We start from the raw sequence: 54,556 nt of genomic DNA, 5'->3' as shown, positions 1-54,556 counted from the left end.
ACCCGCGTGTGAAGACGGCCTGCCGCAAGTTTGGACAACCCCTATCCAAGCCCAGGACCGGTTGCGCCACTGACGAGGACTTCTATGATTAGTCTCACGTAAAATGGACAATATCAACTCCATTGTTGCTTTTTTGGACGTGTCGCGGCGAGTACTCAATCTTGAGTAGCTCTTGGCGGGTTCCGGGGTGGTGAGGGCGGCGCTGTCCCGGCGTGATCAATGACGCGGCTGGCGGTTGAAGAGGCTTTCTAGGAGACGATCCGGGGGTGTTCCGATGGCCTCGCCGCTGTCGGTGAACCTGTCGTCCTTGCTGGACGACGCCAAGTGCTTCGACTTGATCCGGCAGCACCGCTGGCCGAAGGCATCCGGTGTCCGCATTGCGATGACGCCGCGGCGGTTCCCCGCGATGGGCACGATGACACTCAGCCGCACCGCCAGCGGTATCGGTGCCCGGCGTGTGGCTCGCGCTTCGACGACTTGTGGCACGGTGCTGGCCGGGCATCACCAGCCGCTTCGGGTCTGGGTGCTGTGCCTGGACTTCATGGGCCTGCGGTGGTCCAGGACGGCGTTGTCGAGGCGGACGAGGTCTATGTCGTTGCCGATCATAAGGGCAATCAAGCCGCCATCGAAAAAAGGGCGGCCCGGACGGCGACGGCGGCTCAAAGGTGCGCCCGGCCGTGGCACGCTGGACAAAGAAAAACCGCCGATCCTCGGCTTGATCCAGCCCGGCGGCGAGGTGGATTTGCGGATGCTGGGCAACGTGCAGCAGGTGACGATCCGGCCAATCATCGAAGCGACCGTGGCGCGGGGCAGCCTCATCCACACCGACGAGTACGACATCTACGCCCGCCTGGAAGACTGGGGCTACTCCCATAAGAGTGTCTGTCATAGCCGTGGCGAATACGCTCGGGACGACGATGGTGACGGCTTCTGCGAGGTGCAGTCAACACCATGGAAGGCTTCTGGTCGCTGCTGCAGTCCTGGCTCCGTCCGCATCGTGGCGTCTCGCAGGAGAAGTTGCCGGCGTATCTCGGCTTCTTCCAGTTCGTCCACAACGTGCACCGACGCGGCAAAGCCCTACTCGCCGCCTTCGTCTCCCCCCTGGTCACCTGAACCCGACGACCACCCCGGAACCCGATATGAGCCACTTGGGATACCGTGAGCTGTCTCACCAAACAGATTTGCCATATAACCGGCGGCTCGCCCCCGTTGGGGCACCGTCAACCTGTTGACCACCCAGTTGCCGGGGCGGGCCATGCGGGGTATGGGACGGCATGACGACGCGCCCCGATCCCCGCTACGCCGGCTACCGCTATCCCGCCGAGATCATTGCGACGGCGGTTTGGCTGTACTTCCGCTTTCCGCTCAGCCTGCGGATGGTCGAGGACCTGCTGGCGGCGCGCGGCATCACCGTGAGCTACGAGACGGTGCGCCAGTGGGCTCGGAAGTTCGGCCCCGAGATCGCCACCCGGTTGCGCCGACGGGCGCCGCGCCGGGGCGACAAGTGGCACCTCGACGAGGTGGTCCTGACCATCGGCGGCCGCAAACATCACCTGTGGCGGGCCGTCGATCAGGACGGCTTCGTGCTCGACGTGCTGGTCCAGAGCCGGCGCGATACCAGGGCGGCCAAGCGTTTGCTGCGCAAGCTGCTGAAGAAGCAGGGCCAGGCGCCGCGGGTGCTGATCACCGACAAGCTGAAGACCTACGCCGCCGCCAAGCGGGCGATCATGCCGGGGGTGGAGCACCGCCGGCACAAGGGACTGAACAACCGGGTCGAGAATTCCCACCAACCCACTCGTCGGCGCGAACGGCAAAGAAAGCGCTTCAAAGACCCCGCCCAGGTCCAGCGTTTCCTCGCCATTCACGACCCGATCGCCAACCTGTTTCATCTCCGCCGCGACCACAGTTCCGTCACTGACTATCGGAAGGCCCGCGCCCAGGCGTTCCAGGTCTGGGCCGAAGTCGCCGGCGCACCACTGGCGGCGTAATCCGCAGGCGGTCGCCGCCCGCCGCCCTCGCTCTGCCCGGCGTTCGACAAGTTGACGGTGCCCCCGGACAGGTCGGCCCCGGACGCGCCAGTTCCGACGCCAAGCCCTTCAACAACCGCGACATCGAGGTGATGCGGGAACAACTGACCGGGGTGCAGGCGGTCGCGCCGGTGGCGCAGAAGTCGGTACCGGTGATCTACGGGACGGAAAACCGCAACACGGTGGTGACGGGCACCGACAGCGGCTATTTCGTCGTGCAGAAATGGGCGCTGGCACGGGGGCGCGGCTTCCACGAGGGCGACGAGCGCGCCGGGCGTGCCGCCTGCATCGTCGGCCAGACCGTCCGGGAGAAGCTATTCGGCCGTGCCGACCCCGTCGGCGAAACCATTCGCGTCCACAACGTCTCATGCGAGGTGATCGGCCTTCTCGAAGCGAAGGGGCAGTCGAGCTTCGGAAACGATCTGGACGACACGGTGCTGATGCCTCTGCGCGCCTTCCAGCGGCGGATCGCCGGAAACATGGACATCGCGCGCGTCTACGTCTCGGCGCGGAACGGGGTCGATACGGCCAAGGTGCAGACCGGCATCGAGCGTCTGTCGCGGGAGCGGCGCAACATCACCCCCGGCAAGGAGGACGATTTCTCCGTCCGCGATATGAAGCAGGTCGTGCAGGCCACCGCCGGAGCGACGGCAGTGCTCACCGGCCTTCTGGGCGCGGTGGCGGCGGTCAGCCTGCTGGTCTGCGGGATCGGCATCATGAACATCATGCTGGTGTCGGTGACCGAAAGGACGCGGGAAATTGGAATACGCCTCGCCATCGGCGCCCTGGAGGAACAGGTGCTGATGCAGTTCCTGATGGAGGCGGTGGTGCTGTCCCTGTTCGGCGGCATCCTCGGAATCGCTTTGGGGCTTGGGCTGGCGGTTGTGACGACCACCGCGCTGAACGTCCCGTTTCTTGTCGATCCCTTCATCATTCTTGTGGCGTTTGGTTTCTCGGCCGTGGTTGGAATCGTTTTCGGCTACATCCCAGCCCACCGCGCGGCCCATCTCGATCCGATCCAGGCACTGCAACACGAGTGACGCTTCCGTCCGTTCAGGCGCGCGGCGCGAACGCTGGCCCCTGATACCGTCGGTGTCCCTTTACCTGGGTTAAGGCCCTCCGGCCTGCGCACCCCGATGATGATCCCGGCCGCGCCGTAGCCAACGGACCGCGACAACGATGCGACCGTCCACCGGAGGAGCGCCATGCAACTGCCGCTGCAGATCACCTTCCACAACATGGAATCCTCGCCCTTCCTGGAAGCCTGTGTCCGGGAACATGCCGCCAAGCTGGAGCGGTTCTTCGAACACATCATGGCCTGCCACGTGGTCCTCGATGCGCCGCATCGATACCACAAGGGCAAGCTCTACACCGTCCGGATTGACTTGACCGTTCCGGGGGAAGAATTGGTCGTGCGCCACGCCAAACCCGCCGACCCTGCCCATGAAGATCCCAAGGTCGCTATCCGCGACGCTTTCGACGCGATCCGCCGGGAGCTGGAAGACCATGCGCGCCGCCGCAGACAAGACGTGAAGGCCCATACGGCGTCATAGGAGTCGCGCCTCCGCTCGCCGCTCGAGATCAATCACCCAAGCGCCCGGCGCCGGACATCACGCCACCAGCGCCGGCGACATCACGTTGGGAGGCAGGCCATGCCGGACAGTTCGTACATCCGCTGGTTTTCCGATCTTGGCCGTGACGATGTCGCCTTGGTGGGCGGCAAGAACGCCTCGCTCGGTGAACTCCATCGGCGATTGAAGCCTCTGGGGGTGGAGGTGCCGGACGGTTTCGCCCTGACCGCCGACGCCTTCCGCAACGCGCTGACCGCTGCCAACGCCTGGGACGGCCTGCACGTGCTGTTGGACGATTTGGACAAGGCGGATGTGGAGCGTCTGGCCTGTGCCGGGACCCGCGCCCGGGAGATCGTCTACGCCGCCGGCCTGACGCCGGACATGGAAGAGCAAGTGCGCACGGCCTTCCGTGCCTTGCTGGCCGAATATGGGGAAGGCCTGACCGTGGCGGTGCGCAGTTCCGCCACTGCCGAGGACTTGCCTACGGCCAGCTTTGCCGGGCAACACGAGACCTATCTGAATGTGGCGGGCGAGGCGATGCTCCTCGACGCCGTGCGGCGCTGCCACGCCTCGCTGTTCACCGATCGCGCCATCTCCTATCGGACCGACCAGGGCTTCGACCACTTCAAGGTCGCGCTGTCGGTCGGCGTGCAGAAGATGGTGCGCTCCGACCTTGCCTCGGCCGGGGTAATGTTCACGCTCGACACGGAGTCGGGATTCCGGGATGCCGTGTTCATCACCGGCGCCTATGGGCTGGGGGAAACGGTTGTCCAGGGGACGGTCGATCCCGACGAGTTCTATGTGCACAAGCCGACCTTCCGGCAGGGCCATCGCGCGGTGCTGCGGCGGCGCCTGGGGGAGAAGCTGGTGAAGATGGTTTACCGCTCGGGCCGCACGCGTGAGCCGACGCGCACCGTCCCCACACCCGGCGCCGACCGGCAGCGCTTCTGCCTGACCGACGGGGAGGTGCTGCGGCTCGCCGAACAGGCCATCCGGATCGAGGACCATTACGGCCAACCCATGGACATCGAATGGGCCAAGGACGGGCAGGACGGCGGCCTGTACATCGTCCAGGCGCGGCCGGAGACGGTCGCCTCCCGGCGCTCGGCCCTGGAACTGGAGAACTTCGTTCCGGAAGGGAAAGGCACCGTACTCGTTTCCGGGCGCGCGGTTGGCGGGCGCATGGCCACCGGGGTCGTCCGTTTGGTGACCGGTGCCCACCAGCTGTCCACCTTCCGCCCGGGCGAGGTGCTGGTGGCCGACACCACGACGCCCGATTGGGAGCCGGTGATGAAGACGGCTGCCGCCATCGTCACCAACCGGGGCGGCCGCACCTGCCACGCCGCCATCGTCGCGCGCGAACTGGGCATTCCCGCCGTGGTCGGGGCGGAGCGCGCGACCGAGGCACTGCGCGACGGTCAAACGGTGACCGTTTCCTGCGCAGAGGGTGACACCGGCAAGGTCTATGACGGCGCCGTGCCGTTCCGCGTGGAGCGCATCGACCTCGGTCGGCTGCCACGCCCACAGACGCGCATCATGGTGAATCTCGGCAACCCCGACCAAGCCTTCCAGACCGGCCAGCTTCCGGTGGACGGGGTTGGCTTGGCGCGCATGGAATTCATCATCAGCGAAGCCATCAAGGTGCATCCGATGGCGCTCGTCCATCCGGAGCGCGTCGAGGATTTTGACGTCCGCGCCCACATTGCCCAACTGACTTGCAGTCACCCCGACGGCGGCGCCTATTTCGTGGAGCGTCTGTCGGAAGGGATCGGCACCATCGCGGCGGCCTTCTTCCCGCGCCCGGTCATCGTTCGCCTGTCGGACTTCAAGACCAACGAATACGCTTCCCTGATCGGCGGGCGGTGGTTCGAGCCGGTCGAGGAGAATCCCATGCTCGGCTTCCGGGGGGCAGCGCGCTACGCCCATCCCGCCTACGAGGAGGGCTTCGCGCTGGAGTGCCGGGCGCTGGCCCGTGTGCGTGCCGAGATGGGGCTGACCAACGTGAAGGTCATGGTGCCCTTCTGCCGCCGCCTGGAAGAGGCGGACCGGGTGATTGCCGCGATGGCCCGCCATGGTCTGGAGCGCGGGCGTAACGGGCTGGAGATCTACGTGATGTGCGAGATTCCCAACAACGTCCTGCTGATGGACGAGTTCGCCCAACGCTTCGACGGCTTTTCCATCGGGTCGAACGATCTGACTCAGCTCACGCTCGGCGTGGACCGCGACAGCCCGCTGGTCGCCTTCGACTTCGATGAGCGCGATCCCGGCGTGTTGGCCTTCCTGCGCCAAGCCGTGGAAGGCGCGCGGCGCAATGACCGGCCGTGCGGAATCTGCGGCCAGGCGCCCTCGGACTATCCGGAGATCGCCGAGTTTCTGGTGCGGCTCGGCATCGACTCCATCAGCGTGACGCCCGACAGTGTGCTGAGGACGTTGCGCGCCGTGGTGGAGCTGGAACGAGGGCTCGACCGCACCCCGCGCACCCCTGTGACGGGAGATCCATCATGAAGCACGTCGTCGTCTTCGCACACCCGCGCTCCGGCAGCTTCATCCGTCAGGCCGCGGGGGCCTATATGGACGAGCTGGAACAATACGGACACATCGTTGAGGAACGCGACCTCTACACCATGGGCTTCAACCCAGTCCTCTCGGAGGAGGAGTTGGCCGGAAAGGGACCTGTGCCCGAGGACATCCGGCTGGAGCAGGAGATCATTGCCGGGTCGCAGGCGATCACGTTCCTGTTTCCGATCTGGTGGGCCGGGATGCCCGCCATGCTCAAGGGCTATGTGGACCGGGTCTTCACCTACGGTTTCGCCTGGGAGATGCGTGGCGAAGACATCAAGGGCAAGCTGCACGGGCGCAAAGGACTGATCGTCACCAGCTCCGCCGCCCCGCTGGACTATTTGGAAGCGGTCGGGGAAATGCAGGCTTTCAAGGTCACGCAGGATGCCGCGATCATGGGGCTGTGCGGCATCAAGGTGGTCGAGCATGTCCATTTCGACGATCTGGGGCCGCACACCACGCCCGAGCGGATCGACGACAACATCCGCCGCATCCGCGCCGCCGTGCGCGCCCATTTCTGAACTGGTGCCGAAGCGGTGGCTGCCCTCGGCCACCGCTCACGGCGCATGATCCGATGTCGAGGCGAGCGTGGGAGGTGGGCGTGACGCCGCATCCAGCAGGCGAACGACCTCGGCATCATCGAGTTGGTGAAAGTCCTCGTAAAAGGCGCCGATGGCGCCGAATGGGTGTGGAGCCTGGAGGCAAATGACCTCGTCGGCTTCGGCCCGCAGCTCCGGCAGGATGTCAAGCAGGATGTCAAGCGGCGCCACCGGCACCGCCAGCACCAGCCGTTTCGGGTTCGCGTGGCGCACCGACCGTAGGGCGGCGAGCATCGTCGCCCCGGTTGCAATGCCATCATCCACGAGAATGGCGGTGCGCCCAGCCACCGGCACGCGCGGACGGTCGCCGATGTACACGGCTCGCCGGCGCTCGATCTCCCGAAGCTGACGCCCCTTCTCCCTTCCGATCCAGGCATCGGTCACGAAGTCTGCAATATCCGGGTTGATGACGGTTTCGATATGGCCGCAGTCGGCCACAGCACCGACGGCCAACTCCGGCTGGAACGGCGCGACGATCTTGCGCACGAGCACGATGTCGAGCGGCGCATGGAGTGCTCCCGCCACCTCGACCGCCACCGCGACCCCGCCGCGCGGCAGAGCCAGGACGACGGGCTTCTCGTCGCAGAGATGCGTCAGCCGTGCGGCGAGGCGGCGGCCGGCCTCGATCCTGTCCCGGAACCGGAAAGGAATGCCGGGGCCGCTCATCGTTGCTGATCCTGGCGTCATGCTGTCCCCCGCTTGCCACCGTTCGACGTGTTTAGGCGTCCTTCGGGGAAGCTCTCTTCACACAGGTTAAGGGCACCTCCGGCAACAGGAGGTGGGGCTACCTCCTCATCGCCTGGACCCGGTCCGGGGCATGCTTGATCCAGGTTAACGTGTCTGGGCCGTTTTTGGTCGATAGAGGAGACGACACACGCGCCACCGTAACAAGCAGGAGGCACTCCCATGGCCGACACAAACGTGACGGAAAAGTCCCAACAGGAAGAGACCTCCCGGCGGGACACCACCTCCACCGGCGCGGCGGCTCAGCAGATCGCCGCCCGCAACCGGCACCCGATCCTGGCGTTGCGCGACGAGTTCGACCGGTTGTTCGACGAGGCGTCCTCAATGTTCCGCTTCCCCTGGAGCCGGCGCTCGCCGTTCGACCTGGAACCGTTGCTGCGCACGGAGTTGGAGAGCGCGGCGTTCGCGCCGCCGGCCGAGGTCGAGGAGCGCGCGGATGAATATCGGGTGACCATGGAAATGCCCGGCATGGACGAGCAAGCCGTGGACCTCAGCGTCCAGGACGACGTCCTGTCCATCAAGGCCGAGAAGAGCGAGGAAAAGGATGAGACGGGCGCCAACCGTTACGTCTCGGAGCGGCGCTACGGCCTGTGCGCGCGGTCGTTCCGCCTTCCCGCCAATGTGGACCGCGACCGCATCGCGGCCAGCATGAAGAATGGCGTCCTCACCGTCGTCCTTCCCAAGACCGAACCGGGCCAACCGTCCAAGCGGAAGATCGAAATCGCGAAGGCCTGAACGGCACGGCGTCGCGCCACGGAGTCATCGAGTGCCGGGCAGAACCGGCACTCCCTTTCCTTCACCGGTAGGTTCCCCATGGGCGAGCAGATCCACGAACCGCGTCCCCACGATCAGCGTCCGCAACCGGCCCGGCGCGACCGGCTGATCCAGGAGCATGTCCACGACCCATACAAGCGGGCGACCAAGCTGTCCGATCCGACGGTCTGCCCGCAATGCGGCGCCGTTTACCACCACGGGCGGTGGAGCTGGGGGCTGCCCGCCGTCGATGCCGTGAAGGAAGTGTGCCAGGCCTGCCACCGCGCCAACGACCGCTACCCCGCCGGCACCGTGACCCTGTCCGGCGGCTTCCTCGGCTCGCATCGCGACGAGATCCTGGCCGCCGTCCATCACCAGGAGCGCCTCGAAAAGGACGAGCATCCCCTGCACCGCATCATCGGCATCGAACATCGTGATGGTGACGTGGTGGTGACGACCACCGACGTGCATCTGCCCCGCCGCATCGGCGAGGCCCTGCACCACGCCTATGCTGGCGACCTCGACCTCCACTACGACAAGGATGCCTATTATGTCCGCGTTGCCTGGAGGCGCGACTTAACCGGGACCTGTCGGGCATTCGCGCCTGAGGGCGTGGGAAAGGGACGGCCATGCCGGAGTCGGACGGGGATGGCAACAGCCTGTTGCTGACGGACTATTACCAGCTCGCCATGGTCCAGACCTATGTCGAGCATGGCCTGACCGACGTGGCTTCGTTCGAACTGTTCGTGCGCAAGCTGCCGCCGGGGCGGAACTTCCTGATGGCCGCCGGGCTCGAACAGGCGGTGGAGTTCCTGGAGAGCGCCCGGTTCGGCGCGGACGAGATCGCCTGGCTTCGCGGCGAGGGCCGGGTCTCCGAGGCGGCCGTCGAGGCGCGGGCGAACTTTCGTTTCAACGGGGACGTGGACGCGCTGCCCGAAGGGACGGTCTTCTTCACCCACGAGCCGATCCTGCGGGTGACGGCGCCGTTGCCGCAGGCACAGCTCGTCGAAAGCCGCCTCATCAACCTGATCCATCTGGAGACCGTCATCGCCTCGAAGGCGGCGCGGCTGGTGCTGGCGGCGCGGCACCGCCCGCTCATCGATTTTGGACTGCGTCGCGCGCATGGGGCGGAGGCGGCACTGCTGGCCGCGCGGGCGAGCTATCTGGCGGGGTTCGCCGGAACCGCGACGGCGCTGGCCGCCATGCGCTTCGGCATCCCCGCCGTCGGCACCATGGCCCATTCCTTCATCCAGGCCCATGCCACCGAGAGGGAGGCCTTCGCCAACTTCGCGCGTTCCCGCCCGCGACAGCTCGTGCTGCTCCTGGACACCCACGACACCGAAGCGGCGGCCAGGACCGTGGTCGCGCTGACCCGCGATCTGGCCGGCGAGGGCATCCGGATCGACGGCGTGCGGCTCGACAGCGGTGATCTGGCCGCGCTCTCCCGCAAGGTGCGGGGCATCCTGGACGAGGGCGGCCTTGCCGGGACGCGCATCATCGCCAGCGGCGGTCTGGATGAGGCGGGGATCGCCGACCTCCTGGACGGCGGGGCGCCCATCGACAGCTTCGGCGTCGGCACCAGTCTGGGGACCTCCAGCGACGCGCCGGCGCTGGATTGCGCTTACAAATTGGTGGAGTACGCCGGCCTGCCGCGGCGCAAGCGGTCCGCCGGCAAGGCAACGTGGCCTGGACGCAAGCAGGTCTTCCGGCGCTATGGGGCGGAGGGCCGGATCGAGGCCGACCGGCTTTCGACCCTGGACAGTGACGAGGAGGGGCGGCCCCTGCTGGTGCCGGTGATGCGCGGCGGCCGGCGGGTGGCGCCGCTGCCGGACCTTCCGGCGATCCGGGCCCATGCGGCGGCGGAGCTGGCATCCCTTCCGGAAGCCCTGTCGCATCGGACCTCCGGGCCTCCTCTCCTGGTGGAGATCGCTCCGATTCTGGAACGCCTTGCCCGGGAGGCGGACCGGCGGGTCGACACCGTGTGAAGCAGAGCCTCGACCGGACAGTCAGGGCGGAACGGATGGGTGATGTCATGGATTCCTATCTGCATTTGGAATACATCGTGGAACGGCAGCAAAAGGCATGGACCGTGCGCATGCAGGGCGGTGACTGCGCCGGCTTCTTTCCGTCCCGGCGTGATGCTCTCAAGGCGGCGCTCGGAGATGCGGAGCGGGTGTGCAATCTCGGCCACCATGTGGACGTGTACGCCAGACGTGTGGACGGCAGCCTGAGACGGGTTGCGGCGCGCCCCGCCGACCAGCCATGAGCCGTGCCCGCCCGGAGGAGGCTTCCATGGGAAACGATGGCATCCTGCTCTTCGATCTGGACCCGGACTGGGGCCATGGGGCGCGGATCGCCCAGCATCTGAAGATGCCGGTGAGCCTTCACGAGGAGCGGGGCTTCGAGGACGGGGAACTCAAGGTCCGCCCGCTGGTGGGGGTGCGCAACAGGGACGTCTACGTGGTGCAGTCCCTGCAAGGCGATGCGGAGCGCAGCGTGCACGACAAGCTGTGCCGGCTGCTGTTCTTCGTCGGCGCGGTGAAGGACGCGTCCGCCGCGAGCGTGAGCGTCGTCACCCCCTATCTGGCCTACGCGCGCAAGGACCGGCGGACCAAGCCGCGCGATCCCGTGACCCTGCGCTATCTGGCCGGCATGATGGAGGCGGTTGGCGTGGACCGGGTCGTCGCGGTCGATGTCCACAACGAGGCGGCGTTCGAGAACGCCTTTCGCTGCCGGACGGAGCATCTGGAGGCGCGCAAGCTGTTCGCGGCGCATCTGGCGCCGCTGGTCGGCCAGGGGGGCGTGTCGGTGGTGTCTCCGGACGTCGGCGGGGTGAAGCGGGCCGAGCGGCTCCGGGAGTCCCTGGAACACGCCTTGGGTCGCGACGTTGGGCTCGCCTTCATGGAAAAGACGCGCAGCGGCGGCATGGTGCGGGGCGGGACGCTGGTTGGCGACGTCCAGGGGCGGACGGTGGCGATCCTCGACGACCTGATCAGCACCGGCACCACGATGATGCGCGCCGCCTCGGCCTGCCGCGCCGCGGGCGGTGGCCCGGTGTTCGCCCTCGCCACGCACGGGCTGTTCGTCGGCGGCGCCCCGACGGTCGTCGCCTCGCCGCTGTTCGACCATGTCGTCGTCACCGACACGCTGCCGCCGTTCCGCCTGCCGGAGAAGCTGGTGTCTCGCCGCGTGACGGTGCTGCCCACGGCCCCGCTGCTCGCGGAGGCCATCGCCCGCATTCACGGTGGCGGGTCGGTCAGCGACCTGCTGGCCGATTGACCTCCCGGTCGTCGTCCCCTGGCCGTTCGGGGATGAGGGCGCGTTTCAGAATCTTGCCGATCGTCAAGGTCGGCAAGGTCGTGCGGAACTCGATCCGCTGCGGTTGCTCGAAGCGTGACAGGCGGTGGGCAAGGAAGGCGCGCAACTCCGATTCCGACAGCGCGGACCCGGGCTGCGGCACGACGAAGGCCCGGATCGCCTGCCCGCGCACAGGGTCGGGCTCGCCCACCGCCGCGGCGTCGGCGACCTGCGGGTGCTGCTTGATGACCGCTTCGACGGTGCGCGGGTAGACGTGCTGCCCGCCGGTGACGATCAGGTCCTTCAGACGGTCCACGATATACAGGTAACCGCCGGCGTCGAGAAAGCCGATGTCCCCGGTGTGCAGATGGCCGCCGTCCATTGCCTGCGCCGTCGCCGGGGCGTCCTGCCAATAGCCGGCCATCAACTGCGGTCCGCTCACGCACACCTCGCCGATGCGGCCCTGGGACAGGAGCGTGCGGCGGTCGTCCAGCGCGACGATCTCGACCAGGGTGCCCGGCAGCGGCAGCCCCGCCGAGCCCGGCTTGTTCAGGCCGCTGAACGGGTTGCAGGTCACCACCGGCGAGGCTTCGGTCAGGCCGTAGCCTTCGGCCAGATAGGCCCCGGTGAGCTGCTGGAAGCGCTCCAGCAGCAGCGGCGGCAGGCTGACGCCTCCCGACACGCACAGGCGCAGCGACGACAGATCGTAGCGGTTCAGGTGGGGAAAGGCGGCAATGGCCTGGAACAGGCGCGGCACGCCGCTGAAGATGGTCGGGCGTTTGCGCTGGATGATCTCCAGGATTTCGCGCACGTCCACCCGCGGCAGCAGGATCAGCTCTGCCCCCAACGCCAGAGCGAAGTTCATCACGCCGGTCATGCCGAACACGTGGAAGAAGGGCAACACCGCCAGCACCCGTTCACGGCCCGGTTCGGCGCCGGTGAACCAACGGCGGCACTGGATCGCGTTGGCGTACAGGCCCGCATGGGTCAGGACAGTGCCCTTGGGAACGCCGGTGGTGCCGCCCGTGTATTGCAGCACCGCGGGGTCGGCGCGCGGCTGCAACCGTCTGGATGGTGGAGCGGGCAACGACACGCTGACGGGCGGTGGCGGCAACGATACGCTGGACGGCGGTGCGGGAGACGACCGCCTTGTTGGCGGAACCGGGGACGACGTCCACATCGTGGACAGTGCGGGCGACGTGGTGGTCGAGGCGGTCAACCAGGGCTTCGACGAGGTGCGCACCAGCCTCGCCGCTTATACGTTGGGCGCCAACGTGGAGGCGCTGATCCACACCGGCAGCGGTCCTTTCAGCGGAACCGGCAACACGCTGGACAATCGGCTGAGCGGGGCCGACGGCGACGACAGCCTGTCGGGCGGAACCGGCAACGACACATGATCGGTGGGGCCGGAGCCGACACGCTGGAGGGTGGTACGGGCATCGACACCGCCAGCTACGCCGCGGCGGCCGGTCCGGTGGCGGTGGACCTCGCCGCGGAGGCCGGCACCGCCGGAGACGCCGCGGGCGATGTGCTGCTCGGGATCGAGAACCTGACCGGTTCATCCCTCGCCGACACGCTGCGCGGCGACGACGGGGCCAACCTCCTGGACGGCGGAGCCGGCGACGACAGCCTATCGGGCGGAACCGGCAACGACACACTGATCGGCGGGACCGGCAACGACACTGCGCTGTTCGCTGGCAATGCCCGCGACTACTTGGCGACGAAGACAGGCTCGACCTGGACAATCCAGGCGCTGAGCGGGGATGAGGGCACCGACACGCTGCTGGGCGTGGAATGGGCGCAGTTCGCCGATGCGCGGCTGCGGCTCGACGCCAACAATTCGCCGCTGCTGTCGGGCAACTTGTCGGCGGCAGCGGACGAGGACGCGGCGCCGCTGACGGTGGACCTGCTGCAGGGGGCCTGGGACTTCGAAGGCAGTGCCCTGGAGGTGGCGAACTTGGTTCAGACCGGTGGGCCGGCAGCGGCCGCGACCTTGAATGGCGGACTGCTGACGCTGGCCCCCACTCAGTTCGACTGGTTGGCGGCGGGGCAGAGCGCGGTGCTGACTTTCGCCTACGGCGTCACGGACGGCATCGACGCGACAGCGCGGACGTTGACCGTGACCATGCAGGGGCGCAACGACGTACCAGTGGTGGAGGCTCCGCTGACCGCAGCGACGGATGAGGACGCGGCTCCGTTGGTGGTTGACCTGCTGCACGGGGCGCACGACCCCGACCAGGGCGACACGCTGGCGGTGACCGGCTTCCACCAGACCGGCGGGCGGGACCTGACGGTCGGGCGCGACGGCTTGTCGCTGACGCTCGACTCGAGCCAATTCAACGGCCTCGGCGAGGGTGAGGGCGAGACGCTGACCTTCGCCTACGGCATCACCGACGGCACGGCCTCGACTGCCCAGACACTTACTATCGTTGTACAGGGGCGGAACGAGGTCCCTGTGATCGTGGAAGGCACCTCGGCAAGCGACATCCTGGCCGGAACCTCCGGAGCGGACATGCTGTACGGCTATGACGGTGACGATACCCTGGTTGGCGGTCCCGGCAACGACACCCTGATCGGCGGCAGCGGGGGCGATGCCTTCCGATTTGTGTCGTCCACAGATGGCGTTGATACCATCACTGATTTCCAACCGGGCGAAGACCGGATCGAGGTTGCCGGACCAGCCTTCGGCGGGTTGTCTCCAGGGGACTTGGATTCCGGCCTCTTTGCCTTGAACACGCCGGCCGACGCCGACGACCGCTTCGTGTTCGACACCACGACCCACGTGCTGTCCTACGACCCGGACGGTATCGGGGCAACGGCGGCGACTCCGCTTGCCGTGCTCAACGTCGGGACACTCTCCGCGAGCGATATCTGGGTGGTGCCGCCGGCTTGATGCCGGTGCTCCACCCTGGCTTTCCGGGTTGCGTGTCCGTCAAAGGGAGGTTGGCGGACACACCGTAGACCAGTTTCGGGTGTCCGCTTCAGGGCAGAAGCTCACTCAAGCTGCGGCGGAAAGGGCCGGGCTCGCCCGCCCTGGTGCTGTCGCGAAAAGGCGCGGAAAGGACAGTTTCACCTTGAAGGGCCCGCTTGCGCCGTGAGGCGAATGAGCCGATATTCGCATCATGACATGAGGCGAACGTTGCCTCATTCGCCTCATCGGAGAAGCGGATGTACATCTGGCAACGCGACGACTGGCCGAGCTTCCGATGGGACGCCGCCCGCCTCATCCAACCGCTGGCGGCCGCGGCGCGCCGGCATGGAGCCCTCTCCGGGCTCCTCTACCCCTTGGGAGAACAGGACCGGCTGCTGGTCCAGTCCGACGCGGTGACCGAGGACGCGATCCAGTCGTCGCGCATCGAAGGCGAGACGCTGGCCCGCGACAGCGTCCGTGCGTCCGCCCGGCGACGCCTCGGCCTCGAAGCCGGTCCCGGAGGGTTGAGCGACCGCCGGGCGGATGGGGCCGTCGCGATGCTGCTGGACGCTACCCGGGACCCGAGCCGTCCCCTGACGGACGAAACCCTCTTCGGCTGGCATGCCGCCCTGTTTCCGACCGGTTGGTCGGAGATGAGGCGGATACCGGTCGGGCAATGGCGCCCGGGGCCGGAGCCGATGCAGGTGGTGTCCGGACCGGCGCATAACCCCGTCGTACATTACGAGGCCCCTCCGGCGGACGCCGTGCCGGCGGAGATGGCCCGTTTCCTGACCTGGTTCAACGACCCGGCCGAACGTGCGGCGCTCGACCCGGTGTTGCGGGCTGGCTTGGCGCAGCTGTGGTTCCTGACCATCCACCCCTTCGAGGACGGCAATGGCCGAATCGGGCGCGCCATCGCCGACCGGGCTCTTGCGCAGGACGAGGCGATGCCGCAGCGGCTGCTGAGCCTGTCGCAGGCCATCGCGGGGGACCGTGAGGGGTACTGGGACCGGCTGGAGGAGACCCAGAAGGGGAACGGCGATGTGACCACTTGGTTGGCGTGGTTCGTCGACGCTTACGACCGCTCGGCTCGCGACGCCGAGGTGGCGATCGGCGGCGTGCTCCGCCGCACGAAGATGCTGGACCAGGCGCGCCAAGCCGGCGTCACGCCGCGTCAGGAGGCTGTGCTCGTTCGCATGCTGGACCCGGAATGGAAAGGCTTCATGACGTCGCCGAAGTGGGCGAAGCTGACAGACTGCAGCATGCCGACGGCGCAGCGGGACATTGCCGACCTCGTGGCCAAAGGGCTTCTGGCCGCCAACCCGGGCGGAAGCAAGAACAGCTCCTATCGCCTCGCCGGCCCCTTGGCTCCAGCCGACATGGCACCGGCGACGCTCCAGCCGTTTTTCGCCGAACCGACGGAGGAAGGGCGCCGAAAAGCGAAGGCGCTGGTTCGGGCGATGAGTCCCGATGAGATCCGGCTGCGCCTGACCGTGTCGGAAGCGCTCGCCGGCCAGTGGGCGGGCGACCCCTCGCGGGCCACGGCCCTCCCAGCCTTGCGGACGGGAATCGAGCTGCTGGTGGGAGAAGGGGCTGGACGGCAGGCGCCGCGGAGCTCGGCACGCTCCTCAGCGCGGGAGAGATAGATCGCCCCATGCCGCCGGCTCCGTCGCCTTAGGCACTTCTGGTTGGTATGGCGACACGTTGACCCATGGATTGATCGTTTTCCGGTCAATGGTATAGCCCTGAGCCCTCGCGCATGCTTCGGTGAGTATCCGCTGTTGATCGATCATTCGAGCACGGGAAAAATCGGCGATGACGCCAGAGTAAAGCGCTAGCGAGGTCGTGAGAAACAGCACAAAACTGATCGTGTTCAAGATATTAGCGTAATTGCGCTCAGCCCAGGCCTGGATAGCCTCCGCCGAGGCGATATATGGAGCGATTATCGGGCGATTGCACCATCTGTTGAGAGTAGCTGCAGCCGTCTCGACGCGGAAGCGGACGGACGCGATCCAAGGTGCTGTTCCAGGGCCAATTCTCAACGATACCCGGCGCCACAACGGGTAAAGCACAATGCCGCAAAGCCTTAGACCGATTTGAAGGCAGGCGACCAGTTGCGGCAGGACGGCTATGACGATGCCCAGGAGGAAATACGCGATAATTGGAGCAAGGAGTTCTGTAATCTCGCGTGAGCCGAGGTTGGCCCGACAATCCGACACATAGGTGTACGGCAGCACAGATTGAAAGATGGCGATTGCCGCTCCGATGCCACCCAGGTGGGCCGTTACGACGAGAGAACGGAACCGTTCGACGGTGATAGGGGGTGATGATGTCATGGTGGGGGTAATCGCGTGAGAAGGGTGGTTGAAAGTAGGTCCAGGGCGCCAGCAGCGTTCCTGCTTCAGGGATGATCAAACCACCGCTTGATGCGTGGCCCAACTGCGCACAGAAGCTCTTCGGATATGACTGCTGCCCCGCGGAATAGGCTCAACACGGGCAACACGTATGATTGGTCACCTCAGGATGAAGCTTTCAATTACCCACAAGCTGCGGCGCGATTTCCGAGCCCAAGGCAATGTCGATCAGGCGGGACATGCCCCGCCACATGACGGTGTTTCCCGGTGGGGGATCACAGCCGCGAGCGAGATAGCCGCCGAGTTTGGCGACTTTGGTTAGATAGATGCCCAGGGTGTTGCTGCCGGGCGCGGTTGGAGCCTTGTTCGGGATCAGGAAATCGAGGATCTTCTGCTCGCGTTCGGTGAAAACGATTCCTGCGTCGATGTCCGGAGCCGATCGGTTGATCATCGTCAGCCAAAAGACCCGCCAACTCACCAAGCAGTAGACGGCGATCAACTTCACCAGGCGGTCGGCGCTTCGGAGGCGAGCCTCCTCGGCCTTGCAGCCTGATTTCAGGATCTTGTGAAACAACTCGATTTTTCACCTCACCGAATACCAACGGAGCTTCTCAATGGCGTCCTCGTTCGAGAGGACAGGCAGATCGGTGAGGAGCTTCCAATCAATGCGCGGCCGGTCGGCGGGCGCGTCACGTTCTCGGGCACGCAGGACCGTCAGGGAGAGGGCCGGATAGCGACTCTGCTTTCCGACCGGTGGCAAGATCCGCAGGCTGCGGTAGGTCAGTTCGACCTTCGCCGTGTCGAGGCGACCTTTGCCATTTCGGACAGCAACGGCATGCACGCCTTGGGCGGCGACCTCATCCATCACGGCGTCGACGGTTGTATCGCCACCAAGGGCGAGCCGATCGACGCAGGTCCGCACCAGGAAATGCGTGCCCATCTTCTGAGCCAAGCAGAACAGCTCGTAGATGTCGCTCTCGCGATCGCCGACGTGGATGCAGCGTCCCGGATCGCCGAACAGTTCCGTGGTCCGGCGCAGGCTCTCCAGCCAGCGGACACTCTCCTTCTGCTCGATGGGAACTCGCGTCGGGTTGATCTTTCTCTTGAGGGCGGCGGTTCCCTTGAATTTGGTCCGAGTCCAGAACTTGACCGCGCCGAGCCCCAGGGGAAGACCCTCGGTCGTGACCGCCAGACTGGCGTGCATCAGCAACCCACACACGGTGTGCATGCGGAACCGGCCCTCCTCGTCCTGGCCGCTGTTGACCCGGACGGTCTGGCCAATCTTCTCAGGATGCTCACGCTGGAAGGAAAACTCCGTGGTGTCCTGAATGACCAGGATGGGGCCGGAGGCTGCGGCGACCCGCGCGCGTGTCGAATCGAAGTGGCCGGAGAGAATATCCGCGTCGCTCACCCGCTCGTTGGCGAAGAACCGGTAGGCCGCCTTGGTGTTGGCCCAGTCCTGGCAGGCCAGCGGAATGCTGTTGCCCATCCCCCCGGCCATCTGATCGAGCAACGTGCTCAAACGTCGCCCCAGCCGCTCGTCGGCAAAGTGGCAGCCGGCGAGTTCATCCTCGATCCAGGCGTTGGTTCCCGTGGCCATCAGCACCTCCCGAGCATCGTTCGATGTCAACAGGCCACGGATGGCCGGCATTCGAGGTGGAGACCGCCGTCATCAGCTGTGCTGCCGGATGTGGGTAATTGAAAGAGGATGAAGGCCATGTAGGAGCTGTCGCCGACTTGGCCGGGAGTGGAAAAGATTGCGCCGGAACCTTTGCCGGTGAAGGTCATGGACTCATCAATGGTGCCGTTGCGGTCGAGGTCGATGCGTGCGGTGGCGCCCTTGAAGCCGTCGGCTCCGGCCAACTCTTCCCACTTCAGCGTGGACAGGCCTGGGCGCCAGCCCCAGGCGGTCACCCACTCGCCCGGCTCCAGGTCGGTGATGGTTGACCAGGTCACGCCACCACCACGCGCATCCACAAAAAAGGTGTCAGTCCCCGCCCCGCCGGTGAGGAAATTCGATCTCGCGCCGCCGTCCAGCACGTCGTCGCCGGCCCCGCCGTCGATCGCGTCGTCACCGGCAACCGAATTGATGAAGTCGCTGAGGTCGCTTCCACATATGGCTTCCGATGAGCTATCGCCGATGTACATGTTCCGCAGGCCCGCGACCGGGCCGACATAGAGCTGCATTTCAAGCTCGCGGCTGACCCCTCCCGACCAGACGGCCAAGCGTCGGCTGGGATCGATCACCGGTACGGGCGCTTGTGGGGGCGGAGCCTGCGGGGACGGTGCCGCTGGTGGCGAAGTTTGGGGAGTTGGCGCCTCTGGAGCAGGCGTCGGGGTTGGTGTCGGCGCGAGTTGCGACACCGCATCCACGGCATCGAGAGCTCGGTCCGTGAACGCCAAGGAATCAATACGGCGCAGGCGGTCGACGAAACCTGCGCCCGTCACGACGAGATCCGCGCCGTCCTGGGCAATCGTCACCGCGGTCGAGGCAATGCCGAACACCGCGGTGTCGGTGCCGTCGCCGCCGTCGAGCAGATTGTTGCCCGAGCCTCCGACCAACGTGTCATCTCCGGCCAGTCCGAGCAGCGTGTCATTGCCGGCGCTCCCTTCGAGGCGATTGGCGCCATCGCTCCACACCGTTGATCCATCCCCCGCCGTCAGCGTTCCGGGGTCGGTGCCGACGATGAGATCGTCGCCGCGGGACCCGACGGCGTCCTCGATGGCGGCACCATAGTATAGGAAACGGCGAGGTGAGGGCTTATGGCGCCCGGCCGCAAATCGAGATGCACTCCGGACCAACCGGAAAACCACCCAGCGAGGGGAAGCGGATCGCCGGGACGCCGAAGAAGCGCCCCGCTCCCCGCTTCACCGGCGAGGGTGACCGACGCAAGAGAAGCGTCGATGGTGTCGCGGCCTGCGGCGTCCCAGAGCGCGGCCAAAGGATACCGGCCGTCCACAGCGTAGACGTCGTCGCCCGTGCGCGTGCTGCGGTTGGCTCCATAATAGGCTTGCAGCACCGCGACATCCGCAAGCATCGGGCCGATGGGTTCGACCGTCTCCCCGGAGGCCAGCAGGTCGGGGCCCGGCGCCGTGTACGCCATCATGGTCCAGCCGCGGTGCCATTGCTCCCAAGCCGCACGCGGGTCTCCTGCCGCCGGAGCGGGGTCCCCGCTGTCAAAGGGATGCGTGAGACCGAGCGCATGGCCGATTTCATGCACGATGGTGCCGTAAAACAGCCCGCCCCGGCTGAGATCGTCGGGAATTCCGAAGCGGTCCACGTCGAACGCGACGAGCCCCGACCGCGGGCTGTACATCAGCGGTGACACGCCCAAGACGAATGGCATGGTGGAGCGCTTCAACGGCCGCATCGGCCGCGACGTGCTCGTCATCACCGTCGGCACCCACCGCTCGCTGGAGCGCCTGCTGCAGGGCTACAACGTCGCTTACAACGCCCGTCGGCAGCGCGTGCTCGAGGGCAAAGCGCCCAACGACATCGTCAAGGCGCGCCTGCGCCGCAAGCCCGAACTGGCCAATTCTCATTACCGACCGCCTGACGATCCCTGTCGCCTCCCCAAAGCGATGGTGGTGGTCGAACCCGCCAAGGAGGTGTCGCATCCGGACAAATAGCCAGTCTTTCACGTCGGGGCGATCGGGGAAAAATCACCCGTATGGGACCAAGAAAGGCGAATTTGAACACGAACGTGGTGTTGAGCGGCATCGGCGTGGTGGGCGTGCGGCATCGGACCGGACCTTGGCCGAACTGATCGGCCCACCGCCGAGTGTTACGGGCCGCCCGTTGCTGGAGCCCCACAGAAAGCGAGGGGGGCTGGCGCCTCGTATGGCTCAGCGGCGCCTTGAGCGGTCATGCGCGCTGGTGGCGGTCCACAGGACGGCGTTGCGCCGGGCACGGCCGACCTCCTCGACGAGACCGCGCGCTTCGCGGAGGCGAAGGACGGAGATCACGGCCACCGCCAAGCGCCGGAATTCCAACGGGCGAAGCGCGACGTTCCGCTCGGCGCAGAGCGCGCGGACGATGTCGGAGGTGGACAGCGGGCGGGAGGCGTCCCGCAGCACGCGCAGGGCGTCGTCGGCAATCACACTCCGTTCGGTCGCGTGGCGCGGGCTCACGGGACTGGCCGTCGGGGCCGAGGCCGGCCGGGAGTGGCTGAACAGCCGGATGGCTCCTTCGAGGCACGTCAACTCCTGGTCGAGCGCGGCCACTTGCCGGGCCAGGTCCGAGCGGCGTGCGTCAAGTTCCGCATGCTTGTCCGCCAACGCGGAGAGGATCGCGTGAGAAGCATCATCCACTGCCGGGGCAACCGGCTGGGACTGGGCAAACGCATTCGACATTGGATGGCGGCTCCTCCCGCGTCTTTCGAAACACCATTGGCCGATCGGGCAAGCCGCTCCCTGGAAAGCGTCTTTTGTAACATAGGATATATCTTATGGTGATTGGCGCCGCAACGCCGTGCATTCCTCAGAATGGACAGCATCGCCAGCCAGTTTGGCGCCATTCTGCGCGACCTGCGGACAGCCCAAGGCCTTTCCCAGGAGGAGCTCGCGTTCCGCGCCGGAATGAGCGTGCCTTATCTCAGCGATCTGGAACGCGGCCGTTCCAGTCCATCGCTTGCCATGGTGGTCGATTTGGCGCGTGCTCTGGCGACGCACCCGTCCGTCATGCTGGAGGGCTTGATCATCGAAGGGGGCGCCGAACCGCCGCGGCGCAAGCGTCCCAAGGACTGATGGTGCAGGGCGCCAGCCCCAGTTCCCTGCGTGGGACGTCGTCTTCATGAAAAAGGGCGGACCCGGTTGGATCCGCCCCATTCTGCATCCGTTCTGTCAAGCTCCAGCTTCGCTTGATCTCAGCCATTCTCAATCATTGAGTGAAACTTCTCAATCATTGAGTGAAACTTCTCAATCATAGAGTTCGGTTTCTCAAACTTTGCGTTAACGACCAACAAGCACGCTTACACGTCCAGGTTGGCTACCTTCAGGGCGTTCTCCTGGATGAACTCGCGGCGCGGCTCGACGATGTCGCCCATCAGGGTGGAGAAGACCTCCTCCGCTTGGTCGGCGTGGTTGACCTTCACCTGCAACAGCGAACGCTTTGTCGGGTCCAGCGTGGTTTCCCAGAGCTGGTCGGGATTCATCTCGCCCAAGCCCTTGTAGCGCTGGATCGTCACGCCTCGGCGGCCGAGTTCCATCACCGTGTCGAACAGGGCGACGGGGCCGGTCAGGCTGCGGCTCTCCTTCTGCTTCTCGAAGGCGCGGCCCGGCTCGGCGTAGACGCGCTTGAGGTCCGCCGCGATGGCGTCCAGTTTGCGGGCCTCGGCGCTCTTCAGCAGGTCGGCGTCCAGATGGTGGCGGTGGGTCACGCCGCGGCGCGTCCGCACCAGCGCATAGCCGCCCTGGAGCAGGCTCTCGCCGCGCCATCCGCCTTCCGCGTCCAGCGCGTTCAGCCGGGCGGCGACCGTCTCGGCCGCCTGCTGCGCCTGGGCGGTGTCCTGCGAGAGGGCGACCGATAGGGCGCCGCTCACCGCCGCCGATTCCACCACCGCCAGGTTGCCGGCCTTGCGGGCAAGCGTCTCGATGTGCAGGCGGGCGCCGCGCGCCTGCTCGACCATCTCGCGCAACGGCTCGCCGTTCAGCAGGGAGCCGTCGGCGGGGCGCACGGACAGGTCGCCCAGCGCCGCCTCGATCAGATACTCCTCCAACGCCCGGTCGTCCTTCAGGTACCGCTCCTTCGCGTTGCCGCGCTTGATGCGGTAGAGCGGCGGCTGGGCGATGTAGAGATAGCCGCGCTCGATCAGCTCCGGCATCTGCCGGAAGAAGAAGGTCAGCAGGAGCGTGCGGATGTGGCTGCCGTCCACGTCCGCGTCGGTCATGATGATGATCTTGTGGTAGCGCGTCTTGTCCGGGTTGAACTCGTCGCGCCCGATGCCGGTGCCCAGCGCCGCGATCAGCGTGCCGATCTCGGCCGAGGACAGCATCTTGTCGAAGCGCGCCCGCTCCACGTTCAGGATCTTGCCGCGCAGCGGCAGGATGGCCTGGAATTGGCGCGACCGGCCCTGCTTGGCCGAGCCGCCCGCCGAATCGCCCTCCACGATGAAGAGTTCGGACAGCGCCGGGTCGCGCTCCTGGCAGTCGGCCAGCTTGCCGGGCAGGGACGCGATGTCGAGCGCACCCTTGCGCCGGGTCAGCTCGCGCGCCTTGCGGGCGGCCTCACGGGCGGCGGCGGCCTCGACCACCTTCTGGACGACGCGCTTGGCGTCCGCCGGATGCTCCTCGAAATACTGGGCGAGGCATTCGCCCACCACCGCCTCGACCACCGGGCGGACTTCGGAGGAGACCAGCTTGTCCTTGGTCTGGCTGGAGAATTTCGGGTCGGGCACCTTCACCGACAGCACGCAGGTCAGCCCCTCGCGCGCGTCGTCGCCGGAGAGGTTGACCTTCTCCTTCTTCGCGATGCCCGACTCGTTGGCGTAGTTGTTGATCGCCCGCGTCAGCGCCGCGCGGAAGCCGGCGAGGTGGGTGCCGCCGTCCTTCTGCGGGATGTTGTTGGTGAAGCAGAGGGTCGTCTCGTGGTAGCTGTCGTTCCACTGGAGCGAGCATTCCACGGTGACCACGCCGCCATGCTCGGTCGGGCGCTCCGCCTTGATCGAGATGGCCGGCTTGTGCAGCGGTACCTTGGAGCGGTCGAGCCAGTTCACGAAGGCTTCCAGCCCGCCTTCGTAGTGCAGGTCCTGGACCTTCGGCTCCACCCCGCGGGCGTCGGTCAGCACCAGCCGCACGCCGGAGTTCAGGAAGGCCAGCTCGCGCAGCCGGTGTTCCAGCGTCGCGAAGTCGAATTCGGTGTTGGTGAAGGTGTCCTTGGACGGCAGGAAGGTGACCTCGGTGCCGGAGAGCGGCTTCTGCCCGCCGTTGCCGTCGTCGACCATCGGGGCCGCGCCGATGTCGGCCAGCCGCTCGTCGGCGACGCCGTGACGGAAGCGCATGAACCATTCGCGGCCGTTGCGCCAGATCCGCAGCTCCAGCGTCTCCGACAGGGCGTTCACCACCGACACGCCCACGCCGTGCAGGCCGCCCGACACCTTGTAGGAGTTCTGGTTGAACTTGCCGCCGGCGTGGAGCTGGGTCATCACGACCTCCGCCGCCGACACGCCCTCTTCGGAGTGGATGTCGGTGGGGATGCCGCGGCCGTTGTCGCGCACCGTGACCGACCCGTCGGCGTTGAGCTGCACCACGACCGCGTCGCAGTAGCCGGCCAGCGCCTCGTCGATCGCGTTGTCCACGACCTCGTAGACCATGTGGTGAAGTCCGGAGCCGTCATCGGTGTCGCCGATGTACATGCCCGGACGCTTGCGCACGGCGTCCAGCCCGCGCAAGACGGTGATCGATTCCGCGCCGTAATCCTGCTGCGGGAGGTCGTTCTTCAGTGCTTCCTGTGCCATGGTGCGACTATAGCAGACTGCGTTGGGTTTCGGCGGAATACCGTACTTCGGTAGGTGATTTTCTGGGCTTTTGAGCCCTTATTTCGGGAGCTAGGCCGGGGTCACGGTCGCATCCTCGATGTGGAAGCGTTTGGCCGCACCGCCGAGCGGCCCGAAGACCGAATCGTCGGTGCCGGTCATCCAGGCCTGCGCGCCCAGCGCCAGGATTTCGTCGAACAGCGCCTCGCGCCGTTGCGGGTCGAGATGGGCGGCCACCTCGTCCAGCAGCAGCAGCGGGGCGGCCCCGCGCTCCGCCGCCAGCAGGCGGGCGTTGGCCAGCATGATGGCGATCAGAAGCGCCTTCTGCTCCCCGGTGGAGCAGAGCGCCGCCGGCATGTCCTTCTGGGCGTGGCGCACCGCGAGGTCGCTCTTGTGCGGCCCCAGCGTGGCCCCGCCGCTGTCCGAATCGGCCCGCCGGCTGTCGCGCAAGGAACGGCGCAGAGCGTCCTCGGCGGCCAGGGCGGGACCGTCGTCGAGCCAGCGCTCCACCGCGCCCTGGACCGTCAGGTCGGCGCCGGGGAAGGGGCCGACGGCCCGCCCGCAGGCGGCGCGCAGCCGCTGCACCACGTCGCGGCGGGCGGCGGCCACGGCGACTCCGGTGGTCGCCATCTGGTCCTCCAGCCCGCTCAGCCAGCCCTCGTCGCCGTTCCAGCCGCGATGCCCCTCGCGCAGCAGGCGGGCGCGCTCGCGCAGGGCGTGCTCGTAGCGGCTGAGCCGCCCAGCGTGGGCGGGGTCGAAGCCGAAGACGAGGCGGTCGAGGAAGCGGCGGCGCCCGCTGGAGCCCTCGAGGAACAGCCGGTCCATCTGCGGGGTCAGCCAGACGACGGCGACATGCTCGGCCAGCACGGTCTGGCCCTTGGCGGGGTGGCCGTCCACCCGGACGACGCGGCGGTCGCGTTCGGCGCCCGACGCCGCCTGGGGGCCGATCTCGCGGCCGGTGCCGATCTCCACCGGGCCGGTGGGGGTGTCCAGAACGGCGGCGACCGCCCAGCCGGCGCCGGTGCCATTGCCGGCGCTGCCGCCGATCCGCTCGACCTCCGACAGTTTGGCGCCGCGCAGGCCGCGTCCGGGGGCGAGGAAGCTGACCGCTTCGAGCAGGTTGGTCTTGCCGGCGCCGTTCGGCCCGGTCAGCACCACCGGGCGGTGGTCGGGCTCCAGGCGCGCGCTGTCATAACCGCGGAAGCGGGTCAGGGTGAGGCGCGTCACCGCCAAAGCGGCCGGGGTGTCCATCGCAGGGATGGGATAGGGCGAAGTCTGTCTGGCGTCGAGCAAAGCGTCCGATCCGGGATGCGGGGACCGGGCCGCCGGACCCCGTCAAGCACGGGGTCCGGAGCGCACCGGTCCGAAAAGCGCCGATCCATCCGGACCGGTCACACACGCATCGGCATCAACACGTAAAGGGCCGTGGAGTCGGCGACGTCGCGCACGATGGTCGGCGAGGCGGCGTCGGCCAGCGAGAAGCGCGCGCCCTCGCCCTCGATCTGCTGCGTGATATCAAGCAGATAGCGAGAGTTGAAGCCGATTTCCAGGGGGCCTTCCTGGTAATTGACCTCCAGTTCCTCGGTGGCGCTGCCGGCCTCGGGGCTGGTCGCCGACAGGGTCAGAGTGCCGCGGGTCAGCGACAGCTTCACCGCCCGGCTCTTCTCGGTGGAGATGGTGGCGACGCGGTCCACGGCGGCGGCGAACAGCTTGGCGTCCACCTCCATCGTCTTGTCGTTGCCGACCGGGATGACCCGCTCATAGTCCGGGAAAGTGCCGTCGATCAGCTTGGAGGTCACCACCACCGAATCGAAGGCGAAGCGGATCTTGTTGTCCGACAGCGACAGCTCGATGCGGTCGGCGGCCTCGTCGATCAGTTTGCGGATCTCGTTCACGGTCTTGCGCGGCACGATGACGCCGGGGATGCCGGCGGCCCCCTCCGGCAGCGGCATCTCGACCCGCGCCAGACGGTGGCCGTCGGTCGCCACGGCGCGCAGCACCGGCAGCTCGGCCCCACCGGCCTTGGCCTTGGCGGCGTGCAGGTAGATGCCGTTGAGGTAGTAGCGCGTCTCTTCGGTCGAGATGGCGAAGCGGGTGCGGTCGACCAGCGCCCGCAGGTCGCCCGCCGTCAGGTCGAAGCGGTTCGGCAGGTCGCCGCCGGAGAGCTGCGGGAAATCGTCGATCGGCAGGCAGGACAGCTTGAACTGCGACCGGCCCGCGCGCAGCGTCAGGATCGTGCCGTCGCCGCCGATGTCCAGCTCCACCTGGCTGCCGTCGGGCAGCTTGCGCACGATGTCGTACAGCGTGTGGGCCGGGGCGGTGGTGCCGCCGGCGCGGGTCACCGTGGCCGGGACCGTTTCGACGATCTCCAGGTCCATGTCGGTGGCGGCGAGCGACAGCTCGCCGTCGCTCGCCCGCAGCAGCACGTTGGACAGAATAGGGATGGTGTTCCTGCGCTCCACCACGCTCTGCACATGACCAAGGGACCGGAGAAGGGCGGCGCGTTCGATGATGATGTTCATGCTGGTCGTCGTCTCGGCAGGTCGTGTTCTTTTGCGATTCGCAGGCGTACCCATGCCGGTCCGGCCGCAATCCAGCGGGCCGGAACGGGGGCGCATGATACCACAACGTCGGTTTTGCCGAACCAAATTCGTTCGGCGCGGTCGGGCGGTCGCCGGAAACGACGATTCCAGCCCATCCGGAGGCCCGTGACGCCCCCGCGGGGTGCCGCCGTAGGGGGGAATGCGGCCGGGGCGGGAGGGCACGCGATTCGCGCCGTGGCGACTCTACCGCCCGCTCTCCGCCGCGAATTGCGCGTCCAGCCCGGCGCGGTAGTCGGGGTAGGTCAGCGTCACGCCGAGCTGGCGTTTGATGCGATCGTTCTTCACCCGCCGGCAGTCGGCGTAGAAGCTGGCGGCCATCAGCGACAGCCCGGCCTCCTCGAAGGGCACCAGCGGCGGCGGCTCGACGCCCAGCAGGCCGCAGGCGTAGCTCACCACCTCGTGGGAGGGGGAGGGCAGGTCGTCGGCGACGTTGTAGACCGCGCCCAGCGTCGGCTTGTCCATCGAGGCGCGCAGCGTCGCCGCGATGTCCTCCACATGGATGCGGCTGAACACCTGCCCGGGTTTGTCCACCCGCCGGGCGGTGCCGTCGCGCACGTTGTCCAGAGCGCTGCGCCCCGGCCCGTAGATGCCGGCCAGCCGGAAGAGATGCATCGGCACGCCGTACTGACGGTAGAGGTTCAGCCAGCCGCGCTCCGCCTCGACGCGGCGTTTCTGCCGCTCGCCGGTCGGGCGCAGCCACGCCGCCTCGCCCACCCATTCGCCCTTGGTGTCGCCGTAGACCCCGGTGGTGGAAAGATAGCCGGCCCAGTCGAGCGTCCGCAGGTCCGCCAGATCCATGGCGTGCTGGTCGAGCACCGGGTCGCCCCGCTCGTCGGGCGGGACGCTGACCAGCAGATGGGTGGTGCCGGCCAGCGCGGCGCGGGCGTCCTCCAGCGGGCGGCCCCGGTCGAACAGGAACGCCTCGATGCCCTGCGCCTCCAGGGCGGCGCGCTTGTCCTCGCCGCGGCAGGTGGCGGCGATCCGCCAACCCTCGGCCTTCAGCCGGTCGGCGAACACGCGGGCGGTGAAGCCCAGGCCGAAGACGAACAGACGGGGAGAAGCCATGTCTTGCGGGGTCCTTGCGTCGGAGGCGGCAATGACGGAGTGTAAGGCCGCCATGAACCGACGCAACGCTTACCTCATCACGGCCGCGCTGGCGCTCCTCTCCGCCGGCCCCGCCTTTGCCGCTCCCGCCGTCGATCACAACCGGGAGTTCCAGGCCTGCCTGACCCTCGCGGAAAAGCGCCCGGCCGAAGCGCTGGAGAGCGCGCAGACCTGGCTGAACCGCGGCGGCGGCGACCATGCCCGGCTGTGCCAGGCGCTGGCGCTGTTCCACAAGGGCGACTTCACCACCGCCGGGGCGCGGCTGGAGGAGCTGGCCCCGGTGCTGGGCAAGGACGACCCGAAGGCCGGGGCCTCGATCCTCGGGCGGGCCGGTTGGGCGTGGCTGCGCGCCGGTGACAATGTGCGGGCGGAGCGGGCCTACAGCCGCGCCCTGGCGCTCCAGCCGGACGACGTGGATCTGCTGATCGACCGCGCCATCGCGCGGGCCGAGACGGAGCGCTTCTGGGACGCCGTGGCCGACCTGGACGCCGCGCTGAAGAAGGACCCGCGGCGGGCCGAGGCCTATCTCTACCGCGCCGCCGCCCACAAGGCGCTGGCCAACGACCGGCAGGCCGTCGCCGACATCGACCGCACGCTGGAGCTGCGCCCCGGCGATCCCGATGCCCTGCTGCTGCGCGCCACCATCAAGGCGCAGGCCGGCAATCTGCCGGGCGCGCGGGAGGATTGGAGCCAGATCGTCCGCAACACGCCGAACAGCGCGGCGGCCAAGACGGCGCAGGCCAACCTCGACCGCTCGGCCAAGGCGCCGGCTCCCGCCGCAAAGGGCGACGCGAAGGCCGGGGCAGCGCCCGCAAAGCCCTAGTCGCAGTAGGGCCGTTACGCTCATTTTACAAGGCTCCTGCGACATTTAGACGGCTGGACGAGTGCGAACGCTTCGCAGGATCATTCGCGGCGAAGAGGGGCGGACAGGAACGCGCCCCCCACCTCCCGGTGCGATCAGGTGCAGCCATGAGCGGTCATCCCACCCCCGAAACGGGCCAGTCCCCCGGCGGACGGCATTTGGGCGAGTTGAAGAAGGGCGAGCGCGCCCGCGTGACCGGCGTCGATGAGCGCGGGGTCGTCACCACCCTTCCCGAAGGGGAGCTGGAGCGGCGCATGATCGAGATGGGGCTGGTCGAAGGCTCCCACGTCGAGGTCCTGCACGAAGCCTTTCCGGGCCGCGACCCCATCGCCATCCGGGTGAACGAGCACACGCTGGCGCTCCGCCGCGCCGAGGCGCGCGCCGTGCTGGTGGCGCCCGCCGCCTGACGCCCGCCATCTGACCCGCGGCGCCGCCACCCTCCTTCAAAGCGACCCCCTGCAAGGACATCCGGCCATGTCGGTCCTGGACTCCGCCCTGCCGCCGCGCATCGCGCTGGTCGGCAACCCGAACTGTGGCAAGACCGCCCTGTTCAACGCGCTCACCGGTTCCCGCCAGAAGGTGGCGAACTACCCCGGCGTCACCGTGGAACGGAAGATCGGGCATTTCGTCAGCCCGCTCGGCCGCCGCGTGCAGGTGATCGACCTGCCGGGCACCTACAGCCTGCGCGCCCGCTCCCCCGACGAGGAGGTGACCCGCGACGTCGTGCTCGGCCGCTTCTCGCACGAGGACAGCCCCGACCTGCTGGTCTGCGTCGCCGACGCCACCAACCTGCGCCTGAACCTGCGGCTGGTGGTGGAGCTGAAGCGGCTGGGCCGCCCGATCATCCTGGCGCTGAACATGATGGACGCGGCGGAGAAGCGCGGCTGCCGCATCGACGCGGCGGCCCTGTCCGCAGCGCTCGGCGTGCCGGTGGTGCCGACCGTCGCCATCCGCCGCGGCGGCGTCCAGCCGCTGCTGGAGCAGATCGACGGCGCCATGGCCATGGCGTCCGATGCGGCGGAGAATCCTCCTCCCTGCGGCTGGAGCGAGCCCTCCTCGCGCGACCTGCGGGTCTACCACCAGGAGGTCGAAGGGCTGCTGGCCGGCTGCGTGGCCGACGCCGGCCTGCCGCCGCTGGCGACCCGGCGGGTGGACGCCGTGCTGCTGCACCCGGTGTTCGGGCTGGCCTTCCTGTTCCTCGTGCTGTTCCTGATGTTCCAGGCGGTGTTCGCCTGGGCCGAGGCGCCGATGAACCTGATCGACAGCGCGGTCAGCGGGCTCAAGGACTGGGTGGCCGCCACCCTGCCGGACGGCGCGTTGCGCAGCCTGCTGACCGACGGGATCATCGCCGGGGTGGGCAGCGTGGTCATCTTCCTGCCGCAGATCCTCGTGCTGTTCTTCTTCATCCTGGTGCTGGAGGCGACCGGCTACCTCGCCCGCGCCGCCTTCCTGCTGGACCGGCTGATGGGCGGGGTGGGGCTGCACGGGCGGGCCTTCATCCCGCTGCTGTCCAGCTTCGCCTGCGCGGTGCCCGGCGTCATGGCGGCGCGCACCATCGAGAACCGCGCCGACCGGCTGGCCACCATCATGATCGCCCCGCTGATGACCTGCTCGGCCCGGCTGCCGGTCTACACGCTGCTGATCGCGGCCTTCGTGCCGGACCGTCCGTTGTTGGGCGGTCTGGTCGGGCTGCCGGGGCTGGTGATGTTCGCGCTCTACGCCGCCGGCATCCTGTCGGCGCTGGCCGTCGCCTTCGTTCTCAAGGGCACGGTGTTCAAGGGCGCGCGCGAGCCGCTGCTGATGGAGCTTCCGGCCTACCGCCTGCCCAACCCGCGCGACATCGCGCTGGGCCTGTTCGAACGGGCCAAGGTCTTCCTGGCGCGGGCAGGCACGACGATCTTCGCGCTGATGATCGTCATGTGGTTCCTGGCGAGCTTCCCCGGCGCGCCGGAAGGGGCGACCGAGCCGGCCATCCAGTATTCCATCGCCGGCATGATCGGCCACGCGCTGGAACCGCTGCTGGCGCCGATCGGATTCACCTGGCAGATCGCCGTGGCGCTGGTGCCGGGCATCGCGGCGCGCGAGGTGGCGGTCGGCGTGCTGGGGACCATCTATGCGCTGAGCGACAGCGGCGACGCGCTGCAATCCTCGCTCGCCGGGGCTCTGGCCGCCTCCTGGAGCCTGCCGACCGCCCTGTCGCTGCTCGCCTGGTACGTCTTCGCCCCGCAATGCGTCGCCACCCTGTCGGTGGTGAAGCGCGAGACCAACGGCTGGTTCTGGCCGGCGGTGATGTTCGCCTACATGATCACGCTGGCCTACGGGGCGAGCTTCGTCACCTACCGCGTCGCGTCCGCGCTGCTGTAAAGAGAGGGGAGGGCGCGGCCATGTGGCAGGATCTGCTGGTCGCCGTGGTGGTGGTGGTGGCCGCGGCGTGGACGGTGTGGCGGGTGATCCTGCCGGCCGGGCTGCGCGACCGCCTGCTGGGCAGGGCCGCGCCGAAGGGTTCCGGCTGCGGCGGCGGGTGCAAGGGCTGCGGCCCGGCTGGTGGCGGATCAAGCTGCCACTGAGCCGGAGCCGCTACAGGGCCGGGACTCGGACGGCGCCCCGCTTGACCGCGTACATCGCCTGATCAGCGTGGACGATGAGTTGCTGGGCGTCCCGCCCGTCCTGCGGATAGACCGCGACGCCGATGGACAGGGCGAGCGGCAGCCGCAGCCCGTCGATCAGGATGGGCTCCGCCAGCGCCGTCCGGCACTTGTCGGCGACGGTTTCCGCTCCGGCGCGGGTCACCTCCACCTCCAGGATGATGGCGAACTCGTCGCCGCCGATGCGGGCGATCAGGTCGGACTTGCGCAGCAGGCCGGACAGGCGGTGCGCCACCACGCGCAGAACCTCGTCGCCCCGGCTGTGGCCGTGGGCGTCGTTGATCGGCTTGAAGCCGTCCAGGTCGATGTAGAGCAGGGCGAACAGGGTGCCGCCGCGCTCCGCCCGGTCGATGGCCTGCTGCAGCCGGTTGTGGAACATGGCGCGGTTGGGCAGGCCGGTCAGCGCGTCGTGGTGGGCCATGTGGGCCATGCGCGCCTCGTTCGCCCGCAGGGCGGCCTCCTGCTCCCGCAGCTTGCCCAGCAGATAGTTGAAGCCCAGTGCCAGTTCCCCGACCTCGTCCATGCGGCGGACCGGCAGGGGCGACAGCTCGACATGCCCGTCGGCCATCTGGTGCATCCGCCGCGCCGCCTCGGTCAGCGGGCGGAAGAAGCGGCGCATGCCGATGAACAGCACGGTCACGGCGAAGGCGGCGATCATCAGGCTGTTGGTGGCGATGAAGGTCTGGAGATCGCGCACCCCTTCGAACGCCTCCGCCGTGGGCAGACGGGCGACCAGAAACCAGCCCGCCGTGGGAACGGACGCGATGGCGGACAACTCCTCCACCCCCGCCGCGTTGACGGTGATGCCGGTGCCGCGGTAACCGGCCATGGCCCGGTCGTGCAGCGGATTGACCCCCTCCGGTGGGGTCGCGGTCAGGATCATCCCGTGATCGCTGGCCGACACGAACAGCTTGTCGCGGGGGGAAACCAGCAGGAAGCCGCCGCTGCGCCCGATGCGGTTTCCCTGCACAAGATTAAGGAAACCAGGCGACGACAGGGCGGTGGCGCCGCTCAGGACCGCAACCGGGCGTTCGGCGGCGTCGGTGACGGCCATCGCCATGACCATCATCGGCTCGCCGTCGATGGAGGAGCGGGCGGGCCGCCCGATCACCGGTTCGCGGGACGCCAGCGCCGCCTGGAACCAATCGCGGCTTGAGACGTCGAAATCCGGCGGCCGGTGCCGTTCCGGATAATCGGCGACGACCCCGCGGCCGTCCAGCCGGACGACCATCAGCCCGCGCGAGAACAAAGGCGCGATCTCGTGATGCCGTTTCAGCCAGTCGCGCAGGGCCGTTGGATCGTCGAGGGCGGCCAACGGCAGGCTTCCGGCGGCGCGACGCAGGAGATCGAGCCGAGCCTTGATCTTCTCGTCGATGTCGTGGGCGACGTAGGACGCCGTCGATTGCTGCTGGGACGAGGTAAGGTTGTTGATCTTGTCCTCCAAGAAGGACGACAGGACCCAGATGCGCGCGCAGGCGCCGACGAAGACCAGGACTAGTCCAAAAAGCATAAGGCGAACGACGACACTGCGGCTCTGCCGGCGCAGTTCATCGGCCACGGCGACGAGCATCCGCAAGCTCTACTCCTCCAAGAAACCGTCTTCTTATTTCCCAGATGGCTAGGCTTCGTGCCCACCGCCTGCCGAAGATAAACGATGCCACGCCTGTTCGGAAGACGGAAAGGGCGCCAAGCCCCTGTCAAAAGCACCGGAACTGATTGAAAAAACGAAATATTTCCACCCAAGAGCGAAAAATCTCCGTGTCGGCTCGCGTCTCTTCCGCTTCGGTGATAACAAAGCGCGGCTGGACGAAGCGTCGAGCCGCGCCGATGTCCGGCCGCCCGCCATCCAGCCCCTACCTTCTCTGTCCGATCCGGAGCGCCGACATGCCGAACGACTCCAGCCGAGCCTCCGCTCTCCTTCCCTTGGTCGCGGCGCGCCTGTGCGGACCCGCTGGGACGGGGGAGGATCTGAAGGCCATCGCCGATGTCTGCGAGGAGGCGCGGGCCGCGGGGCTGGGCGCCGACCCGGCCCTGATGGCCGCGCTGGAAACCGCGGTCGCGGGCACCGACCCGATCCTGCGGGAATCCGCGCTGGGCCACATTTCCGGCGACCTGCGGCGCTTTGCCCGCATCCTGGACATGGTCGGGAATGTGCTGGACTTGGCGCCGCTGGAGGGCGTCAACCAGATCTACTGGTCCATGCAGCGGCAGATCTTCCTGACGCGCATGGACGCGGCGACCATGCTCGACTTCTTCACCGCCCTCCTCTTCCCCTTCTACGAACGCTTTCTGGGCGAGGTGGCGCGGCGCCTGGATCTGCGCCCGGCCTCGCGGTCGGCCGGGGCGCCGGACACCGGGCGGGTGGTGATGGTCACCAACCAGCTCCTGTCCGCCTATCACCAGCCTTCCCGCGACCTGCTGCGGCAGGCGGCCCTTTTACAGGGGGGCGCCGGGCGGGAGGTGCTGATCCTCAACACCAACATGATGCCGGACCGTTACCACAGTCCCTTCGTGCCGCCCTTCGCGGCAGCCATCGAGGCGCAGTTGGACGGCGAGCAGTTCATCGCCTTCGAGGACCAGCGCTTCCGCCTCACCTCCTCGGTCGAACCGGGCCTGACGGCGGGCAAGCTCAAGGGGTTCCTGACGGCGGTCGAGGCGTTCGACCCGGACGTGGTGATCGGCTTCGGGGGGTCTGTGCTGCTGGCCGACCTGCTGGGGCCGGCGCGCCCGCTGCTGTGCATCCCGACGACCACCGGCACGCCCGTCACCCTGGCGGACATCGCGCTGGACTTCGGCGGGACCACCCCGCCGCCGGAAGGCGGGCGCTTCGCCCGGGCGTGGCGGCCATTCCGCCTGGGCCTGTCGCTGCGTCCGGACGACGGCGCGTCCCCCGCCGCCCGCGCGGATTTCGGCCTTCCCGAGGACGCCTTCCCCTGCGTGGTGATCGGCAACCGTCTGGACGCGGAAGTGGGGGCGGAGTTCCTCGCCCTTCTGGAACGGCTTCTCGACGCGATCCCGCGCGCCGTCGTGCTCTTCGCCGGGGACGCCGGGACTTTGCCCGGACGGCTCGCCGCGTCCCGCCACGCCGGACGGCTGCGCAGCCTGGGCTGGGTGGAGCGGATGGGCGGGTTGCTGGGGCTGTGCGGCCTCTGCCTGAACCCGCGCCGCACCGGCGGCGGGGCGAGTGCGGCGCAGGCGCTGGCCGCGGGCGTGCCGATCCTGTCCTTTCCCGGCGGTGACGTGGCGAGCGTCGCCGGACCGGATTTCCTGGTGACGGACGAGGAGGCTTTCATCGCCCGGGCGGCGGCGCTGGCAGCCTTTCCGGAGCGGCTGGAGCAGGCCCGCGCTGCCGCCCGCGCGCGCTTCGCGGCGGTCCAGGGGGAGGGCGGGGACGCCGCCCGTCTCGCCGCGCTGCTGGACGAGGCGGTCGCCCTGCACCGGCAGAGGGCGTGAGGACGGCGATGCGCGTGCTTCTCTGCGGGCAGGGAACCTCGGAAATCCTCTGGTCCATCCACGCCGCCCTGATCGCGCTGGGGCACGAATCGGTGCTGGCGCTTCCCGACATCTCGCGGGAGGTGATCGACCGGCCCATCGACGCCATCCTCGCGCTGAACCTGTTCGAGATCCCGCGCGACACGGTGGAGATGCTGACCACCTATGTGGCGTCCTTCGGCACGCGTCCGGCGCTGGTCCACATCTGCCTGAAGCACCCGTTGGAGGAGATCGGCGCCACCACCCCCGCCGCGGTGGCGGAAGCGGATCGATGGATGGAACGCTGGAACGTCCGGATGTGGTGCATGTGTCCCAGCGTGGCGGAGCAGTGCGGGCGGCTGGGCCTGACGCGGGTGTTCCACGCCCCGCTGGGGGTGCATCCCTGGATCTGCGCCCTGCGGGACGGCGACGGCACGCTGCATCTCTACAAGCGCTGGATGTCCCAGGCCGATCCCGGACTGGTCCGCCACCCTTACCGAGCCATGACGGGAGAGGCAGGGGACCGGGATGAGACACCGCTGGTCGCTGGACGCTTCGTCTATCTCGGCCAGGGCTGTCCGCCGGCGGAGTCCGCCGACCCCGCCGTCCGGCGCGCCGCCGAAGCCGTCGCCGAGGCGATGCGCGCCCGGCCGGGGCTGCACCGGACGGCGGCCATGGACCTGTGCGGCCTGTGCGGGCCGTCCGCCGACCCCGCCTGGACGCTGGCGTTCAACAGGGTCTTCGCCGCGGTCTTCGCGGTGGAGAACCGCCGGCGCTTCGCCACCGCCCTGCGCGACGCCTTCGGGGATGCTTTCGCCCTGTGGGGGGACGGCTGGGACCGGTACGGCCTCGCGGCGCACCCGGTCTCCCCGGGCCCGCGCGCCCTCTATCACGAGGCCGCGGCCTGCCTGGATTTCGGAAGCCTCGCCTACGACACGGCCATCTTCCCGCGCACCCTGGAGATCGTGAAGCGCGACGGCCTGCTGGTTAGCTGGCGGCACGCCGACAGCGGCCGGCTGTTCGGCCCCGTCGAGGACGAGCTGACCTTCGGCGACGGCGAAGAGGCGGTGCAGCGCTTGGCGGCGTTGCGCGACGACCCGGACCGCCGGGCACGGCTGCGGACCTCCCATCGGGAGTGGGTGTCCGACCGGCTGTCGCTGGAGCGCATCCTTCCCGGCGTGCTGGCCGGCGGATGTCCACCTTCCCCCCATACGCACGCGCAGTCCACCGATACCTCCGTATAGTTTTCAGGCCGGCCCGCCTCCGGCACTGTGGTGGCGAAGACGATGTTCCGCGCTGTCCGTGGAGAGGTCGGTATCCGCCTTCCCCTCGCGCCGCGGTTCTTTCGCGCGTCCAAAAAAGGAGGGGGTTTTGAGCACGATCTCGACCAAGGACGGCACCCGCATCTTCTACAAGGACTGGGGCAGCGGACAGCCGGTGGTCTTCTCGCACGGATGGCCGCTCAGCGCCGACGCCTGGGACGGGCAGATGCTGTTCTTCGGCCAGCAGGGCTACCGGGTGATCGCGCACGACCGGCGCAGCCATGGCCGGTCCGACCAGACCTGGACCGGCAACCACATGGACCAGTACGCCGACGATCTGGCCGAGCTGCTCGACGCGCTGGATGTGCGCGACGCCGTGATAATCGGCCATTCCACCGGCGGCGGCGAGGTCGCCCGCTACATCGGGCGCCACGGCACCGGGAGGGTCGCCAAGGCCGTGCTGGTCGGGGCGGTGCCGCCGATCATGCTGAAGACCGCGGCCAACCCCGGCGGCCTGCCGATGGAGGTCTTCGACGGCATCCGCAAGGGCACTTACGACGACCGGTCGCAGTTCTTCCTGGACCTGACCATGCCCTTCTACGGCTTCAACCGCGACGGGGCGAAGGTGTCGGAGGGGCTGCGGCAATCCTTCTGGCTGCAGGGCATGATGGCCGGGATCAAGGGCGCCTACGATTGCATCCAGCAATTCTCGGAAACCGACTTCACCGAGGATCTGAGGAAGATGGCGGTCCCGACGCTGCTCATCCACGGCGACGACGACCAGATCGTGCCCATCGACGCGGCGGCCCGCCGCGCCGTGGAGATCGCGCCGCAGGCGACGCTGACGGTCTACGAGGGGGCGCCGCACGGCCTGACGGCCACCCACCAGGACCGCTTCAACGCCGACGTGCTCGCCTTCATCAAGGGGGCGTAGGCAAGGACCGGTCAGGCGTCGCCGGCGGGGGTCACCTTGTCGGCGATGCGCACCAGATCGGGCAGGGACCGCGCCTGCATCTTGCGCATCACGTTGGCGCGGTGGACCTTCACGGTGATCTCGCTGAGCTGCAGCTCGGCGGCGATCTGCTTGTTGAGCTGCCCGGCGGCGACAAGCCGCATCACCTCCCGCTCGCGCGGGGTCAGGCTGCGGAAGCGCTCGCGAAGGTCGCAGAGGACGTCCAGGGTGCGGCGGCGGTCGCGGTCGCGCTCGATGCCGGTGTGGACGGCGTCGATCAGGTCCTGATCGCGGAAGGGCTTGGCCAGGAACTCGACGGCGCCGGCCTTCATCGCCGTCACCGACATGGGAATGTCGCCGTGGCCGGTGATGAAGACGACCGGCAGATGGATGTCGGTCCCGGTCAGCTCGCGCTGGAACTCCAGCCCGCTCTGGCCGGGCAGCCGGACGTCGAGCACGAGGCAGCCCGGCGCGTCGGGCAGGCGCTGCTGCAGGAATTCCTGCGCCGAGGCGAAGGGCAGGGCGGTCAGCCCGACGGAGCGCAGCAGGCTGACCAGCGAGTCCCGGATGGACGGATCGTCGTCGATGATGGCGACGAAGGGCGTTTCCACGGCCATGGCGGGGCGGTCGGACATGGAACGGTCGCTCATGGCGTCCGCTCCAGCGCCGCTCCGGCCTCCGGCCGCTCCGGCTCGTCATCGGCGGGCAGGGTGAAGCGGAAGACGGCGCCGTGGGGCTGGTTGGCGGCCACCCACAACCGGCCGCCATGGGCCTCCACGATCGACTGGCAGATGGTCAGCCCCATGCCGATTCCATGCTCCTTGGTGGTGAAGAAAGGTTCGAACAGTCGCTCCTCCTGGGCGGGTTGCAGACCGGTGCCGGTGTCCTCCACAGACACGATGACGTCCGTGAGCCCGCGGCGGCGCGAGCGGATGCTCAGCACGCGCGGTCGGTCGGTGACCGCGGCCATGGCGTCGTCGGCGTTGGCGATCAGGTTCAGCAGCACCTGTTCGAGCTGCACGGCGCTGCCGTTGACCGCCGGCAGGCGCTGCTGAAGGTCGGTGCGCACGGCGATGCGGTTCAGGCGGCGCTCGCCCTCCGTGCGGTCCAGCGCGCTGCGGATCACGCCGTTGATGTCCATCCGGCTGCGCTGGGGCGGCGCCTTGCGGAAGGAATCGCGGATGCAGGCGATCACCCGCGCGGCGCGGTGCCCGTCGTCGGAAATCCGCTTCAGCGCCGCCCGCACCTCCATCAGGTTGGGCGACGGGCGGTCCAGCCAGCGCAGACCGGCGCCCGCGTTGGTGACCATGCTCGCCAGCGGCTGGTTGACCTCGTGCGCGATGGAGGCGGAGAGCGCCTCAAGGCTGGCCAGACGGGCGTCGCGCACCCGCCGCTCCGCCGCCACCGAGCGGACCAGCCGCCCGTAGAGCGTGGTCATCTCGGCCAGCAGGACCAGCAGGACGATGCTGGAGGCGGCGAGCCCGAACACCCGCCCCGACCACCAGCCGGCGCTGAAGCGCCCGGCGCTGATGAAGCTCAGCAGGCAGGTCTCGATGGCCCATGCGCCCAGCACGACCATCAGCCACAGGTCCAGGACGGAGCGTCGCTGCCGCCACAGGACGGCCAGGGCGGCGGCGCAGAGCGCCAGCGCGGTCACCGGCACGACCCGCCACAGCGGCGTTTCCCGCATGGTGTCGATCATCAGCCGCGGCAGAAGGGCGTCGTCGGCCAGCGCGAAGGCGGTGAGGCCCCCGGCCAGGGTCGCCGCCAGCGCCATGCCGCCGGCGATGGCGGGCAGCGCCGGGCGGTGCGCGTCGCGCGGGCCGGCCTCCATCGCCTTGAGCAGCGCGTAGGCGAGGATGAACAGCGGCAGGCCGAGGCGGCGTCCGGCGGCCACGATGGCCGTGCTCTGCAGGCTGGCGCCGAGCAGCCCGGTCGGCGCGAACACCCCGGGGAAGGTCAGCGCCCAGGGAACGATCAGCAGCGCCGTCGTCAGGTAGCCGGCGGCCAGCGCCAGCAGGGCCGGCGTGCGCTGCGTGGCGTAGAGCGCGAACAGCAGCACGGCGGTCATCAACTCGGTCAGCAGGACCGCGGTGGCGTAGGCGGGCAGCAGGACCGCCGTCCCGTCCAGTGTCAGGCGCGCGAAGGGGGCTGCCACCGCCAGGGCGACCAGAAGCCCGGCCACCGTGCCGATGGCCAGCCGCGTCTGCCCCGCCCGCGGAGGCAGGGTCGCCAGAAGAAACCGCTGGTCTCCGGGGTCATCGCTCGTGCGCATCACCGTCGCTCGCCCGCCCGTCGGGTCACGTCCGCCCTCAACCCTCAAGCCTCAAGCCTCAAACCCTGTCCTTTACCCCGTCCGTCACCGGCGGCGAGCGGCGCCTTGGCCTGATATACCAAGGTATAGGGCCGGCAAACGCAAGTTCAATGTCGCCGTCCTCCGTCCCTGACCGATGCTTCGACACACCGCCGGGCCACAGACATCGTCAGAGGCAACGCCATTGGCACCGGCGCCAAAAACAACGGGGATAGAGACATGACCATCACCGCCACCGCGACTCCCGGCAAACTGCTCGTCTCGCCGAAGGACCACGCGCTGATCATGATCGATCATCAGTCGCAGATGGCCTTCGCGACCCATTCGATCGACGCCACGACGCTGCGCACCAACACCGCGCTGGTCGCCCACGCCGCCGCCGGCTTCGGCGTCTCGACGATCCTGACCACGGTCGCGGAAAAGAGCTTCTCCGGCCCGATCTTCTCCGAGATCACCGAGGCCTTCCCGGGGGCGGAGGTCACCGACCGCACCTCCATGAACACCTGGGAGGACGCCAACGTCATCAAGCGGGTGAACGGCCTGGGCAAGACCCGGCTGGTCTTCTGCGGCCTGTGGACCTCGGTCTGCATCGTCGGCCCGACCCTGTCGGCGCTGGACCAGGGCTTCGAGGTCTACGTCATCGCCGACGCCTGCGGCGACGTCTCGGTCGAGGCGCACCAGCGCGCCATGGACCGCATGGTGCAGGCCGGCGTCCGTCCGATGACCTCGCTCCAGTACATGCTGGAACTGCAGCGCGACTGGGCGCGCACCGAGACCTACGAGATGACCACCGGCATCGCCAAGAAGTACGGCGGCGCCTATGGCCTGGGCATCATCTACGCCAAGACGATGTTCGGGGCGTCGGAAGGTGGCCACAGCGCCGCCGCCTGATCGCGGCGCCGAGCCCCGGCACTTGCTTCGCGGCGCCCGATGCCCCGCGCCGCGGCGGACCGGCCCCGACCCTCCCCGGGGTCGGTCCGTCTCTTCCCGCCCATCCGGACGAAGAACAGGCACGCCATGATGCCTTACCTGCTTTCCCTCGGCGCCGGCATCCTGGTCGGCGTCCTCTACGCGTTGCTCGGCGTCCGCTCCCCGGCGCCGCCCACCATCGCCTTGATCGGCCTGCTCGGCATGCTGGTCGGCGAGCAGGCGGTGCCGGTGGTCAAGCGGCTGATCGCCGGGCAGCCGGTGCTGGCCTTCATCCAGAACGACTGCGCCCGCCACATCCTGGGGCCGCAGGCCGGCGCCGGCGCTCCCGATGCCGCGACCCCGCCGGCCCCGGCCGCGGACGCACCCCCGCGGGGCCGGGCATGACCGGCCGCACCGGCATCGGGCGCCGGGGCGCCATCGCCGGAAGCGCCGCCACTCTGCTCGCCTCGCCCCTGCTCACCCGCCTTGGGAATGCCGCCATGCCCTCTTCCGACCTTCTGATCGTCAACGCCCGCATCACGACGCTCGACCGCGCCAACCCGCAGGCCGACGCCGTGGCGATCCGCGACGGGCGCTTCCTCGCCGTGGGGCGGGAGGCCGAGGTGCGCGCCGCAGCATCTCCCGACGCCGCGGTGATCGACGCCAAGGGGCGCCGCCTGATTCCCGGCCTGATCGACAGCCACATCCACGTCATCCGCGGCGGCCTGAACTACAACATGGAGCTGCGCTGGGACGGCGTGCCGACGCTGGCCGACGCCATGGCGATGCTGCGCGCCCAGGTGGCCCGCACCCCCGCGCCGCAATGGGTGCGCGTCGTCGGCGGCTTCACCGAGCACCAGTTCGCCGAGAAGCGCCTGCCGACGCTGGAGGAACTCAACGCCGCCGCCCCCGACACGCCGGTCTTCATCCTGCACCTCTACGACCGCGCGCTGCTGAACGCCGCGGCGCTGCGCGCGGTGGGCTACGGCAAGGACACGCCCAACCCGCCGGGCGGCGAGATCCAGCGCGACGCCGCGGGCAACCCGACCGGCCTGCTGCTCGCCCTGCCCAACGCGATGATCCTCTACTCCACCCTCGCCAAGGGGCCGAAGCTGCCGGAGGAGTATCAGGTCAACTCCACCCGCCACTTCATGCGCGAGCTGAACAGTCTGGGCGTGACCAGCGTGATCGACGCCGGCGGCGGCTTCCAGAACTACCCCGACGACTACGCGATCATCGAGAAGCTGCACGCCGACGGCGAGATGACCCTGCGCATCGCCTACAATCTGTTCACCCAGAAGCCGAAGGAGGAGTTGCAGGACTTCGCCACCTGGTCGGACACGGTCAAGCCGGGCGACGGCGACGACCGCTACCGCCTGAACGGGGCGGGGGAGATGCTGGTCTATTCGGCCGCCGATTTCGAGGACTTCCGCGTCGCCCGGCCCGAGATGCCGCCCAACATGGAGACGGACCTGGAGCCGGTGGTGCGCCTGCTGGCCGAGCGGCGCTGGCCGTGGCGGCTGCACGCCACCTACGACGAGACCATCGGGCGGGCGCTCGACGTCTTCGAGAAGGTCAACCGCGACATCCCGCTGCAAGGGCTGAACTGGTTCTTCGACCACGCCGAGACGATCAGCGACCGCAACATCGACCGCATCGCGGCGCTTGGCGGCGGCATCGCCGTGCAGCACCGCATGGCCTATCAGGGCGAGTATTTCGTGGAGCGCTACGGCGCCGAGGCCGCCGAGGCCACGCCGCCCATCGCGAAGATGATGGCCGCCGGGGTGCCGGTGGGCGGCGGGACGGACGCCACCCGCGTGGCCAGCTACAACCCCTGGGTCTCGCTGTCCTGGCTGGTCACCGGCAAGACGGTGGGCGGGCTGTCGCTCTACCTGATGGCCAACCGCCTGGACCGCGAGACGGCGCTGCGCCTGTGGACGGAGGCCAACACCTGGTTCTCCAACGAGCAGGGCAAGAAGGGCCGGATCGAGGCCGGGCAGCTTGCCGACGCGGCGCTGCTCAGCGACGACTACATGGCCGTGCCGGAGGACCGCATCCCCCACATCCGCTCCGTCCTGACCCTGCTGGGCGGCGCCGTGGTGCATGGCGAGGGCGATTACGATAAGCTTGCCCCGCCGCTGCCCAAGCCGATGCCCGACTGGTCGCCGGTCGCCACGGTCGGCGGCTATCACCGCGATCCCAAGACGGTGCAGCGGCAGGCGGCGGAGTGCGGTTGCCACTCCGGCTGCGCCGTGCACGGCCACGACCACGCGGCGGCGCTGGGCGCCGACGTGCCTTCGGCGGACGCGCGCAGCTTCTGGGGCGTGTTCGGCTGCGGCTGCTGGGCGGTCTGAGGGGGGAACGCAACGATGGCCGACACCCTCTCCACGCGCAAGGACGCCGCCGCTGCGCCGGTAGCCGCCCTGCTCGACTGGCCGGGGACCGCCTGGCTCGCCCGCCTCGCGCTGGCGGCGCCCTTTCTGGTCAGCGGGCTGGTCAAGCTGACGGACTTCAACGGCGCCGTGGCCGAGGCGGCGGGGCTGGGGCTCGGCCTGCCGGTCCTCGTCGCGGTGGCGGTGATCGTCACCCAGCTCGGCGGGTCGGCGCTGTTCCTGACGCGGCGCTGGTGCTGGCTCGGCGCCGGGATTCTCGCCGGCTTTACGGTGGTCGCCACGCTGCTCGCCCACGCCTTCTGGACCTATGACGGACCGGACCGCGCGCGGCAGACCGCCACCTTCCTGGAGCATCTGGCCATCGTCGGCGGCTTCGCGGCGGCGGCGGTGCTGACCCATCGCGACTCCCGCCGCCGGGGAGGGCGCGCATGACCGCCGAGGCCGTCCCGAACCCCGGGAAAAAGCCCGCTGGAGCCTTCGCGCCGCTGAGCAACCGGCTGTTCGCCGTGCTGTGGGTGGCGGCCGTGCTGGGCAACGTCGGCACCTTCATGCGCGACGTGGCGAGCGCGTGGCTGGTGCTCGACCTGTCGGGATCGCCCTCCACCGTCGCGCTGATCCAGGCGGCGGGCTCGCTGCCCATCTTCCTGCTGGCGATCCCGGCGGGGGTGCTGTCGGACATTATGGACCGGCGGCGGATGCTGATCGTCATCCAGTGCCTGCTCGCCTGCGTCAGCGCCGCGCTGATGATCCAGGCGTGGCTGGGCGTCGCCAGCGTGGCCTCCATCGCCGGGCTGACCTTCCTCGGCGGGGTCGGGGCGGCGCTGATGGCGCCGGTCTGGCAGTCCATCGTGCCGGAGCTGGTGCCGCGCGGCGAGCTGAAGGGCGCCGTCGCGCTGAACAGCCTGGGCATCAACATCGCCCGCGCCATCGGCCCGGCGGCGGGCGGCGCCATCCTGGCCGCCGCCGGGGCCGCCGCCACCTACGCGGTGGACGTGAGTTCCTACATCATCGTCATCGCCGCCCTGCTGTGGTGGCGGCGCACCCCCGACCCCCGCGACGATCTGTCGGAGCAGTTCGGCGGCGCGCTGCGCGCCGGGCTGCGCTACGCCCGCGCCAGCAAGGAGCTGCACCGCGTCTTCCTGCGCGCCGGCCTGTTCTTCGCCTGCGCCAGCGCGCTGTGGGCCCTGCTGCCCATCGTCGCCGGGCCGATGCTGGGCGGCGGGCCGGGCTTCTACGGCCTTCTGCTCGGCGCCGTGGGGGCGGGGGCGATCGGTGGCGCGACCGTCCTGCCGCGCCTGCGCGAGCGTCTTGGGGCGGACGGCCTGATGCTGGCCGCCGCGCTGGTCACCGCCGTCGTCATGGGCATCCTGGCCCTGGCGCCGCCGCGCTGGCTGGCCCTGCCGGTCCTGCTGGGCGCCGGGGCGGCCTGGATCGCCGTCCTGACGACGCTGAGCGCCACCACCCAGGCCATCCTGCCCAACTGGGTGCGCGGGCGTGGGCTGGCGCTGTACCTGACCGTGTTCAACGGCGCCCTGACGGCGGGCAGCCTCGGCTGGGGCGCGCTGGCCGACGGCATCGGCGTGCCCGCCACCCTGTGGGTCAGCGCCGCCGGGCTGCTCGCCGTCGCGGTGCTCTCCCGTGCCGTGCCGCTGCCGGAGGGCGAGGCCGACCTCACCCCGTCCAACCATTGGCCGGAGCCGCTGACCGCCGAGCCGGTGCGCAACGACCGCGGTCCGGTGCTCATCACCATCGAGTACCGGGTGGCCACCGCCGACCAGCACGCCTTCCACGCCGCGCTGCGCCGCCTGTCGGAGGCGCGACGGCGGGACGGCGCCTACGCCTGGGGCGTCAGCCAGGATTCCGGCGATCCGGAGCGGGTGCTGGAGTGGTTCTTCGTCGAATCCTGGGCCGAGCACCAACACCAGCACCGCCGGGTGTCGCACGCCGACGCGGACGTGCAGAAGGAGGCGCTGGCCTTCCACCGCGGCGACGGCCCGCCGCGGGTGTCGCATTTCCTGGCGCTGGAGCACCATGCGGGGCCGGCCTCGTGAGGCGGTGGCGCGGGGCGCTGGTCGCGGCTCTGCTGCTCCAGTCCGCCCCAGCCCCCGCGGAGACCCCTGCGGAGACGCCGCCCCCGCCGCTGACCAACAGCCGTTACGACGAGGATTACCGCTACCTCCTCGACCCCGCGGCGGGCAGCGGCGCCTTCTGGGAACGGTTCAAGGCGATCCCGCTCACCCCCGGCGGCACGGTCTCCCTGTCCACCGGCCTGGAGGCGCGGCTGCGCGGCGAGGCCGTGCGCAACAGCGGCTGGGGGCAGGATGAGCCGAGGAACGACGCCTACGGCCTGTGGCGCCTGCTGCCCTACGCCGATCTGCGCGTCGGCCCGGCCCTGCGCGCCTTCGGGCAGCTGATCATGGCCGGCTCGGCGGGCAAACTCGGGCCGGAGGGAGCGCCGGACGTCGATCGCACCGACCTGCTGCAGGGCTTCGCCGACCTCTCCGTCCCGCTGGGAGACGCGCAGGGCACGCTGCGGGCGGGGCGCCAGATGCTCGCCTACGGATCGGAACGGTTGATCAGCCTGCGCTACGGCGCCAACGTGCCGCGCGCCTTCGACGCGGTGACGGGCATCGTGCAATCCGGCCCCTGGCGGGTGGACGGCTTCCTCGGCCGCCCGGTCCGCGCGGCGCCCGACCTGTTCGACGACCGGCGCGACGGCGGGCGCTCCGCCTGGGGGCTGTACGCCACGCACGGCGAGGGGTCGGGCTGGGGTACGGGGCTGGACGCCTACTACATCGGCTACGGCAACCGGGCGGCGTCCTTCGAGGGCGGGCAGGGGCGGGAAGAGCGGCATACCTTCGGCACCCGCCTGTTTGGCAAGGCCGACGGCTGGGACTGGAACTGGGAGGCGATGCTCCAGACGGGCCGCATCGATGGCCCGAATACAGGGGGTGACACCATCGCCGCATGGTCGGTCGCCAGCGACACCGGCCACCGCTGGGACGGCGTCCCACTGCGCCCGCGGCTCGGGCTGAAGGCCAACATCGCCAGCGGCGACCGCGATCCCGGCGACGGGCGGCTGGGCACCTTCAACCCCCTCTTCCCCCGCGCGAAGTATTTCGGGGAGCTGACCCCGGTCGGGCCGCTGAACCTGATGAACCTGCATCCCTCCGTGGATGTGGCGCTGTCGGACGACGTCAGCCTGTCCGCCTCGGCCATCGCCTACTGGAGGATGAGCCTGGAGGACGGCGTCTACGACCTGTCCGGGAACCTGCTCCGCTCCGGCGCCGGGTCGCGGTCGCGCCACATCGGTACGCAGGGGGAACTCGTTCTGTCCTACGCGGCCGGGCGCACGGTCGAGGGGCTGCTGTCCTACTCGCTGTTCCAGCCCGGCTCCTTCCTTCAGGACACCGGCCCCGCGAAGACGATCCACTTCGTCGGGATGGAGGCGGTGTTCAAATTCTGACCCCTCCGGGTGATGGCGGCCATCCGCCGGACGGATCGAGGGGCGAACTTACGGTAAGTTGCACCCGCCAGCGGGGTCGGGATGCGGAACATCCGTGCGACCGCGCCGTTCCTGCGCCCGAACCGGACCAAAGCGAACCGGACATACGCCCGGAAGCCGGTCCCAGAAGAGGTGGAGGCGATCCCATGAAGCACCAAACCCGCGCCGTCCTGGCGGTGTTCCTGAGCGGCGCGGTCCTGGCGGGCTGTGCGCCGGCGTCCGAAACCGCGCCGCCGTCCGCCGCCATGGCCCCGGCGAGCGTCGAGCCGACGCCCCGGCTGTCCATGGTCGAGAACGTCCGCTCCGCCGCCAAGGTCCGCGGCATCGACAAGGCGGCCCGGACGGTGATCCTGCAATTCCCGGATGGGCGGGAGGAGGCGGTGACCGCCGGAAGCGAAGTGCGGAACTTCAACCGCATCAAGGTCGGGGACACCGTGCAGATCGAGTACGCCCGCCTGACCAACATCGTTACCCAGCCGCCGGGCGGCGGACCGGGCGCCATTCAGCGGAGCAGCACGGACCGCGCTGCGGTCGGCGAGATGCCGCGGGCGTCGGCGATCACCACCACCCAGGTGACGGAGGTCGTCGAGGCCATCGACCTCGGCCGGCGGACGGTCACGCTGCGCGGGCCGCAGGGACGGACGCGCACGGTTCCGGTCCCGCCGGAGGTGCAGGGGCTGGAGACGGTGAAGCCCGGCGACGAGGTGGTGATCAGCCGGACGGAGGCCGCCACGGTCACCGTGATGCGATGAAGAGGGGAAGGGAGAAAGCCACCGATGAGGGAAGGTGGCGCGAGTGACGGGACTTGAACCCGCGGCCTCCGGCGTGACAGGCCGGCGCTCTAACCAACTGAGCTACACCCGCTATATGGCTCCGGATGCTGGACTCGAACCAGCGACACGCGGATTAACAGTCCGCTGCTCTACCGACTGAGCTAATCCGGAACGGAGGCCGGCTTATAAGCCCCTTTCCGGGGGCTGGCAAGGGGAAATCGAACGGCTGGCAGGATTTTCCGTGCTGCGCCCGCGGCGGCGGTGCAGGGCCGTGACAATGGGGCCGAAATGTGGCGAAGGCCTCGCGCGCCGGTTGACAGCGGGCGCGGCTTTCGCTTCCTTCCGGCCCCGGTTCCCGTCACCTGCCGCTGGTCCCTGTTCCCCATGTCCAAGGTCGTTCCCTTCGCCCAGGCGCGCGAAGCCCTCCTCGCCCGCCTCACCGAACAGCTTCCCCCCTCCACCGAGTGGGCCGGGCGGCTGATGCTGATGCCGGACGGCAACCGGGTGGAGCCGATGCCCGCGACGGATGCGGTGGAGGTGTTGCGCGCCTTCCGCGCCGGGCTGGGCGAGGCCATCGGCGCCGCCCCCTGCTCGGTCGGCGGCATGTGGGTGTCGCGGGAGGACTGCCTGGACTGGGACGGGCTGCTCGCCCCGCTGGCGGTGGCCGCCGGCTATGTGGTGGCCGGGGCGACCGGCGGCGCCGGCCTGTCGGTGGAGCTGTTCCGCTGCAAGAGCGCGCTGGTCGGCTGGGGCGTGCGCGGCCTGCGCGGCGAACCGGCGGTGGCCCGGTCCGCCGGCTACGCCGTGGTGATGGTCAGCCGCCGTCCGGACGACCAGGAAATCGTCCTGGACCGCGTGATGGACACCTTCGGCTTCGTGATGCGCAGCCAGGGTGAGCCGGTGGTGGAAACCGGCGACCTGAACGCCCGGCTGGCCCGCCGGGCCTGCCCGCTGCGGCGGTAGGCGCCCGGTTACCGGTTCGGCGTGTCGGCCTGCACGATGCGGGCGACGGTCTGCAAACGCTGCACGTCGCGCACTTCCAGAACGATGCCCAGGTTCAGCGCGGCGAGCGTGTCCGCCAGGGACCGCATGCTGTCCCGCACCCGCTCCAGCGCGTCGGGGCCGTGGTCCGATTCGCTGCCGAGGGAACTGACGAAGGCATTGATTTCCAACTGCATTTACGCCCGGCTCCGCCTGTGTGGTGGGTGCTGTCCCTCATGGCGTTACTCCGATCCGCCCGGTCCCGTCCATGACGCTTGCGCCATAGGCCGCTGGGCGAATCCTCCCCTTCGCCATTAGGCCGAAGGGCGGCGGAAGCGCATGGGTTCGCCGAAGCCGGGAATGGCGAAATGACTTGAATCGACCGCTTGCTCGGCCAGGGCGTGGTGCAGCGCCCGGATGGGAGCGTCGATGCCCTCGGCGGTCAGCTGGAAGGTGCCGAAATGCATGGCGACGCTGTGCCGCGCCCCCAGGTCGCGGTGAGCCCGCACGGCGTCGGCCGGGTTCATGTGCTGGGCGGCCATGAACCAGCGCGGCTCGTAGGCGCCGATCGGCAGCAGGGCGACGTCGATGGCGCCGAACCGCCGCCCGATCTCCCGGAAATGCGGGCAATAGCCGCTGTCCCCCGCGAAATAGACGGCGGCCTCCGGCGTCTCCACCACGAATCCGCCCCACAGCGTCCGGCGCCGGTCAAAGGGGGTGCGGGCGGACCAGTGCTGCGCCGGGACGAAGGTGATCCGGGTGCCGTGCGGGCCGGGCAGGCTGTCCCACCAGTCAAGCTCGTGCACCGCGTCGAAGCCGGCCCGGCGCATCATCGGGCCGTTGCCCAGCCCCGTCATCACCTGCGGAACGCCGCGCCGTCGCGCCAGATCGCGGAGCGTCGGGGCGTCGAGATGATCGTAGTGGTTGTGGCTGAGCAGCACCGCGTCGATGGCCGGCAAATCCTCCATGCGCACCGCCGGCGGGCGCACCCGCTTCGGCCCCAGCCGCCCGAAGGGGCCGGCATGGTCGGAATAGACGGGGTCGGTCAGGAAGGCCGCCCCGCCGATCTGGATCAGGAAGGTCGCCTGCCCGATGAAGGTCACCGCGACCTCGCCCCGCGCCGGGGTGACGGCGCGGAAAGGGCGGGGCGGCTCCGGGTCCGGCGGCGTCCAGCGCGGGCCGCGCGCCTTGTAGAGCCGCCACAACTCGCGCGGGCTCTTGTCCGTGTCGGCGTGGGGGTTGAAGAAACGGCGCCCGTCCCAGTGGTCGGACGGGACGGCGGGAAAGCGGGGCTGGCTGTCGTCGCGCGGCATGACACCAGAAGTGGGGTGGTGCGGCGGCCTTGGCTAGGCTGCCGCCTGCCGCGATGCGGCAAGAATTTCGTGTCCGCGCAGCAAACAGTTTCCATGGCGGAATGTCAGATGATTAAAGCATTGAAAGCGTTGCATTTTTTGGGGTCTGCCCTGCAAGAAGCGCGCGTGTGGTATTAGGTATACCAGAGCATATTGGTCTCAACGAACAACGCCCCCGATAACGCCTCCCAACGATTGGAGACCATCATGAACAGCTCGACCTACAGCCACATCGGCAACGACCGCGCCCAGTCCTCCGCCCTCCAGGCCGTCCGCGAATTCCTCGCCGCCTGGCTGCGCGCGACTCCGGCCTACATCGTGTATCGCGCCCTCAGCGAGCGCTGATTGTGAAACGGGGGGCGGCCCAGTGGTCGCCCCCCGTGTCGTATGAACTCGGTGCTTCCCGGTTCAGGATGCCGGCGTGAAGTTCCGGCTCCAGACCGGTTCCAGGTTCGGCAGGGCCAGCACCCGCTCCGCCACGCCCGAGAGCTTTGGGCAATGCTCCGCGAACCAGGCGCGGCGGGGCCGCCAATGCACCATCGCCCCGACGTAGATGTCGAGCGCGCTGAAGCGCTCCCCCAGCACCCACGGGCCGCCGCCCAGTTGCGATTCCAGCCAGAGCCACAGCGTCTTGCGCTGCTCCACCATCGCCGCGCCGAGTGTCTCCGGGGCCTCCGTCACCCAGCGCTCCGGATAGTCGCCGTAGGTGAAGGTCGGGTAGACGTTTGCCACCAGCCAGACCAGCAGCCGCAGGAAGGTGGCTCGCTCCGGCGCGTCCGGCGGCGGGGCCAGTCCGGCGCCTGGGTGCCGCTCGGCCAGCAGCAGCGCGATGGCCGCGCTTTCCGTCATCACCGTCCCGTCCGGCAGGACCAGCGTCGGGATCTGCCCCAGCGGGTTCAGCGCCAGCAGCCGCTGCCGCGCCCCGCCCTGCGCGTCGAAGCCCGCGACATCCTCGAAGACGAAGGGGACGCCGCACTGGACCAGCATGGCTTCCGTCAGGACGGACCCCCAGCCGGGCGCCCCATAGAGCCTGTAGTCCGCTCCGCTCATTCCCGATCCCTTCCGTCTTGGGGTGCCTGTTCCGCCGCCAAAGCCCAGAAGGCTTCCGCTGCCGGGCTCTGGCGCGCGCGCGGGCGGTAGAGCCGCACCTCCACCGGGATTTCCCAACCCGCCCCGCCGGCCCGCACCAGCCGTCCCTGCGCCAAATCTTCGCCGATCAGGCTGTCCGGCAACCACACCACCCCGCGCCCGTCGCGGGCCAGCGTGCGCAGCACCGCGGCGAGGTGCGAGGTGAAGACGGTATCGAGCGCCAGAGGCGCCGGAAAGCCGGCGCGCGCCGCCGTGACGATGCGCCCCATGCCCGATTCCGGGCTGTAGGCGAGATGGGGCAGGACGGTCCCGCCGCCGGCCAGGGCGTACCGCGGCGCGCCCTCCCCGTCCGGCGCGCAGACCGGCACCAGACGGTCGCTTCCCACCGCGGCCGAGCGGAAGCCCCCGGCCTCCAGCCGGGAGGGGGCCGCCGCGTGGGCGTGGCACAGCAGGAACTGCGCCTGCCCCTGCGTCATCACCTGCTCGCAGGCCTGCATGCTGTCGGACAGCAGGTGGATGGCGCCCAGCCGCGCCTGTCCCTCCAGCCGGCTCAGCCAGGCCGGGAAGAAGGTCAGCGACAGCGCGTGGGTCGCCGCGAAGCGCAGCGCCGTGGCCGCCGCGCCGCCGGCCAGCCGCGCCTCCTCCCGCCCTTGCAGGAGGCGGCGCACCGTCTCGTCGGCGAAGGGGCGGAAGCGGCGCCCGGCCTCGGTCAGCCCGACCGGCTGGGTGCTGCGGTCGAACAGCGGCGTGCCGGTCCAGTCCTCCAGCGCGCGGATGCGGCGGCTGAAGGCCGGCTGGGTCAGGTTGCGCCGCTGCGCCGCGCGGGAGAAGTTGCCGCACTCCGCCAGGGCGAGGAAGTCCTCAAGCCAGTTCAGTTCCATCGCTGTTCCGCCAGCCAATATTCCGTCAGCCCATGCCGGATGCGCATCATGCGATTTGAAACTGGCATTGGCCCGGCGGTCCCGTCCATCCCTATCCTGCGGCCCAGGGCATCGGAAAAGCCAAGGGGAAGCAGCGCCATGCGCATCGTCGAGATCCGGGAAAAGACCGTCGGCATCAAGTCCGACATCGCCAACGCCTACATCGACTTCAGCCAGATGACCTGCTCCACCGTGGCGGTCATCACCGACGTGGTGCGCGACGGCAAGCCGGTGATCGGCTACGGCTTCAACTCCAACGGCCGCTACGGCGCCGGCGGCCTGATGCGGGAGCGCTTCATCCCCCGCCTGACGTCGGCCGCCCCGGACAGCCTGATCGACGAGGCGAACGGCAACCTCGACCCGTTCAGGATCTGGGCGCGGTTGATGACCAACGAGAAGCCGGGCGGCCACGGCGAACGCTCGGTCGCGGTGGGCACCATCGACATGGCGGTGTGGGACGCCGTGGCGAAGATCGCCGGAAAGCCGCTCTACCGCCTGCTCGCCGACCGCTACCGCGGCGGCGTGGCCGACGAGTCGGTCTGGGTCTACGCCGCGGGCGGCTACTACTACCCCGGCAAGGGGGTGGAGGCACTCCAGGACGAGATGCGCAGCTACCGCGACCGCGGCTACAAGGTCGTGAAGATGAAGATCGGCGCCACCTCGCTGGAGGACGACCTGCGCCGCATCGAGGCGGTGCTGGAGGTGGTCGGCGACGGCCGGAACCTCTGCGTCGACGCCAACGGCCGCTTCGACCTGAAGACCGCCATCGCCTACGCCGAGGCGCTGAAGCCCTACAATCTCTTCTGGTACGAGGAGGCCGGCGACCCGCTCGACTACGCACTCCAGGCCGAGCTGGCGAACCACTATGACCGCCCCATGGCGACCGGCGAGAACCTGTTCAGCCACCAGGACGCCCGCAACCTGATCCGCCACGGCGGCATGCGCCCGGACCGCGACTGGCTGCAGTTCGACTGCGCGCTCAGCTACGGCCTCGTCGAGTACATGCGCACCCTGGACATGCTGGCGGAGAACGGCTGGTCGAGCCGCCGCGTCGTGCCGCACGGCGGCCACCAGATGTCGCTGAACATCGCCGCCGGCCTGCATCTGGGCGGCAACGAGTCCTACCCGGACGTGTTCAAGCCCTTCTGCGGCTTCGCCGACAGCATCGCGGTCGAGGATGGGCGCGTGCGGCTGCCGGAGTTGCCGGGCATCGGCTTCGAGGACAAGGCGGAGCTGTTCCGCACCATGCGGGAGGCGTTGGAGACGGCGTGATCGGACTTGCCACACCCTCTCCCGCCCCGGGAGAGGGAAGGGGCCCGCGCGAAGCGTGGGAAGGGTGAGGGTGCAGGCAAGGACCGGCGCCTTGATTCTCGTGAGACCCTCACCCGGCCCTCCGGGCCACCCTCTCCCGGGGCGGGAGAGGGGCTCGCACCCTGTACGGGCGGTATAAGGCGTTGACTCGCGTCGGATCGTCCTCACATGCTGTTGCGGTGTTCAACAGATTTGAAAGGAGGTGATCCAATGTCTCATGGAGCCAAGCCGGTAGCCGTTCTGTTCGGTCTCGCCGCCCTCCTGACGGCGGGGGTCGCCAGCGCGGACTGCTCCTCCAGCCACAGCGCCAGCGCCGGCACGCAAAAGCCGGCCAGCGACACGGTCGCCACCGGCGACCGGGCTTCGGGCAGCACCCGCGGCTGATACCAGCAACGCAACACCGGCAGCACCATGCCGAACGGGCCGTTTCCCACCTGGGAAGCGGCCCGTTTCCTTTCAGGCCCGTCCAATGAAGCTGCCGGGTTATAAAGCCAAGAGCTTCCATCCGGATTGCCTGGATAATCCTGTCATCAAGTTGTGGCCTTCTATTCCACGAAAGAGATTCTCCAAGTCGGTGCCGCGGCCGGGGCGGTGAGGTACTGCGGTTTCCACGGGCGTTCGGCCCCACGAAGCCTCAACGACGTGGAGACCTCATGCAGTACCGACAAAGCACCGGAATTGACTTCGGCTCGACCTGTTGCGGCGGCCTTCGGCACGACTCCCGCCGGACCTTTCTGAAGATCGCCACGCTGGGCGCCGGGGCTGCGCTGATGGCGCCCCTGGCTCCCGGCGTTGCCCGCGCCGCCCAGCCCGGTGGCGAGGTGGACGCGCTTCTGCTCTCCTGCATGGATTACCGGCTGATCGACGACATCGGCCGCTACATGGACGGGCGCGGGCTGACCAACCGCTACGACCATGTGATCCTGGCCGGCGCGTCACTGGGCGCCCTGACCGACCAGAAGAAGGCGTGGGGCGAGGCCTTCTGGGACCATGTGGCGGTCGCCAGGCAACTGCACCGGATCAAGCGCGTGATGGTCATGGACCACCGCGACTGCGGCGCCTACCGCGTCTTCCTGAAAACGGACGTCGCGGCGGATCCGGAAAAGGAAACCGCCGCCCACGCCGAGCAACTCCGCGCGCTGGGCGCCGCGATCAAGGCGCGGCATCCCGGTCTGGAGGTGGAACTGCTGCTCATGGCGCTCGACGGCAGCGTCGAGTCCATCGCCGAATCCGCCTGAGGACGGGCGGACAATCCTGCGGCGCCGGGGCATCGGGTGCCCGTCGCTCCGGCGCCTTTATAATTCGTATGCGAAATAGTCGGTTGAGCGCGGTCCCTCCATTTGGTAAACGCAAGGTAAGGATGTGGCCGGCGGGGTAGCGGGGCACCGCTGCCGCGGATACGACGGCGTGCATCGGACCCGGGGTGCCATGCGTCCCTTGGGAAGTGCAGGGTCGTGCCGTTCCCTTCCGCCGTGCTGTTCCCGGGCTGCCGATGAGCATTCTCACACGCCTTGTCCTGCTCGTCCTCCTCGCCAGCCTGCCGGCCATCGGCATCCTGGCCCACAACAGCCTGACCGCCATCGAGGCGGGGGAGCGGCAGGCCGAGGCCGAGGCCCGCCGCCTTCTGACCCTGATCCAGGACGAGCAGCAGCGGGTCGTGGAGGGCATGCGCGGCGTGCTGGTGACGGTGGCCGAGATGGCGCCGCGGCTCGCCGTCGACCCGCAGCAATGCTCCTCCACCCTGAACCGCCTGCGCGGCCGGCTGCCGCGGGTGAAGGGCATCGCCCTGACCGACCTCGACGGCTCGGTCCGTTGCGCCAGCG

Annotated in this window: 55 protein-coding genes and 2 tRNA genes (1 of these 57 running past the window's edge); 36 read left to right on the top strand and 21 right to left on the bottom strand. The window is 69.0% G+C overall.

Going from position 1 to position 54,556, the window contains the following annotated elements:
* Positions 1 to 274 precede the first annotated feature (274 nt).
* The 6 genes from ACFPMG_RS35305 (at position 275) to ACFPMG_RS35280 (ending at position 6,678) form a co-directional block, all read left to right on the top strand.
* Positions 275 to 1,162, top strand: coding sequence for a transposase (locus tag ACFPMG_RS35305; protein WP_377000857.1), 888 nt, complete (start codon positions 275 to 277; stop codon positions 1,160 to 1,162).
* A 112-nt stretch (positions 1,163 to 1,274) separates the two neighbouring features.
* Positions 1,275 to 1,988, top strand: a complete 714-nt coding sequence (locus ACFPMG_RS35300; RefSeq protein WP_377000855.1) for an IS6 family transposase — start codon at positions 1,275 to 1,277, stop codon at positions 1,986 to 1,988.
* The gene (locus ACFPMG_RS35295) at positions 1,952 to 3,067 is read left to right on the top strand and encodes an ABC transporter permease (RefSeq protein ID WP_377000873.1); all 1,116 of its coding nucleotides are present in this window, start codon (positions 1,952 to 1,954) and stop codon (positions 3,065 to 3,067) included. Before ACFPMG_RS35300 ends, ACFPMG_RS35295 begins: the two co-directional genes overlap by 37 nt.
* A gap of 165 nt (positions 3,068 to 3,232) precedes the next feature.
* Positions 3,233 to 3,580: an HPF/RaiA family ribosome-associated protein gene (locus tag ACFPMG_RS35290; protein WP_377000853.1), complete on the top strand. Its 348-nt coding sequence runs from the start codon at positions 3,233 to 3,235 to the stop codon at positions 3,578 to 3,580.
* A 99-nt stretch (positions 3,581 to 3,679) separates the two neighbouring features.
* The gene (gene ppsA / locus ACFPMG_RS35285; RefSeq protein ID WP_377000851.1) at positions 3,680 to 6,103 is read left to right on the top strand and encodes a phosphoenolpyruvate synthase; all 2,424 of its coding nucleotides are present in this window, start codon (positions 3,680 to 3,682) and stop codon (positions 6,101 to 6,103) included.
* Positions 6,100 to 6,678, top strand: coding sequence for an NAD(P)H-dependent oxidoreductase (locus tag ACFPMG_RS35280; protein ID WP_377000849.1), 579 nt, complete (start codon positions 6,100 to 6,102; stop codon positions 6,676 to 6,678). Before ppsA ends, ACFPMG_RS35280 begins: the two co-directional genes overlap by 4 nt.
* Positions 6,679 to 6,714: 36 nt before the next feature.
* On the opposite strand, the gene ACFPMG_RS35275 is transcribed toward ACFPMG_RS35280, so the two are convergent.
* A complete protein-coding gene (locus tag ACFPMG_RS35275; RefSeq protein WP_377000847.1) occupies positions 6,715 to 7,422 on the bottom strand; it encodes a phosphoribosyltransferase in 708 nt (235 codons plus the stop codon).
* A 240-nt stretch (positions 7,423 to 7,662) separates the two neighbouring features.
* On the opposite strand from ACFPMG_RS35275, the gene ACFPMG_RS35270 reads away from it, so the two are divergent.
* From ACFPMG_RS35270 to ACFPMG_RS35250, 5 genes are all read left to right on the top strand, one after another.
* The gene (locus tag ACFPMG_RS35270; protein ID WP_377000845.1) at positions 7,663 to 8,235 is read left to right on the top strand and encodes an Hsp20/alpha crystallin family protein; all 573 of its coding nucleotides are present in this window, start codon (positions 7,663 to 7,665) and stop codon (positions 8,233 to 8,235) included.
* A gap of 78 nt (positions 8,236 to 8,313) precedes the next feature.
* Positions 8,314 to 8,922 carry a BCAM0308 family protein gene (locus tag ACFPMG_RS35265; protein WP_377000843.1) on the top strand — a complete coding sequence of 203 codons (609 nt, stop codon included), beginning with the start codon at positions 8,314 to 8,316 and terminating at the stop codon, positions 8,920 to 8,922.
* Positions 8,883 to 10,238, top strand: a complete 1,356-nt coding sequence (locus ACFPMG_RS35260) for a nicotinate phosphoribosyltransferase (protein ID WP_377000841.1) — start codon at positions 8,883 to 8,885, stop codon at positions 10,236 to 10,238. The genes ACFPMG_RS35265 and ACFPMG_RS35260 overlap by 40 nt, the downstream gene beginning before the upstream one ends.
* A gap of 47 nt (positions 10,239 to 10,285) precedes the next feature.
* Positions 10,286 to 10,519, top strand: a complete 234-nt coding sequence (locus ACFPMG_RS35255; RefSeq protein ID WP_377000839.1) for a hypothetical protein — start codon at positions 10,286 to 10,288, stop codon at positions 10,517 to 10,519.
* A 26-nt stretch (positions 10,520 to 10,545) separates the two neighbouring features.
* Positions 10,546 to 11,532: a ribose-phosphate diphosphokinase gene (locus tag ACFPMG_RS35250; RefSeq protein WP_377000837.1), complete on the top strand. Its 987-nt coding sequence runs from the start codon at positions 10,546 to 10,548 to the stop codon at positions 11,530 to 11,532.
* Here ACFPMG_RS35250 and ACFPMG_RS35245 read toward each other — a convergent pair.
* Entirely contained in the window at positions 11,510 to 12,643 is a 1,134-nt protein-coding gene (locus ACFPMG_RS35245) for an AMP-binding protein (RefSeq protein WP_377000835.1), read from the bottom strand. The two genes, ACFPMG_RS35250 and ACFPMG_RS35245, sit on opposite strands and share 23 nt — an antisense overlap.
* On the opposite strand from ACFPMG_RS35245, the gene ACFPMG_RS35240 reads away from it, so the two are divergent.
* From ACFPMG_RS35240 to ACFPMG_RS35230, 3 genes are all read left to right on the top strand, one after another.
* The gene (locus ACFPMG_RS35240) at positions 12,576 to 12,947 is read left to right on the top strand and encodes a calcium-binding protein (protein WP_377000833.1); all 372 of its coding nucleotides are present in this window, start codon (positions 12,576 to 12,578) and stop codon (positions 12,945 to 12,947) included. The genes ACFPMG_RS35245 and ACFPMG_RS35240 overlap by 68 nt on opposite strands.
* Complete coding sequence (locus tag ACFPMG_RS35235; protein WP_377000831.1) at positions 12,944 to 14,443, top strand: calcium-binding protein; 1,500 nt, start codon at positions 12,944 to 12,946, stop codon at positions 14,441 to 14,443. The genes ACFPMG_RS35240 and ACFPMG_RS35235 overlap by 4 nt, the downstream gene beginning before the upstream one ends.
* 275 nt (positions 14,444 to 14,718) lie before the next feature.
* Entirely contained in the window at positions 14,719 to 16,107 is a 1,389-nt protein-coding gene (locus ACFPMG_RS35230; RefSeq protein WP_377000829.1) for a Fic family protein, read from the top strand.
* Here ACFPMG_RS35230 and ACFPMG_RS35225 read toward each other — a convergent pair.
* From ACFPMG_RS35225 to ACFPMG_RS35205, 5 genes are all read right to left on the bottom strand, one after another.
* Positions 16,090 to 16,797: a hypothetical protein gene (locus ACFPMG_RS35225; protein ID WP_377000827.1), complete on the bottom strand. Its 708-nt coding sequence runs from the start codon at positions 16,795 to 16,797 to the stop codon at positions 16,090 to 16,092. The genes ACFPMG_RS35230 and ACFPMG_RS35225 overlap by 18 nt on opposite strands.
* A 196-nt stretch (positions 16,798 to 16,993) precedes the next feature.
* Positions 16,994 to 17,389 carry an IS4 family transposase gene (locus ACFPMG_RS35220; protein ID WP_377000825.1) on the bottom strand — a complete coding sequence of 132 codons (396 nt, stop codon included), beginning with the start codon at positions 17,387 to 17,389 and terminating at the stop codon, positions 16,994 to 16,996.
* A 9-nt stretch (positions 17,390 to 17,398) separates the two neighbouring features.
* Complete coding sequence (locus ACFPMG_RS35215) at positions 17,399 to 18,415, bottom strand: IS4 family transposase (RefSeq protein WP_377000823.1); 1,017 nt, start codon at positions 18,413 to 18,415, stop codon at positions 17,399 to 17,401.
* A gap of 26 nt (positions 18,416 to 18,441) precedes the next feature.
* Positions 18,442 to 19,455: a hypothetical protein gene (locus tag ACFPMG_RS35210; protein ID WP_377000821.1), complete on the bottom strand. Its 1,014-nt coding sequence runs from the start codon at positions 19,453 to 19,455 to the stop codon at positions 18,442 to 18,444.
* Positions 19,456 to 19,475: 20 nt separating this feature from the next.
* Entirely contained in the window at positions 19,476 to 20,162 is a 687-nt protein-coding gene (locus ACFPMG_RS35205) for a zinc metalloprotease (RefSeq protein WP_377000819.1), read from the bottom strand.
* On the opposite strand from ACFPMG_RS35205, the gene ACFPMG_RS35200 reads away from it, so the two are divergent.
* A complete protein-coding gene (locus ACFPMG_RS35200; RefSeq protein WP_377000816.1) occupies positions 20,161 to 20,445 on the top strand; it encodes a zinc-binding metallopeptidase family protein in 285 nt (94 codons plus the stop codon). The genes ACFPMG_RS35205 and ACFPMG_RS35200 overlap by 2 nt on opposite strands.
* Positions 20,446 to 20,661: 216 nt before the next feature.
* Here the strand turns inward: ACFPMG_RS35200 and ACFPMG_RS35195 are convergent, their stop codons facing one another.
* Positions 20,662 to 21,168, bottom strand: coding sequence for a hypothetical protein (locus ACFPMG_RS35195; RefSeq protein ID WP_377000814.1), 507 nt, complete (start codon positions 21,166 to 21,168; stop codon positions 20,662 to 20,664).
* 132 nt (positions 21,169 to 21,300) lie between these two features.
* Between ACFPMG_RS35195 and ACFPMG_RS35190 the strand changes: the two genes are divergently transcribed.
* Positions 21,301 to 21,561, top strand: a complete 261-nt coding sequence (locus tag ACFPMG_RS35190; protein WP_377000812.1) for a helix-turn-helix domain-containing protein — start codon at positions 21,301 to 21,303, stop codon at positions 21,559 to 21,561.
* Positions 21,562 to 21,785: 224 nt separating this feature from the next.
* Here the strand turns inward: ACFPMG_RS35190 and gyrB are convergent, their stop codons facing one another.
* The 4 genes from gyrB to ACFPMG_RS35170 form a co-directional block, all read right to left on the bottom strand.
* On the bottom strand, positions 21,786 to 24,269 hold the full coding sequence (gene gyrB / locus ACFPMG_RS35185; RefSeq protein ID WP_377000810.1) for a DNA topoisomerase (ATP-hydrolyzing) subunit B: 2,484 nt from the start codon (positions 24,267 to 24,269) through the stop codon (positions 21,786 to 21,788).
* A gap of 90 nt (positions 24,270 to 24,359) precedes the next feature.
* Positions 24,360 to 25,538 carry a DNA replication/repair protein RecF gene (recF, locus tag ACFPMG_RS35180; protein WP_377000871.1) on the bottom strand — a complete coding sequence of 393 codons (1,179 nt, stop codon included), beginning with the start codon at positions 25,536 to 25,538 and terminating at the stop codon, positions 24,360 to 24,362.
* Positions 25,539 to 25,678: 140 nt separating this feature from the next.
* On the bottom strand, positions 25,679 to 26,809 hold the full coding sequence (dnaN, locus tag ACFPMG_RS35175) for a DNA polymerase III subunit beta (protein WP_377000808.1): 1,131 nt from the start codon (positions 26,807 to 26,809) through the stop codon (positions 25,679 to 25,681).
* A gap of 264 nt (positions 26,810 to 27,073) precedes the next feature.
* On the bottom strand, positions 27,074 to 27,955 hold the full coding sequence (locus ACFPMG_RS35170; protein ID WP_377000806.1) for an SDR family oxidoreductase: 882 nt from the start codon (positions 27,953 to 27,955) through the stop codon (positions 27,074 to 27,076).
* Between the two features lie 52 nt (positions 27,956 to 28,007).
* Between ACFPMG_RS35170 and ACFPMG_RS35165 the strand changes: the two genes are divergently transcribed.
* The 4 genes from ACFPMG_RS35165 to ACFPMG_RS35150 all read left to right on the top strand — a co-directional run bounded on the left by ACFPMG_RS35165 (position 28,008) and on the right by ACFPMG_RS35150 (position 31,423).
* Positions 28,008 to 28,817 carry a tetratricopeptide repeat protein gene (locus ACFPMG_RS35165; RefSeq protein ID WP_377000804.1) on the top strand — a complete coding sequence of 270 codons (810 nt, stop codon included), beginning with the start codon at positions 28,008 to 28,010 and terminating at the stop codon, positions 28,815 to 28,817.
* Positions 28,818 to 28,963: 146 nt separating this feature from the next.
* Positions 28,964 to 29,263 carry a FeoA family protein gene (locus tag ACFPMG_RS35160; protein WP_051658377.1) on the top strand — a complete coding sequence of 100 codons (300 nt, stop codon included), beginning with the start codon at positions 28,964 to 28,966 and terminating at the stop codon, positions 29,261 to 29,263.
* 67 nt (positions 29,264 to 29,330) lie between these two features.
* On the top strand, positions 29,331 to 31,220 hold the full coding sequence (feoB, locus tag ACFPMG_RS35155; RefSeq protein WP_377000802.1) for a ferrous iron transporter B: 1,890 nt from the start codon (positions 29,331 to 29,333) through the stop codon (positions 31,218 to 31,220).
* 20 nt (positions 31,221 to 31,240) lie between these two features.
* Positions 31,241 to 31,423, top strand: coding sequence for a hypothetical protein (locus tag ACFPMG_RS35150; protein ID WP_377000800.1), 183 nt, complete (start codon positions 31,241 to 31,243; stop codon positions 31,421 to 31,423).
* Between the two features lie 10 nt (positions 31,424 to 31,433).
* Here ACFPMG_RS35150 and ACFPMG_RS35145 read toward each other — a convergent pair whose 3' ends face one another.
* Positions 31,434 to 33,071, bottom strand: coding sequence for a bifunctional diguanylate cyclase/phosphodiesterase (locus tag ACFPMG_RS35145; RefSeq protein WP_377000868.1), 1,638 nt, complete (start codon positions 33,069 to 33,071; stop codon positions 31,434 to 31,436).
* 314 nt (positions 33,072 to 33,385) lie between these two features.
* Here ACFPMG_RS35145 and ACFPMG_RS35140 point away from each other — a divergent pair, with 314 nt between their 5' ends.
* The 3 genes from ACFPMG_RS35140 (at position 33,386) to ACFPMG_RS35130 (ending at position 37,168) form a co-directional block, all read left to right on the top strand.
* Positions 33,386 to 34,954, top strand: a complete 1,569-nt coding sequence (locus ACFPMG_RS35140) for a hypothetical protein (protein ID WP_377000798.1) — start codon at positions 33,386 to 33,388, stop codon at positions 34,952 to 34,954.
* Positions 34,955 to 34,962: 8 nt separating this feature from the next.
* On the top strand, positions 34,963 to 36,216 hold the full coding sequence (locus ACFPMG_RS35135) for a glycosyltransferase family protein (RefSeq protein WP_377000796.1): 1,254 nt from the start codon (positions 34,963 to 34,965) through the stop codon (positions 36,214 to 36,216).
* 127 nt (positions 36,217 to 36,343) lie between these two features.
* Positions 36,344 to 37,168, top strand: a complete 825-nt coding sequence (locus tag ACFPMG_RS35130; protein WP_377000794.1) for an alpha/beta fold hydrolase — start codon at positions 36,344 to 36,346, stop codon at positions 37,166 to 37,168.
* Positions 37,169 to 37,179: 11 nt separating this feature from the next.
* Here the strand turns inward: ACFPMG_RS35130 and ACFPMG_RS35125 are convergent, their stop codons facing one another.
* Both ACFPMG_RS35125 and ACFPMG_RS35120 read right to left on the bottom strand, forming a co-directional pair.
* Entirely contained in the window at positions 37,180 to 37,836 is a 657-nt protein-coding gene (locus ACFPMG_RS35125) for a response regulator transcription factor (RefSeq protein ID WP_377000792.1), read from the bottom strand.
* Complete coding sequence (locus ACFPMG_RS35120; protein ID WP_377000790.1) at positions 37,833 to 39,461, bottom strand: sensor histidine kinase; 1,629 nt, start codon at positions 39,459 to 39,461, stop codon at positions 37,833 to 37,835. The genes ACFPMG_RS35125 and ACFPMG_RS35120 overlap by 4 nt, the downstream gene beginning before the upstream one ends.
* Before the next feature lie 258 nt (positions 39,462 to 39,719).
* Here ACFPMG_RS35120 and ACFPMG_RS35115 point away from each other — a divergent pair, with 258 nt between their 5' ends.
* The 7 genes from ACFPMG_RS35115 to ACFPMG_RS35085 all read left to right on the top strand — a co-directional run bounded on the left by ACFPMG_RS35115 (position 39,720) and on the right by ACFPMG_RS35085 (position 47,059).
* Positions 39,720 to 40,391 (top strand): hydrolase, encoded by a 672-nt coding sequence (locus tag ACFPMG_RS35115; protein ID WP_014197758.1) that lies wholly within the window; start codon positions 39,720 to 39,722, stop codon positions 40,389 to 40,391.
* 126 nt (positions 40,392 to 40,517) lie between these two features.
* On the top strand, positions 40,518 to 40,814 hold the full coding sequence (locus ACFPMG_RS35110) for a XapX domain-containing protein (RefSeq protein WP_377000788.1): 297 nt from the start codon (positions 40,518 to 40,520) through the stop codon (positions 40,812 to 40,814).
* Positions 40,811 to 42,763 carry an amidohydrolase gene (locus ACFPMG_RS35105; protein ID WP_377000786.1) on the top strand — a complete coding sequence of 651 codons (1,953 nt, stop codon included), beginning with the start codon at positions 40,811 to 40,813 and terminating at the stop codon, positions 42,761 to 42,763. Before ACFPMG_RS35110 ends, ACFPMG_RS35105 begins: the two co-directional genes overlap by 4 nt.
* 15 nt (positions 42,764 to 42,778) lie before the next feature.
* On the top strand, positions 42,779 to 43,234 hold the full coding sequence (locus ACFPMG_RS35100; protein ID WP_377000784.1) for a DoxX family protein: 456 nt from the start codon (positions 42,779 to 42,781) through the stop codon (positions 43,232 to 43,234).
* On the top strand, positions 43,231 to 44,853 hold the full coding sequence (locus ACFPMG_RS35095) for an MFS transporter (protein WP_377000782.1): 1,623 nt from the start codon (positions 43,231 to 43,233) through the stop codon (positions 44,851 to 44,853). The genes ACFPMG_RS35100 and ACFPMG_RS35095 overlap by 4 nt, the downstream gene beginning before the upstream one ends.
* Positions 44,850 to 46,268, top strand: coding sequence for an alginate export family protein (locus ACFPMG_RS35090; RefSeq protein WP_377000780.1), 1,419 nt, complete (start codon positions 44,850 to 44,852; stop codon positions 46,266 to 46,268). Before ACFPMG_RS35095 ends, ACFPMG_RS35090 begins: the two co-directional genes overlap by 4 nt.
* A 185-nt stretch (positions 46,269 to 46,453) precedes the next feature.
* On the top strand, positions 46,454 to 47,059 hold the full coding sequence (locus ACFPMG_RS35085) for a hypothetical protein (protein WP_377000778.1): 606 nt from the start codon (positions 46,454 to 46,456) through the stop codon (positions 47,057 to 47,059).
* Positions 47,060 to 47,094: 35 nt separating this feature from the next.
* Here the strand turns inward: ACFPMG_RS35085 and ACFPMG_RS35080 are convergent.
* Positions 47,095 to 47,171, bottom strand: a tRNA-Asp gene (locus tag ACFPMG_RS35080).
* A gap of 4 nt (positions 47,172 to 47,175) precedes the next feature.
* A tRNA-Asn gene (locus ACFPMG_RS35075) sits at positions 47,176 to 47,251 on the bottom strand.
* Positions 47,252 to 47,464: 213 nt separating this feature from the next.
* Between ACFPMG_RS35075 and ACFPMG_RS35070 the strand changes: the two genes are divergently transcribed.
* Positions 47,465 to 48,043, top strand: a complete 579-nt coding sequence (locus ACFPMG_RS35070) for a hypothetical protein (protein WP_377000776.1) — start codon at positions 47,465 to 47,467, stop codon at positions 48,041 to 48,043.
* An 8-nt stretch (positions 48,044 to 48,051) separates the two neighbouring features.
* On the opposite strand, the gene ACFPMG_RS35065 is transcribed toward ACFPMG_RS35070, so the two are convergent.
* The gene (locus ACFPMG_RS35065; RefSeq protein WP_377000774.1) at positions 48,052 to 48,258 is read right to left on the bottom strand and encodes a hypothetical protein; all 207 of its coding nucleotides are present in this window, start codon (positions 48,256 to 48,258) and stop codon (positions 48,052 to 48,054) included.
* A gap of 117 nt (positions 48,259 to 48,375) precedes the next feature.
* Positions 48,376 to 49,374: an MBL fold metallo-hydrolase gene (locus ACFPMG_RS35060; RefSeq protein WP_377000772.1), complete on the bottom strand. Its 999-nt coding sequence runs from the start codon at positions 49,372 to 49,374 to the stop codon at positions 48,376 to 48,378.
* A gap of 246 nt (positions 49,375 to 49,620) precedes the next feature.
* Between ACFPMG_RS35060 and ACFPMG_RS35055 the strand changes: the two genes are divergently transcribed.
* Positions 49,621 to 49,758, top strand: a complete 138-nt coding sequence (locus ACFPMG_RS35055) for a hypothetical protein (RefSeq protein WP_377000770.1) — start codon at positions 49,621 to 49,623, stop codon at positions 49,756 to 49,758.
* 63 nt (positions 49,759 to 49,821) lie between these two features.
* On the opposite strand, the gene ACFPMG_RS35050 is transcribed toward ACFPMG_RS35055, so the two are convergent.
* Complete coding sequence (locus ACFPMG_RS35050) at positions 49,822 to 50,463, bottom strand: glutathione S-transferase family protein (RefSeq protein WP_377000768.1); 642 nt, start codon at positions 50,461 to 50,463, stop codon at positions 49,822 to 49,824.
* Entirely contained in the window at positions 50,460 to 51,383 is a 924-nt protein-coding gene (locus ACFPMG_RS35045) for a LysR family transcriptional regulator (RefSeq protein ID WP_377000766.1), read from the bottom strand. The genes ACFPMG_RS35050 and ACFPMG_RS35045 overlap by 4 nt, the downstream gene beginning before the upstream one ends.
* A gap of 138 nt (positions 51,384 to 51,521) precedes the next feature.
* Between ACFPMG_RS35045 and ACFPMG_RS35040 the strand changes: the two genes are divergently transcribed.
* From ACFPMG_RS35040 to ACFPMG_RS35025, 4 genes are all read left to right on the top strand, one after another.
* On the top strand, positions 51,522 to 52,694 hold the full coding sequence (locus ACFPMG_RS35040) for a mandelate racemase/muconate lactonizing enzyme family protein (protein WP_040135106.1): 1,173 nt from the start codon (positions 51,522 to 51,524) through the stop codon (positions 52,692 to 52,694).
* 249 nt (positions 52,695 to 52,943) lie between these two features.
* Positions 52,944 to 53,117, top strand: a complete 174-nt coding sequence (locus tag ACFPMG_RS35035; RefSeq protein ID WP_155903579.1) for a hypothetical protein — start codon at positions 52,944 to 52,946, stop codon at positions 53,115 to 53,117.
* A 269-nt stretch (positions 53,118 to 53,386) separates the two neighbouring features.
* The gene (locus tag ACFPMG_RS35030) at positions 53,387 to 53,971 is read left to right on the top strand and encodes a carbonic anhydrase (RefSeq protein WP_377000764.1); all 585 of its coding nucleotides are present in this window, start codon (positions 53,387 to 53,389) and stop codon (positions 53,969 to 53,971) included.
* Positions 53,972 to 54,225: 254 nt separating this feature from the next.
* On the top strand, positions 54,226 to 54,556 hold the 5' end (the start) of the coding sequence (locus ACFPMG_RS35025) for a PAS domain S-box protein (RefSeq protein WP_377000762.1). 2,588 nt of this gene lie beyond the right edge of the window; the window shows 331 of its 2,919 coding nt (coding positions 1–331); it begins with the start codon at positions 54,226 to 54,228; its stop codon lies off the right edge, out of view.

The sequence above is a fragment of the Azospirillum himalayense genome (assembly GCF_042657465.1).
GTDB lineage: Bacteria > Pseudomonadota > Alphaproteobacteria > Azospirillales > Azospirillaceae > Azospirillum > Azospirillum himalayense.
This window is presented reverse-complemented; position numbering and strand designations above follow the sequence as displayed.

Bases quoted from the DNA above. Each gene is read 5' to 3' on its own strand.
- ACFPMG_RS35290 (WP_377000853.1), top strand. From the start codon at position 3,233: ATGCAACTGCCGCTGCAGATCACCTTCCACAACATGGAATCCTCGCCC.
- ACFPMG_RS35260 (WP_377000841.1), top strand. From the start codon at position 8,883: ATGCCGGAGTCGGACGGGGATGGCAACAGCCTGTTGCTGACGGACTAT.
- ACFPMG_RS35255 (WP_377000839.1), top strand. From the start codon at position 10,286: ATGGATTCCTATCTGCATTTGGAATACATCGTGGAACGGCAGCAAAAG.
- ACFPMG_RS35205 (WP_377000819.1), bottom strand. From the start codon at position 20,162: ATGCCATTCGTCTTGGGCGTGTCACCGCTGATGTACAGCCCGCGGTCG.
- ACFPMG_RS35050 (WP_377000768.1), bottom strand. From the start codon at position 50,463: ATGAGCGGAGCGGACTACAGGCTCTATGGGGCGCCCGGCTGGGGGTCC.
- ACFPMG_RS35045 (WP_377000766.1), bottom strand. From the start codon at position 51,383: ATGGAACTGAACTGGCTTGAGGACTTCCTCGCCCTGGCGGAGTGCGGC.
- ACFPMG_RS35170 (WP_377000806.1), bottom strand. From the start codon at position 27,955: ATGGCTTCTCCCCGTCTGTTCGTCTTCGGCCTGGGCTTCACCGCCCGC.
- ACFPMG_RS35115 (WP_014197758.1), top strand. From the start codon at position 39,720: ATGACCATCACCGCCACCGCGACTCCCGGCAAACTGCTCGTCTCGCCG.
- ACFPMG_RS35135 (WP_377000796.1), top strand. From the start codon at position 34,963: ATGCGCGTGCTTCTCTGCGGGCAGGGAACCTCGGAAATCCTCTGGTCC.
- ACFPMG_RS35160 (WP_051658377.1), top strand. From the start codon at position 28,964: ATGAGCGGTCATCCCACCCCCGAAACGGGCCAGTCCCCCGGCGGACGG.
- ACFPMG_RS35095 (WP_377000782.1), top strand. From the start codon at position 43,231: ATGACCGCCGAGGCCGTCCCGAACCCCGGGAAAAAGCCCGCTGGAGCC.
- ppsA (WP_377000851.1), top strand. From the start codon at position 3,680: ATGCCGGACAGTTCGTACATCCGCTGGTTTTCCGATCTTGGCCGTGAC.
- ACFPMG_RS35275 (WP_377000847.1), bottom strand. From the start codon at position 7,422: ATGAGCGGCCCCGGCATTCCTTTCCGGTTCCGGGACAGGATCGAGGCC.
- ACFPMG_RS35100 (WP_377000784.1), top strand. From the start codon at position 42,779: ATGGCCGACACCCTCTCCACGCGCAAGGACGCCGCCGCTGCGCCGGTA.
- ACFPMG_RS35140 (WP_377000798.1), top strand. From the start codon at position 33,386: ATGCCGAACGACTCCAGCCGAGCCTCCGCTCTCCTTCCCTTGGTCGCG.
- ACFPMG_RS35200 (WP_377000816.1), top strand. From the start codon at position 20,161: ATGGTGGAGCGCTTCAACGGCCGCATCGGCCGCGACGTGCTCGTCATC.
- recF (WP_377000871.1), bottom strand. From the start codon at position 25,538: ATGGACACCCCGGCCGCTTTGGCGGTGACGCGCCTCACCCTGACCCGC.
- ACFPMG_RS35195 (WP_377000814.1), bottom strand. From the start codon at position 21,168: ATGTCGAATGCGTTTGCCCAGTCCCAGCCGGTTGCCCCGGCAGTGGAT.
- ACFPMG_RS35120 (WP_377000790.1), bottom strand. From the start codon at position 39,461: ATGCGCACGAGCGATGACCCCGGAGACCAGCGGTTTCTTCTGGCGACC.
- ACFPMG_RS35055 (WP_377000770.1), top strand. From the start codon at position 49,621: ATGAACAGCTCGACCTACAGCCACATCGGCAACGACCGCGCCCAGTCC.
- ACFPMG_RS35230 (WP_377000829.1), top strand. From the start codon at position 14,719: ATGTACATCTGGCAACGCGACGACTGGCCGAGCTTCCGATGGGACGCC.
- ACFPMG_RS35030 (WP_377000764.1), top strand. From the start codon at position 53,387: ATGCAGTACCGACAAAGCACCGGAATTGACTTCGGCTCGACCTGTTGC.
- feoB (WP_377000802.1), top strand. From the start codon at position 29,331: ATGTCGGTCCTGGACTCCGCCCTGCCGCCGCGCATCGCGCTGGTCGGC.
- ACFPMG_RS35040 (WP_040135106.1), top strand. From the start codon at position 51,522: ATGCGCATCGTCGAGATCCGGGAAAAGACCGTCGGCATCAAGTCCGAC.
- gyrB (WP_377000810.1), bottom strand. From the start codon at position 24,269: ATGGCACAGGAAGCACTGAAGAACGACCTCCCGCAGCAGGATTACGGC.
- ACFPMG_RS35235 (WP_377000831.1), top strand. From the start codon at position 12,944: ATGATCGGTGGGGCCGGAGCCGACACGCTGGAGGGTGGTACGGGCATC.
- ACFPMG_RS35225 (WP_377000827.1), bottom strand. From the start codon at position 16,797: ATGACATCATCACCCCCTATCACCGTCGAACGGTTCCGTTCTCTCGTC.
- ACFPMG_RS35305 (WP_377000857.1), top strand. From the start codon at position 275: ATGGCCTCGCCGCTGTCGGTGAACCTGTCGTCCTTGCTGGACGACGCC.
- ACFPMG_RS35035 (WP_155903579.1), top strand. From the start codon at position 52,944: ATGTCTCATGGAGCCAAGCCGGTAGCCGTTCTGTTCGGTCTCGCCGCC.
- ACFPMG_RS35190 (WP_377000812.1), top strand. From the start codon at position 21,301: ATGGACAGCATCGCCAGCCAGTTTGGCGCCATTCTGCGCGACCTGCGG.
- ACFPMG_RS35065 (WP_377000774.1), bottom strand. From the start codon at position 48,258: ATGCAGTTGGAAATCAATGCCTTCGTCAGTTCCCTCGGCAGCGAATCG.
- ACFPMG_RS35300 (WP_377000855.1), top strand. From the start codon at position 1,275: ATGACGACGCGCCCCGATCCCCGCTACGCCGGCTACCGCTATCCCGCC.
- ACFPMG_RS35215 (WP_377000823.1), bottom strand. From the start codon at position 18,415: ATGGCCACGGGAACCAACGCCTGGATCGAGGATGAACTCGCCGGCTGC.
- ACFPMG_RS35060 (WP_377000772.1), bottom strand. From the start codon at position 49,374: ATGCCGCGCGACGACAGCCAGCCCCGCTTTCCCGCCGTCCCGTCCGAC.
- ACFPMG_RS35145 (WP_377000868.1), bottom strand. From the start codon at position 33,071: ATGCTCGTCGCCGTGGCCGATGAACTGCGCCGGCAGAGCCGCAGTGTC.
- ACFPMG_RS35110 (WP_377000788.1), top strand. From the start codon at position 40,518: ATGATGCCTTACCTGCTTTCCCTCGGCGCCGGCATCCTGGTCGGCGTC.
- ACFPMG_RS35105 (WP_377000786.1), top strand. From the start codon at position 40,811: ATGACCGGCCGCACCGGCATCGGGCGCCGGGGCGCCATCGCCGGAAGC.
- ACFPMG_RS35125 (WP_377000792.1), bottom strand. From the start codon at position 37,836: ATGAGCGACCGTTCCATGTCCGACCGCCCCGCCATGGCCGTGGAAACG.
- ACFPMG_RS35070 (WP_377000776.1), top strand. From the start codon at position 47,465: ATGTCCAAGGTCGTTCCCTTCGCCCAGGCGCGCGAAGCCCTCCTCGCC.
- dnaN (WP_377000808.1), bottom strand. From the start codon at position 26,809: ATGAACATCATCATCGAACGCGCCGCCCTTCTCCGGTCCCTTGGTCAT.
- ACFPMG_RS35280 (WP_377000849.1), top strand. From the start codon at position 6,100: ATGAAGCACGTCGTCGTCTTCGCACACCCGCGCTCCGGCAGCTTCATC.
- ACFPMG_RS35165 (WP_377000804.1), top strand. From the start codon at position 28,008: ATGAACCGACGCAACGCTTACCTCATCACGGCCGCGCTGGCGCTCCTC.
- ACFPMG_RS35085 (WP_377000778.1), top strand. From the start codon at position 46,454: ATGAAGCACCAAACCCGCGCCGTCCTGGCGGTGTTCCTGAGCGGCGCG.
- ACFPMG_RS35270 (WP_377000845.1), top strand. From the start codon at position 7,663: ATGGCCGACACAAACGTGACGGAAAAGTCCCAACAGGAAGAGACCTCC.
- ACFPMG_RS35150 (WP_377000800.1), top strand. From the start codon at position 31,241: ATGTGGCAGGATCTGCTGGTCGCCGTGGTGGTGGTGGTGGCCGCGGCG.
- ACFPMG_RS35250 (WP_377000837.1), top strand. From the start codon at position 10,546: ATGGGAAACGATGGCATCCTGCTCTTCGATCTGGACCCGGACTGGGGC.
- ACFPMG_RS35265 (WP_377000843.1), top strand. From the start codon at position 8,314: ATGGGCGAGCAGATCCACGAACCGCGTCCCCACGATCAGCGTCCGCAA.